This is a genomic window from Acetobacter sp. P1H12_c (assembly GCF_018811975.1).
Classification (GTDB): Bacteria; Pseudomonadota; Alphaproteobacteria; order Acetobacterales; family Acetobacteraceae; genus Acetobacter; species Acetobacter persici.
This window is the reverse complement of record NZ_JACRVR010000015.1, coordinates 1-57,671: the sequence shown is the minus strand read 5'-3', so window position 1 is coordinate 57,671 and position 57,671 is coordinate 1. Positions and strand designations below refer to the sequence as shown.

Below are 57,671 nucleotides of genomic sequence, written 5' to 3'. Positions count from 1 at the left end.
CCCGATACTGCTTGCCGCCGGTGCGGATAACTGCGAACATAAAACCTGTCTCTCTTTCCGATCTCTTGACCATCCGCGGCACAGGCGCAGGCGAAGGGTCTGGTCGCTTTTTGTTCCTTGGCCGCACTGGCGGCATGGCTCCATCTTTGTGGAGTGGTGCGGCTTTTTACGGGGAGAGTCCCGTGCTCGTCAACAAGAACTTGCACATGTCCCGGATCTCTGCTTGCACGCCGGAAAATCCCTGCTTATAAGCCGGGCCAACGGAGAGGTGCCGGAGCGGTCGAACGGGGCGGTCTCGAAAACCGTTGAGCTAGCAATAGTTCCGAGGGTTCGAATCCCTCCCTCTCCGCCATGCCCCGACTAATACTAATAAAGCCTAGTTGCAGGTCTGGATCACGGACTTGATGCCGTCACGTGCTTCCGGGTTTTCACCGGAGAAGCCGGGGCAACTGCTGTGATAGAAATTTTTGCATCCGGACAGCGCAAAAGCGAGCAGAATGATTAGGGTTGCTTTCTTTCCTGCGGTCATCAGTGTCTGCCCTGGCTTGCTGGTCTGTTCAGTGGGATCGTCGTTCTTCGCAAGTCTTTCCCACGCTTTGGAAGGTCGGGTCAATCATTGTTGCCCGCAGCAGGACTGCGCATCTGCCATTCAAAAGAACGGCAGGAAATCTCAGAATTATTTATAAAATAATGGAATATATCGCGATCTGGCTCAGGCTGTCACAGGGATAAAACTATCTGCTGCTTACTGTGCGGGGAGATGGCCGGAGGAGTTTCTCTAAATAGTAAGAGAATTTCCGTTTTTTATAAACGATATGCGGCACAATGGCGGATGTGTGGCTTACAACCGGCGTGGCACTTTCCCGCATGGTCAGGCCTGAAAACTTGTCTCCAATCATCCACGCGCCGATGGAGGCTGTTACGCCGTTAATCCGGTGGTCCGCAAAGTCCTGATAGATTTTAGGATAGGCGTTGTAGGTGCCTGCCTCGGCATAGAGGGTTTTTATGCCCCGCATCATCCGGACATTTTCACCGCCACGGGCATGAATGGGTTTTTCCACATATGCCGCCGAACTGTTGCGGGTGACGTCCTGCGGGCTGTACCCGGCCGCCATTAGGTTGGGGTGGCCGGGGTGGCGTTCCCACAGGGCGGGAAGCAGCGCTTTGTTGGAGAGCAGGGCCGTCCATGGCGGGTTGAGAAACGTGCAGTGGCAGGTGTGCAGGTGCCGTGCGCCCGGATCACGAAACATGAGTTCCCACGGATACATCCGCAGCATGGTGCGGATAATCCGGCCCTGATAAAGGAGTTCTCCGCCCGTGCTGACTTCCAGATCTTTCAGGTCACAGACCACAGCGGTCAGCCCGGCCTGCTGCGCCCACTGGCTGTAATAAAGGGCGTGTGTCGCGTCCTCAAGATTATCAGGGTAGGGCACGATGTGGATGGTGGGGCTGATACGCCCCGCCTGCCGCAAGGTGGTGAGGTGAGCCACCAGACGTTCTGCCTCAAGTGGCGCGTGGTCATGCGGCTGGCCACAGTGCTGGTGCCAGAGTGTCTGCATGCGCGTGCTTTCTGGTAAGGTGGCCGGGGTGTCCGCATTATATTCAATCAGTCTGGGCTGGCCGCCACACCATGCCAGATCAAACCGGCCGATCAGAAACGGGTCCTGTCTGCGCCATGAGTCGCGCACAACATCCTGCGTGCTGCGCGGAATATGGAACGTGTCCAGCCCGTCCGGTTGCCGGATAATGTCCTCCACCAGACTGAGGCACATCTGATGCAGGGTTTGAGCCGTGTGGCGAATCAGGGTGAGGGCAGAGTGATCAAGCTCATAGCGGACGCTCTCCCGCCACGCTTCGGAGCCATCCTCATTGCGGTAATAGCCGTATCCGATCTGGTCAGCCTGCGTTTTCCAGTCCTGTCTGGCAGTGGCAGGCACACGGCGAATGTGCGGCATTGAGCAGCCTTACTCGCCGCCTCCGCCCGCGTGGCCTGCGGCCCCCTCGCCAAAGCCTGCATGGCCTGCGGACTCGGCTTCTGCCTCACCACTATCATGGCCGGATGCGCGTCTGTTCATCCAGTTGGACGAGGTATAAGCCGTTGTGCCTGAAGAATGGCCGTGAGAAGAACAGGTGTCCGGGCGTTTATCGGGAGACGACTCGCAGGGGTCAGGCTGTGCCGGGTCTGAAGACGCAGAGTGCGTGTGGCGGCTAAGAATACCGAAGAGACCCAGAATGACCAGAAGTGCTCCGGCAGCAATGCCGAGCAGAGAACCCTTTTTCATTTTTGCTTTCACAACATTTCGAGTGCGGATGAATTTATAGCATGATCCGTGCTCAGAGCGTGTGATAAAAATATGTGCAAATAAGCCATAAAAAATCCGAGGCTGCGCATGGCAGCCCCGGACGGTTTACAGCCGTAAAATAGTCTGTATCAGGCGGCGGAAAAGCGTGAGGCAACCTCTGCAACGCGCTTGCCATACAGGATGGCAGTATCCAGATCGCCCTGCGGGATTTCATCCGTGCTGGCGTCAGCCGGGCTTTGCACCAGCAGGCCGACAGAGCCGCCGAGGTTGTTGATGTCCGTGCGTTTGGCGGCCTTGGTGTTTGCGGGCGGCAGGCCAAGGCTGACCCAGATGCCACCATGCTGGGAGGCCAGCGTGTTCAGCCATTCCAGCGTGACGGCTTTATCACCGTTCAGGCTGGCGCTGTTGGTAAAGCCTCCGAAAATCTTGTTTTCCCATCCACGGGTAAACCAGACTTTTGAGGTTGCATCGGCAAATTTCTTAAACTGCCAGCTTGCATTGCCCATGTAGGTCGGTGCGCCGAAAATAATGGCTTTGGCGGTGCTCAGCTTGTCCCATGCCTCTTCGGGGAGGTTGCCGTTTTCATCAATGGCAATCAGCGTTGCATTCGCACCCTGCGCCACATGTTCAGCAACTTTGCGGGTGTGACCATAGCCGGAATGGTAGACAACAAAAACGTCAGACATGCTTTTTGACCCTTTATGCAGGAGGGGCCGCGCTGGCGGCCTGTTTGTCACTGGTCAAACCACCATGCCATCAGAGTCAGGGTGCGATAAGAACTGTTCTGGAGATGTCATCTCCAACTGAGGGAGTGAGATGGCATCTGGTCAGGCGGAAAACGCGGGAATGTTCTGTTGCCGCCATGCGCGGGGTGAGAGGCCGCTCCATTTCCGGAAAGCCCGGCTGAAGGCGCTGGTTTCCGTATAGGCCAGCGTGCGGGCAATGGCGCTGATGTCATACGCTGGCATGGCCAGATAGCGCAGCGCTTCCGCATACCGGGTTTCTTCCAGCAAAACGGAATAGGACAGATTACGCTGTGCGAGTCTGCGTTGCAGGGTCCAGTGCGGCAGATTCATCCGTGTGGCGATGTCCGGGAGTTCACTATGGCCTCCTTCAAGAGCAGCGCGGATATGCCGCACAACCTGTTCTTTAAGGGGCAGGTCCGGGGCCGCCAGATCGGGCCTGCTACGGGCAAGGGAGATCAGGGAGGAGCGGATCACGTCTAGCATGCCGCTGTTTGAGTCCGGCATCGCGTGGTCCATGCCGGTTTTACGGAAGACCAGCGCATTGGTCGGGCACTGGAAGCGGATCTCTGCCTGAAAAGCCCGCCGGTGCTCTTCCGCCTGTTCGGGCTGAGGATGTTCAAACTGCACCTCTTCCGGCACCCAGTCCGGGCCCAGCGCGTGACGCAGAATGTTGCAGAACATGCCCATGGTCAGTTCCGCATCATGGCGGCGGGTCAGAATGGACGGGTCCCGGATGGCATATTCCAGCCGGAGCAGGTCTCCGTGCTGCACAAAACGGGTTTCCGTCCGGGCCTGATGATACATGAAGTGCGCGGCGAGATTTTGCAGCGCATCAGAGACGGTAGGGGAGAGCAGGGCAACATAGCCGATCAGCCCCAGATGGCGTGGATCAAACTGCTGGCCGAACCACAGGCCGATATTGCCATCCTGTGTCTCGGCCGCTGCTTCATGAAACAGGCGACAATACGCCCCGAGGTCCAAGGTATCGGTCGGCAGGGAAAACTGGCGGGTAGACAGGCCCGCGCGCCCGGCAATGCGGTCTATATCCCCGCCACGGTCCTGCATGAAACGTTCCACGCCACATGCGGCCGCAGCGAGAACGCTGGCATTTTCTCCTGTGCCGGAAGGGTGGTGCATCATATCCTCAACAAAGCGGAGTGCGGTGTTTATCATTCTGAACGTTGTAAAGTGTCAAAAGTTTGTTGGAATCGGTCAAGTCAGTACGCGCGCAGCTCAGCTATCATTTCAGTATCGAACGAAAATAAAACCAGTCGGGCAGGACGCCGGATCTTGTAAAAAAGGCCGGGCAGAGTGCCGAACGGGATCGGGAGGTATGCCGATATGGGGTTTCAGTATAGTCTTGGCGGTGAACACTATGTGTTTGACGATCTGAAGACACTCATGGCGATCGCCTCTCCCGCGCGGTCAGGCGATGAGCTGGCCGGGCTCGCCGCAACATCAGACAGGCAGCGTATCGCGGCCCGGCACGCGCTCGCGGATGTGCCGCTTGATCTTTTTGTCCGCACAGACCTGATCCCTTATGAGGCTGATGATGTCACCCGTCTGATTATGGATACGCACGACAAGGCGGCCTTTGCCCCGTTTGCGTCCATGACGGTAGGAGACCTGCGGAACTGGCTGTTGTCTGATGATGCGACGACCGCGGCATTACGCGCTGCGGCACCCGGCTTTACGCCGGAAATGGCGGCAGCAGTCAGCAAGATTATGCGCAATCAGGATCTGATGAGTGCGGCGCGCAAAATGCGTGTGGTCACGCGCTTCCGTAACACAATCGGGCTGGAAGGCTGTCTGGCGTCGCGCCTGCAACCGAACCACCCCACGGATGATCTCAAGGGGATTGCCGCCTCCACGCTGGATGGTCTGCTCTATGGTATGGGAGATGCCGTCATTGGTATCAACCCTGCGACCGACAGTGTCGCGAACGGTCTGGCCCTGCTGGACATGCTGGATCATGCCCGCCGCCGCTATGATATTCCAACGCAGACCTGCGTGCTGACACATGTGACCAACACGCTTGAGATCATGAACAAGGGCGGTGCGGTGGATCTGGTGTTTCAGTCCATTGCAGGCACGCAGAAAGCCAATGAAGGCTTTGGCGTCACGCTGGAGATTTTAAAGGAGGCGCATGAGGCTGCTCTCTCGCTCAAACGCGGCACGGTAGGCGACAACGTGATGTATTTTGAGACCGGGCAGGGGGCGGCCCTTTCTGCAGAGGCGCATCACGGGCTGGACCAGCAGACAGTGGAAACACGCGCTTATGCCGTGGCCCGTGCGTTCCGGCCCTTACTGGTGAATACAGTCGTTGGCTTTATCGGCCCGGAATATCTGTATGATGGCAAACAGATTATCCGTGCCGGGCTGGAAGACCATTTCTGTGCCAAGCTGCTGGGTGTGCCGATGGGGTGTGATGCCTGTTACACCAACCATGCCGAGGCCGATCAGGATGATATGGACAATCTGATGGTGCTGCTGGGGGCTGCGGGAATTACCTTCCTGATTGGCGTGCCCGGTGCGGATGATATCATGCTGAATTACCAGAGCCTGTCTTTTCACGATATCCTGACCCTGCGCAGCATGCTTAACTTGCGGCCTGCGCCCGAATTTGCAGCGTGGCTGGAACAGATGGGCCTGTTTGAGCCACAGTCCGGCCGCATGCTGGAACTTGCCCCGCACCAGACGCGCCTTGCGCAGCTTGTGGTCTGACATCATGACAAAAAAACCTGTTTTTCCTTCTGAGAATACAGAGACCAGACCGGATGTCTGGCAGGATCTGCGCGCTCTCACGCGGGCGCGGATTGGTCTGGGCCGAAGCGGGAATGCGCAACGCACTTCCGATGTTTTGACGTTTCAGGCCGCCCATGCGCAGGCGCGGGATGCTGTGCACACACCGCTGGATGTGCAGGCCATGCTGGCGCAGATGAACGGTATGCCCTGCCTGTGTGTCCGCAGCCGTGCGGATGACCGTCCGACATATCTGCGCAGGCCCGATCTGGGCCGCAGGCTGGCCCCGGAAAGTCTGTCGTTTTTACAAAAAGGCGAATGGGATGTTGTGTTTGTCGCAGCAGATGGCCTGTCTTCCGTGGCAACGCAGAAGGGCGCTATTCCTTTGTTCCGGGCGATGCTGCCACGGCTGAAAGACTGGCGGATTGCGCCGCTGGTCATTGCCACGCAGGGGCGTGTGGCTCTGGGGGATGAAATTGCCTCGGCCCTTGGCGCCCGCATGGTTGTGATGATGATTGGTGAGCGCCCCGGCCTGAGTGTGGCCGACAGCATGGGCGTTTATCTGACATATGCGCCCTATGTGGGGTGCCCGGATTCCGCCCGGAACTGCCTTTCCAATATTCACCCGCACGGGCTGCCGACCTCGGGAGCCGCCGGCAAACTGGCATGGCTGATGAAGGAAGCCATGCGGATGCAGCTGACAGGTGTTGGCCTGAAAGATGCCGCACCGGACAGCACCTCTTCTGACACACTTCCTGAAAGCCCCCTTCCTGCCATAGTAAAGGACCAGCACGTATGAGCCAGAACCCCACCCATCTGCATAAAACACTGGGGGCGTTCCATCTGTGGGGCATTGCCGTCGGGCTGGTGATTTCTGGCGAATATTTTGGCTGGAGTTACGGGTGGGCCACAGCGGGCACGCTCGGTTTTCTGGTCGCTACTGTTTTTGTGGCGGTGATTTATACGGCTTTTATCTTCAGTTTTACGGAACTGACCTGCGCCATTCCGCAGGCTGGCGGCCCGTTTACCTATAGCTCGCGCGCTCTGGGCCGCTGGGGCGGCCTGATTGTAGGGCTGGCGACACTGGTGGAATTCATTTTTGCACCTCCCGCCATTGCTCTGGCCATCGGGGCTTATCTGAACGTGCAGTTTCCCGGACTTTCACCCAAGGTGGCTGCCTGTGGCGCGTATCTGGTGTTCATGACGCTGAACATTGTTGGCGTGCATATTGCAGCAACCTTTGAACTTTTTATTACCATAGCAGCCATTATCGAACTGCTTGTGTTTATGGGCGTCGTGGCTCCGGCCTTTTCATGGCAGAATTTTACCCAGAACGGTTGGGGTGTTGCGCCCCATTTTGGCTGGGAAGCCATGGGAGGCATTTTTGCTGCAATCCCGTTTGCAATCTGGTTCTTTCTGGCCATTGAAGGCGTGGCCATGGCGGCTGAGGAAGCAAAAGACCCCAGACGCGCTATTCCGGTGGCCTATATTGCCGGGGTGCTGACCCTCGTTTCTCTGGCTTTTGGTGTCATGCTGTTTGCCGGGGGGGTGGGGGACTGGCGGACTCTGGCTAACCTGAATGACCCTCTGCCGCAGGCCATGAAGCAGGTGGTGGGCAGCCATAGTGGCTGGCTGCACATGCTGGTCTGGCTGGGGCTGTTCGGGCTGGTAGCGTCCCTGCACGGGATTATCATGGGCTATGCACGGCAGATTTTTGCGCTGGCCCGTGCGGGCTTCCTGCCGAAGGTGCTGGGGCGGCTGCACCCCCGGTTTCAGACACCGTATATGGCAACCATTGCCGGAGGGGTCATCGGCATCGCGGCCATTTTCTCGGATGATGTCATTTCCATCAACGGGCAGTCGCTCACCGCGACGCTGGTCACGATGTCGGTCTTCGGGGCGCTGACCATGTATGTGCTGAGCATGATCAGCCTGTTCCGCCTGCGCCGCACGGAGCCTGACCTGCACCGCTCTTACCGTGCGCCGTTTTACCCTGTTCTGCCCGCTGTTGCGCTGGTGGGGGCGCTGATCGCGCTGGTGGCCGTCATTGCCTGCAACGGCACAATTTTCTGCCTTTATCTGGGCTTTATGGTCGTGCTGTCTGTTCTGTTCATGGCTCTGTCCAGAAAACAGCCGGTTTAAGAATGTGATCAGATCATGTTTTGTGAGCCGGGTATTTTCAGGAGCGGACGCAGGCAGATGGTAACGCACACCACACTCAGACGGGTTTCTTTGGTGTCTTTGCTGCTGATGGGCTGTGCTGTAATGTCTCCGCTCTCCCATGCAGACTCAACCGGGCATCCGGCACGGGTGCGGGCCTCCGTGCCCAAAAAGCGGGTGCAGCCGGGCAGCGTGCAAAAGCCGGTCTCCCAGCCGCTGGCCGCGCAAAAACCCGCCGTGCCGCCGCCCGCGGCCTTGCCAGAAATTGCACCCGCTGCGGGCGTGCAGGAGGATATGCCTAAACTGCATGTGGGGAATCTGTTCCGCCCAAAGCCCGGCCATAAACTGTCATACTGGGACGGGCTTGAGGGGCATCTGAGTATTGAGGCCGGGATTGCAGGCAACCCGTGGACCCGTTCTGGCAGAAACTTTGGCCAGTTCTATACGGACCGCGCCAATACCGTCTCGCTCAACCAGATTATGGGGTCTCTCTCGCATCCCGTCACCAGTGTGGGGGGCGGGTATGGCATCGGCTTTGTGCTGGAAGCCATGTACGGCTCGGATGCCCGGTTTGACCCGACCATTGGCATGGGGTCCGGCTCACTGAACAGCCTGTATCAGTGGGCGCCCACGCAGGCGCATCTGGATGTGCATCTGCCCTGGTTGTTCCGGCACGGGATTGATGTGCAGATGGGGCAGATGTACGGGCTGATGGGGGTGGAAGGCACTCCGGCGCAGGCGCGCCCGTTTTACACGTTCAATTATGCCTCGGACTATATCGTGCCGTTTGAAACCGTCGGCATTGTCGCCACCATGCATCTGGCAAAACATGCGGACTGGATTGTGGGGATTGATGCCGGAAATTCCACAACATTCGGGCGCTCGGGAAACAATAATAAACCCAAAGGCTATTTTGGTTTTACGTTTAACCATCTTCTGGACGGCAGGCTGGATGTGCATGCCATTGGGCATTTTGGCCCGCAGGGGAACAACAGCCGCGCCGTGACCTCACCAGATGGCTGGACAAGTGCCGGGGCCGGGCCGCAAGCCAACCGGAAAATGCAGTATAACGGCAACCTGATGGCGGCCTATCATGTGAACAAGGCCGTTACCGTCACGGTCGATGGGGTCTATCTGCACGATGATCTGTCTCATGATGATGCCTATGGCGTCTCCACTTATCTGGCGTGGGCCATTCATCCCTGGCTGACGCTCAATGCCCGGGGTGAAATTTTCCGGGACAATACGGGCGCAATCATCGCGCAATATGCCAGCTTTACGTCCTACACACGCTCCCTCAGCAACCAGCCTTATCCTTATTACGTGGCGCCTCCCACGACTTATGGGGCGCTGACCGTCGGGGTTTCTTACCAGCCGCAATTTATCAATAAGCGTCTCGGTCTTGGTTCTCTGACCATCCGGCCGGAAATCCGTCTGGATAAATCGCTGAATGGCACGCATCCGTTTAATCAGGCAGGCACGGTCTCTCATCCGGTCGTCAATAATGGCACTAACAACATGCTGTGGTTCAGTTGTGATGCCACATGGGCTTTTTGAAAACTGGATGATACGCCAGACCTCACGCAGACTTTTGGTCTGCTCTGTGCGCATTGTCTCTTGCAAGCCGGGCGTATTCACCCCATCATAATAAACGCGGTTGTCTTGTGTGCAGCCGTGACGTTCTCAGGGCAGGGTGAAACTCCCTACCGGCGGTAAGTAACGGTTTTCCGTTATAAGCCCGCGAGCGCCTGCTTCGGCAGGGTCAGCAGATCCGGTGTAATTCCGGAGCCGACGGTTACAGTCCGGATGAGAGAGAACGGTGCAGGCCTTTGGGTCTCCGCGTCTGCTGCGGAGGCGCAAGGGGTGACCTCTGCTATCTGCCCTGAGTCTGTCTGGTACGATGTTTTGGGCAGATAGGTGCAGGGTGTGACGCAAAACCCTTCAGACATAATGCCGGACTGTGTGGCGCGGGCCTTTGAGGCTGCGATTGCAGACGCATGGCGGTTTGTAGGCCAGACGGCGCCCAACCCGGCGGTGGGCTGCACGCTGCTGGATGAGGCCGGGGGCGTGCTGATGGTGGCGGCCCACCACCGGGCAGGGCAGCTCCATGCGGAACGTCTGGCGCTGGAACAGGCGAAGCAGGCCGGGGTGTTTGACCGGGTGCATACAGCGGTTGTCACGCTTGAACCCTGTAACCACACAGGCCGCACACGCCCCTGCACGGAAGCGCTGCTGGAGTCTCCGGTTAAAACGGTCTGGATTGGCTGCCCGGACCCTAACCCCCATGTGGCCGGGGGCGGCGCTGCCGCGCTCACAAAAGCAGGCGTTACTGTGCGCTGGCTGGCGGAAAGCCCGAACGGGGCAGACCTTGCCGCCCGATGCCGTGCGCTGCTGGCTCCATTTGCCATGCGCATGACGCAGGGGCGGCCGTGGATCACGGTGAAACAGGCGCTGGATCAGCAGGGCAGCATGGTGCCACCCGCCGGACAGACAACCTTCACCACCCCAGACTCGCTCCGGTTTGCCCATGCCCTGCGGCGTGCGACCGATCTGGTCATTACCGGCACCGGAACAGTGGCGGTTGATAACCCCTCTTTCACGGTGCGGCACGTGCCCGACCATGCGGAGCGCCGCAGAACACTGGTTGTGTGCGGCCAGCAGGCCCATGTGCCCGCATCGTGGCTGGAGCAGGCCCGCACGCGCTTTGATGTGCTGTTCTGCCCTGACCTTCAAAACCTGCCTGCTCTTCTGGCTGAAACCCCGGCTCTGTGGGCCATGGTGGAAGCTGGCCCCACGCTGCTGGCCGCTCTGCGGGCACAGACTATGTGGGATGACTGGCTGACCATTCGTCAGGACGCGCAGGGCGCGGACCATTTTTCCGTTTCAACCCGTCATGCAACAACGCCGTTCGCTCTGTTTCCGGAGTGGGCTCGGTGCGCTGAGGAGTAACCATGTTTTCCGGAATTATTGAATCACTCGGCCCTGTGCTCAAAGTCGAACCCGGCGCAAAATCCGTCATGCTGGACGTGGAAACCGGCCTGCGGGATGTGGCTGAGGGGGAGAGCATTGCCGTGAACGGCGTGTGTCTGACAGCAACAGCACCGTCTGAAACCGGACGGGTGCAGTTTTTTGTCAGCAGCGAGACGCTGGACCGCACCACGCTGGGCGCACTCCGGGCCGGAAATTTTGTGAATCTGGAACGGGCTGTAACCCCCGCCACCCGGCTGTCCGGCCATATTGTGCAGGGGCATGTGGATGGAACAGCCCGTTTTATTGAAAGCACCCCCTCTGGCGATGCGCATCGGGTGGTGTTTGAAGTCCCTGCCAGCCTGCGGCGCTATATGGTGGAAAAAGGTTCCATCACGCTGGATGGCATCAGCCTGACCCTGAATGAACTCAGTGATGTGAAAGATGATGCGTTCCGCATCGCTCTCATGATCATCCCGCACACATGGACTCACACCAACCTCGGCAAAATTGCGCCGGGTGATGCTGTGAATGTGGAAGTGGATGTCATTGCCAAATATGTGGAGGTTCTATGTCAGAACCGGTGAAAAAAATGCCGTTAGTGGCGGCTCAGCCGTCTGACGCCCTGCGCCGCGCGGTGGAGGCTCTGCGCGTGGGCAGCATGGTGATTATGGTGGATGATGAGGACCGTGAGAACGAGGGTGACCTTGTGATGGCGGCGGAATTCATGACGCCAGAAGCTATGAATTTCATGATCACCCACGCGCGTGGGCTGGTGTGCCTGCCGCTTACCCCCGCACAGGTGGAAAAGCTGCAACTGCCCATGATGGTGCGGGATAATACCGCGCGGCATGGCACGGCCTTCACCGTGTCCATCGAAGCGCGGGAGGGGGTGACAACCGGCATTTCCGCAGCCGACCGTGCGCATACCATTCAGGTGGCGGCATCTGAGACGGCTCAGCCGATGGATCTGGCAACTCCCGGCCATATTTTCCCGCTGAGGGCCGCCGCCGGAGGGGTGCTGGAGCGGATTGGCCATACGGAAGGCTCTCTTGATCTGCTGCGTTTGGCTGGCCTCCGGCCTGCGGCGGTTATCTGTGAAATTCTGAATGAAGACGGCACGATGGCCCGCCGCCCGGCGCTGGAAGTTTATGGGCAGCAGCATGACATGCCCATTATCTCCATTGCGGAACTAGTCACATGGATCAGCGCCCACGGCCTGACGCCGCTTGCGACAGTTGCGGAAAACGCAGGCGTTGTGGCGGAGACGCAGGAAGCACCGGAGGCCGACAACACGGCAGAAGAAGCCATGGCCGACCTCGCAACGGCTTCTCTCCCCAGTGCTTATGGCGGGGAAGATCTGGCGATCCATGCGTTCCGGGATTCCCGTGGCGTGGAGCATGTCGCTCTGGTGAAAGGGAACCCGGCGGCGCAGGGGGCTGTACCTTTGGTGCGGATGCACTCCGAATGTGTGACGGGTGACGCGCTGGGCTCTTTGCGGTGTGACTGCGGGACGCAGTTACATGCGGCCCTCAGGGCCATCGGCAAAGCGGAGAGTGGCGTGCTGGTGTATGTGCGCGGGCATGAGGGGCGGGGCATTGGCCTTGTCAACAAGATCCGGGCGTATGAATTGCAGGATGCCGGGCTGGACACGGTAGACGCCAACCACCGGCTTGGATTTGCCACGGATGCGCGGGACTGGGCGGCAGCGGCCGGAATCCTGCGTGATCTGGGCGTGGGTGAGCTTGATCTGCTCACAAACAATCCGGACAAAGTGCGCGCGCTGGAAGCCCGTGGGTTTCTGGTCCGCAAGAGAATCGCTCTGGAAACCCCGGTCAATCCGCACAACCGCGCTTACCTGCATGCCAAGCGGCAACGCATGGGGCACAACCTGAGTCACTTTTCTGTGAGCGATGCGCCTGCTGACGCCACGGTCTGATTTTACACAGTTTTCTGTAAGGATAAGTTTATGAGCACAAGGAACCCCGTCTCCCTCCCGGACCTCACCCTCACGCCCATGCCGCGTCTGGCGCTGATCGTCAGTCGCTTTAATGAGGATGTGACTGGCGGCCTGCGGGATGGCGCTCTGGCATGGCTGGGGGAGCACGGCATTACGGTGGCCGAGGGCGATATTTTTGCAGCGCCGGGTGCGTTTGAAATGCCCCTGCTGGCTCAGACCCTTGCAAAGAGCGGCAAGTTCGAGGGCGTGATCTGCCTCGGCTGCGTGATCAAAGGGGATACGGCCCATTTTGAGTTTATCAGCCTCGGCACCACGGTCGGGCTGATGCAGGCCTCTCTGGCAACGGAAACGCCCATCGCCTTTGGTGTGCTCACAACCTACACGGACGAGCAGGCTAACGTGCGTTCTCGCGATGATGTGCACAATAAAGGGCGGGAAGCCGCTGCAGCCTGTGTGGAGTCTCTTGCGTTGCTACGTCAGATCAGGGTCTGATGCAGAAGGGCGCCATCATGGAGTCAGCAGCCTTGTAACGCGGGGGAAGAATGAAGCGGGTTACCGTCATCGCAGGTCTTCTGGGGCTGGGGCTGACTGTCTGGATGCTGATGCAGTTCGGCGCGCGCTCCATTCTCTCTCTTATCATGACAGGCGGCTGGGGTATTCTGGCCGCCACTCTATTTCATACGGTTCAGGTTGCGCTCTCGGCTCAGGCATGGCGCACCATTGCGGGCAATACTCTTGCGCCCGCTTTGTCCTGGCGGGACTATTTTCTGCTGCGCTGCGTGCGGGAAGGGATCAACAACCTGCTTCCCGTAGCGCAGGTAGGGGGGGAGGTCTGGTCCAGCCGCCTGCTGGCGCGGCGCGGTTTAGGGACCAGAAACGCCGCCGCCGCGACAATCTGCGATCTTACGCTCGAACTGCTTAGTCAGGTCCTGTTCACCTTCATGGGGCTGGGTCTGCTGCTGTTTCTGGTCAAACGCTCTCCCATTACGGATGAATTGCTGGAAAGCGCCCTGATCGCGCTGGCAATCGGCCTCGCACTGTTTATCAGCCAGTGGCTGGGGGCCGTTGCGTTTGTCGAGGTGCTGCTGGTCAAAATTGCCGGGCATCTGGGCTGGAGCGGCGTGGATGGCATCCGTGGGCTGCATCAGGCGGTGCTGGGGCTGTACAAGGTCAAGCGCAATGCCGTTATGGCTCTGTGGCTCCAGTTTCTGGCGTGGGCGCTGGGGGCTGTGGAAGTCTGCCTTATTCTGCATTTTATGGGGTATGACTGCTCGCTCTCGGTCGGCTTTGTGATTGAGGGCGTGGGCGAGGCCGCCAAATCCGTCGGGTTCGCCGTGCCGGGGGCTTTAGGGGTTTCAGAAGGTGGCTATCTGCTGATCGGCAGCCTGTTTGGCATCAGTCCGGCACTGGCCATTGCCCTTTCTCTTATTAAACGTGTGCGGGAAATTGCATGGGGGCTGCCGTCTCTGCTGGTCTGGCAATGGCTGGAACACCGGTGGGATGCGCAGCATCAGGCCGGGTGCAAAAATCCGCTTTCCCGTCCCGGTCTGTAAGCCCGTCAGGCGTGATCTTACATATCCTCCCTTGCGTCAGGCCGGTGGGTTGGTCCAAACGAATGCAGCTTTGGGCCTTGTGCCGTGAACTTTTCAGGATCTGATTGTCAGTCATGCTCTCTGCCCCCATAGGTCGTTTCATTACATTCTGTGCGCGTCATGCCTATGCGGTGGTGGCCTTGTTCCTGCTCCTGTCCTGCGGGGCGGTGTATGCGGGCATGACATGCCTTGGTGTCACAACGGACACCAGCAAGATGTTGTCCGACCGTCTGGAGTGGAAGCAGCGCTCGGATGAAATGGGCCGCCTGTTCCCGCAGAAGGAAAACCTGCTGGTGGCGGTGATTGAAGCCGATCTGCCGGAGGAAGGGCGGGAGACCGCCCGTGTGCTGGCGGAAAAGCTGGCAGCGGACCACACACATTTTGACTTTGCGGAACGGCCGGACGCCAACCCATATCTTATCCGCAATGGTCTGATGTTTCTGGAGCCTCAGCCGCTCTCTCAGGTGCTGAATGATACCATTACAGCGCAGCCGTTCCTTTCAGCGCTGGCGCAGGACCCCTCAGCCCGCGGGCTGTTTGGCGCGATGTCTCTTATTTCTGAAGGCATTAAGCAGGGGCAGGCGGACGGGCTGAAAAGCTTTCAGACGCCACTGGCGGGGTTTGCCACCAATCTGGAAAAGGCCGCCGCAGGCCAGCCGCAGCCTTTGTCCTGGCAGCAGCTTCTGGGCGGCCAGTTGTCTGATCTGGCGGGGCGGTATCAGTTCGTGATTACCAAGCCGAAGCTGGATTACGGCTCTTTCCAGCCGGGCGGTGCCGCGTCTGATGCGATGGTGCAGGCTATCAAAACCCTCGAATTTGTTAAAAGCGGGCAGGTCAAGGTCCACATGACCGGGCAGGTCAAGCTGGATGATGAGGAATTTGCGACGGTGGCCGAAGGGATGGTCACAGGTCTGCTTGGCTCTCTGGCGCTGGTAACGCTGTGGCTGACGCTGGCCGTGCGCTCCTGGCGCGTGGTGCTGCCCATTGTGGTGACACTGGTTGTGGGCCTGCTGCTGACAACCGGCTTCGCGGCCGTTGCCGTTGGCACGCTTAATCTGATTTCTGTCGCCTTCGCCATTCTGTTCGTAGGGATTGCGGTAGATTTTGCCATTCAGTTCTCGGTGCGTTTCCGCGCCCAGCATGCGGATTCCGGGGATGCTGGCATTCTGGAAGCCCTGCGGGAGACAGGGGAGGAAACGGGGCACCAGATTCTGGTGGCGGCTCTGGCAACATCCGCGGGCTTTCTGGCGTTTACGCCCACTGCCTTTCTGGGGGTGGCGCAGCTTGGGCTGATTGCCGGGATCGGCATGCTGGTGGCGTTTGTGTCCACCACCACTCTGCTCCCCGCGTTGCTGAAAATCTTTCACCCGAAACTCGACTGCCCCGATATGGGCTACGGCTTTATGAAGCCGGTTGATGTTAAAATCCGCCATCATCGCCATGTGCTGCTGGGCGTGTTCGGGCTTGTGGCTGTGGCAGGTATTGCGCTGGTGCCCAAACTTCAGTTTGACGGTGATCCGCTACACACCAAAAATCCGAATTCTGAAGGGATGCGCGCCCTGCATCTGCTGATGAGCAATCCGCAGTCCTCCCCATATAGTGCGGAACTGCTGGTGAAGTCTCTGGATGATGCGCAGAAGCAGGCTGAACGCCTTTCCAGCGTGCCGCAGGTACATGATGTTCTGTGGCTCGGCTCTTTTGTGCCGACAAAGCAGGATGAAAAACTGGCGCTGATTCAGGATGCCGCGTCCATTCTGCTGCCCACTCTGATTGTCCCCAACCCCAAACCCGCGCCGAGTGCGGATGAACTGCGCGCGTCTGCCGCCGCGACGGCCACGGCACTTGGCGGCGTGCTGGACAAGCTTTCCGCGCAGGACCCGCTGCGGCGGATTCAGGCCGCACTTGTTAAGCTGTCCACCGCGCCGGATGCGCAGGTTCTGGCCGCCAATAATGCTCTGGTGCGTTTCCTGCCGCTCCAGCTTGATCAGCTCCGTACCATGTTGCAGGCAACGCCGGTCACGCTGAAGGACGTTCCACCGTCTATTGCAAATGACTATCTGCTGCCTGACGGCCGCGCTCTGGTTGAGGTGCATCCGACAGGCGTGATGTCCAGCAGCGGGGCCCTGCGGAAATTTGTCACGGCGCTGCAAAAGGTGGAGCCGGAAATTGCCGGAACAGCAGTGGATATTGTGGAAAGCGCCCGCTCTATCGTGCGCGCGTTTGAGCAGGCAGCGGCAGCGGCCATTATCATGATTGCGCTTATCCTCTTCCTTGCCCTGCGGCGGGTGAAGGATATGTTGCTAGTTCTGGCCCCGCTCATGCTCTCCGCGCTGATGACGGTCATTCTGGTTGTGGTGTTGCCGGAAACCCTGAACTTCGCCAACATTATCGCGCTGCCGCTGCTGCTGGGTGTTGGCGTATCCTTCAACATCTATTTTGTCATGAACTGGCGGGACGGGGTGAAATCCCCTCTGGCGTCCCCCACGGCACGGGCGGTCCTGTTTTCCGCCCTGACAACTGGTACAGCCTTTGGTTCTCTGGCGCTCTCACATCATCCCGGCACGGCCAGCATGGGGCGGCTGCTGCTGCTCTCACTGGGCTGCACGCTGCTGGTCACGCTGGTATTTGTTCCGGCACTTTTGCCCAAACGCCCCATTGATGAAGCCTGAACCCGTTAAGGGTCTTTCATAAGAGTACTGCTTAAAAGCACTGAAAAAGCCGTCTTCCGTCCGGGAGGCGGCTTTTTGGTGTACGGCCTGCGCAATAGAAGAGGAGAGTCGCCATCCGCAGAGGGTCGGCAGTACCCCTTCTGACCAGAGCAAAACCCCGGAGAGTCGCGGCTGGCAAGCCGATTGACCGGACTGCGTGTGCCGCAGTGCCAGGAAAAAAATTTAGTATGGAAGCCGGAGAAGACCGGGGGTTACAGACCGATATGACACGCCGTTCACAACAAAATATGGCGTTTTTAGGGAAATGTTAACGAAAAAAGAACGTTACTGGAGGCCATAACCTCATTCCACATGCTCTCATCCGTCTGAGGTTAGGGAAAGGGATTTCGTCATGAGTCTTACTTATTCGCCTCCAGCAGGAGCCACCGTTTTAAGCGGGGGTAACTGGATTGCTGTTAAGGACACTGACGGCAACACATATTATGAGTCCGCCACGGGCGTTGACAGCGCTGCGCAGGCCATTGCCGGGGCTACAAAATATACTGGCCCGGTTATCATCTCGGCGGGCACGCTGACGGTGGCCTCCGGGGCAGTCGCATCGGGCGCTTATGTCTCCGGCGGCACGAATAACGTCTATGTTGTGTCTGGCGGAACCCTTGAATCGTCCGTAAACGTCAACGGCTGGACGTATGTCCGCAGCGGTGGTGTCTCGTCTGACAATACGCTTGTGTCCGATGCTGGGTACGTTGCCGCAGGCGGCTCTTCTGTGTCGGACACATTTGTGGCGGGCACAGCCGCAGAGGGCGGCGGGGATGTCTATACAGTCTTTAAGGGTGGCTACATCGGGGGGAGCGCCGTTGTCGGCTCCGGCACAACGCTGAATGTAAATTCCGGGGCGACGGTACAGCCCATTACGGTTGAGAATGGCGGCACGCTGCATCTCGACAGCCCGACTTCAACCGTCGGGAACGGTGTGCCAGCAACCGGCCCCGGCGATACGACCATTTCTCCCGCCTATCCGGTTGCGCCCTCGGGCGCCACGGTTCTGAAAGGCGGAAACTGGATTGCCGTGAAGGACCCTGACGGCAAGACGTATTATGAGTCCGCCACGGGCATTGACGGCACCGCGCAGGCTATTGCCGGGACGACAAAATATACCGGTCCGGTCATTATCTCGGCTGGCACGCTGACGGTCGCATCTGGTGCGACGGCATCTGGCGCCTTTGTCTCCGGTGGGTCGAACAATATCTATGTTGTCTCTGGCGGCACTCTTGAATCGTCCGTAAACGTCAACGGCTGGACATATATCCGCAGTGGCGGCGTCTCTTCTGACAATACACTTGTCTCCGATGCCGGAAATGTCGCGGCAGGAGGGTCCTCCGTGTCTGATACGTTTCTGGCGGGGACTGCGGTAGACGGCGGGAACGACACGTATATCATCTATAGCGGCGGGTCTGTTGACGGGCATACAACGGTCGGCTCAGGGACGAATTTTTACGTCGTAAGCGGTGCGACAGTTTCAACACCTGTTGCATATTACACGGCTTATCCTCAATCGAGCTATCTGTCCGCCACGGTGCTGAGCGGAGGAAGCTGGATTGCTGTAAAGGGGGAAGATGGCAAAACGTATTATCAGTCCGCAAGCGGTGCTGACGCCACGGCAAAGCCGATTTCCGGCGCAACGCACTATAGCGGACCTGTTATTATTTCAGCAGGAACCCTGACAGTCGCCTCCGGCGCTGTAGCGTCTGGCGCCTATATTTCAGGCGGCACGAATAACGTCTACATCACCTCCGGCGGCACGCTTGAATCGTCCGTAAACGTCAATGGCTGGACGTATGTGCGGAGTGGGGGCGTCTCTTCTGACAATACACTTGTCTCTGATGCCGGGAATATTGCATCAGGTGGTTCTTCCGTTTCTGATACGTTCCTGTATGGCAGTAACGGTGATGGCGCCGGGGATGTCTATACGGTTAATAAAGGTGGTTCTGTTACAAGCAGTTATGTCGGGTCCGGCACAACGCTTCAGGTCCTTTCCGGCGGCTCATCAAGTTTCCCCACTGTTGCCGCAGGCGGAAATTATTATGTGACGCAGGCATCATCGGTCGTCTGCTTCCTGCCCGGCAGCATGATCCGTACTGAAAATGGGGATGTCTCTGTTGAAGAGATTCAGATTGGCGATCAGGTTGTCGTGTTCAACTGGGAAAACAACACACAGACCGTTCAGCCTGTTGTCTGGGTTGGAAAAGCCCATACAACAGTTTCCCCGGATATGCCGGATGATGAAGCGGGCTGGCCGGTCCGTGTTCTGAAAAATGCCATTGCTGATGGTGTGCCTTACAAAGACATGCTCATTACGGCGGAACACTGCCTCTTCCTGCACAACAAGTTTGTGCCGGTCCGGATGTTAGTCAACGGCGAGAGCATTTTTTACGATAAAACCATCCGGTCTTATGACTACTATCATGTTGAAACAGACAGACATGCCGTTATTTCTGCCGATGGCGTGCTGACAGAAAGTTATCTGGATACAGGAAACCGGGCGTCCTTCCGGCAGGAAGGCAAGCTTGTTGCTCTGCGTGGACCATCCGGCACATGGGTGGACGCGGCTGCGGCACCCCTGTGTGTTGAGCGGTCTTTTGTAGAACCTCTTTACCGTGCTCTGGAAAGCCGGAAAGGACATGTAGCCGGGCGTTCTGAAGCGGTGAGTGAGGCCCGCACCACGGATCATCCTGATCTGCATCTGATGACGGATACAGGATCTGTCCTTTATCCTGTCCGGCAGAACGGGCAGAACTATAACTTCATACTGCCGCCTGATACGCGCTTTGTGCGTATTCTCTCCCGCGCCAGTCGCCCTGCCGATGTCATTGGTCCCTTTGTGGATGATCGGCGATATATGGGTGTTGCCGTGGCCGATGTGCATCTGCTGTGCGATGGACAGTCATACGAGATTACAACCCATCTTCAGGGTAAAAAGCTTAAAGGCTGGTATGAGGCAGAGGGAGAGGCCTGTGCCTGGACAAACGGCAATGCCGTCCTGCCACTAGGGGATCGCTCCGCGCGTGGCAAAATCAGCATGCTGTCTCTGACACTACGCGCTGCTGGCCCTTATTTGCTCAGTGATCAGACATCGGACTATGAGCAGGCACGTTCTGCCTGATAACCGCTGATATCTCCCTCTTATTCACACAGAATAAGAGGGAGATCCGCAGGTGTAAGACGATCCTGTTTGTTGGAAAGACACTGCTATGCGGCATGTTTTTCCAACATCAGGCTTTTTAGAGCGTAGAAAAAGACCTACATCCCTCAAACCGTATTTCAAAAAAACGGCGTTCAGACGTCGGTATCGTTCCGATAAAATTCAGGTTGCGTGATAAGCTGCACAGCTTCCTTCTGCCCGCTTTTCTGTGCCCGGATGCAGGCATCCGCTGTGGCGGAGGCGACGTAGCCAGCCCAGCTATCAGGCCCGGTCAGCTTGCCAGCGGCAACCCCATCCACAAACGCCTGAAGTTCACGGTCATACGCTGTGGCAAACCGCTCCTTGCAGTCCATGGGGATGGCCATAGATGTCTGCCCGTTTTTGCGTAACGCCGCACGCGCTGGTTCCGGGAGACGAAGTTCTCCATTTTCACCAACCAGTGCGCATTGCACATCGTATCCAAACTGGCAGTTTACAAAAACTTCGACCGTGATCAGAACGCCGCTGCTGGTCTCCAGAAGAACAAGCTGAGGGTCCCGCAATGCTGCGTCGGCTCTGGATGTCGGGCGTGGGTAAAAGACCTGCACTGTTCTGAAGCTTTCCCCCAGCAGCCAGTGGAATGTATTGATATCGTGAATCAGGGTTTCGCTGATCAGCATTTCACGCGTGTAATGCGGCCCGGAAAACGGGTTGCGATGCGCAGCATGCGCCATCAGAACCGGGCCGACGGCATCATCCGTGAGCAGGGATTTCAGGTTCTGATAACCCTCGTCGTAAGGCCGCATAAACCCCACCTGCACCAGCCGTTTTGCGGCAGCATTTTCGGCATGCAGGATGCGCTCACATCCATCTGCCGTTGTGGCGAGAGGTTTTTCACAAAATACATATTTCCCGGCCTCAATAGCTTTCAGCACAAGGTCTTCATGCGTCTGGCTTGCTGAGGAAATGACGATGGCCTCCACGTCCGGACTTTCAATCAGCTCCTCGGGTGTGGCCGTAACCAGTGCTTCCGGGGCAAACTGCTCCGCGACAGTTTGCGCTTTTGATTGCGTGCGGTTGTATAGTGCGGAAACGGTTGCGCCAGAAAGGATGTTTGCGCAACGTCGCACATGGTCGGCCCCCAGGTCTCCGGTGCCGATAAAACCAAGACGAACAGTCATGAGTTATCCTTTCTGCATGCCAAGGGGCATGGTCTGCTGGGGGCGTGCATCTGTGGAAGGACGTGGCTGGCCGATATCCCGCAGGGGGAGGTTGGCTTTTACGTTTTGCTCAATATCTTCCAGAGAGCAGCCTTTGGTTTCAGGCACCAGAAAATAGCCAATCAGGAAAAACACCGCGTTAAAGCAAGCCAGTGTCCAGAAAATTCCAAAATCGCCAATCACACTCATGACGGATAAAAAGACGTTGCTGATCAGCCAGTTGGTAATCCAGTTGGCAAAGGTTGAGCAGGCAATGGCCAGACCACGGCCCTGAAGAGGCTGGATTTCCGTGCACATGGTCCAGGGGATAGGGCCTTCACCCGTGGCAAAACCAAGAGTAAAAATTACCAGAAGCGTCACGACGGCAATGCTGACAAAGCTGCCGCTGGCATGCATGTAAAGCAGAAGGCCAAAGAGCGTGAGGCTGATGGTGGCGATAAGGGTGCTTGTCAGCAACAGCGGGCGGCGGCCCCAGCGGTCAATCAGCAGAATGGCAACGCCGGTGGCCGCCATGTTGGCCAGCCCAAGCAGCGTTGTGCACCAGACAGCCGCCTGTGCGGAAAAATGCAGATGCTCCAGAATATGCGGGGCGTAATAAAGCAGGATATTGATGCCAGCCAGTTGCTGAAACATCTGGAGCAGAATGCCGAGAATAAATGTTTTTCTGAATCCGGGAGAGGATTTTAACAAAGCCAGCCCACTACCGCTGGTTTTTTTAAGATTCTGTTCAATCCGGTTCAGTTCTTCCGTGGCGCGTTGTCTGGATCCACGTACTTTCTGTAAAACGCCATGTGCTTCATGCCTGCGGCCCTGCATGGCCAGCCAGCGCGGGGAGTAGGGAACCTGTGTTGTTGCCAGAATAAAAAAGACGGTCGGGACTGCCAGAATACCCAGCATCCAGCGCCAGTGGCCGCCGTAGGAGAGTAGGCTGTCAGAAAGAAGGGCGAGTAACATGCCGCCTGTAATGACAAGCTGGTAAATGGAAATCATCTTGCCGCGTCGGCTTTTTTCCGTAATTTCTGCAATATAGAGGGGCGCAGAAAAAGACGCGAAGCCTACGCCAATACCCAGAAAAACACGGCCTGCAATCATGACCGCAATGGACGGGGCGAGGGAGCAGAGAGCGGTGCCCAGCAAAAAGAGCAGGCCCGCATAAAACATGGCGCCCCGGCGGCCCCGATATTTTGAAACCGGGATCGCGAGAAGGGAGCCGCCTGCGGCCCCCAGCATCAGGGAGGAAACAATCCATTCCTGTGCGCGGTCATCTGCATGCAGGTCAACGCCCATAAACTTCAGGGCACCGGCAATCACGCCGGTATCCAGTCCGAACATCAGCCCGGCAAGGCCTGCGGCTCCGGCAAAAAGAAAAGCGTTCTGCCTGCCCTGACGCAGATTTTCCGGGTCAGGCTGGCAGGAGGCCTCTGGTGCAGCGGTTTCCACGGGTAACGCCCTTTCTTGTTGTTGTTCTTTCAACAACGAACGGTTCGTTACGGTGTGAGTTCCGATAAAAACGGTGTGGGAATATGGTTTGGTAAGCAAGCCATAAAAAAACCCTCGCGGTGGAGCGAGGGTTTTTAAAGTTCAGATCAGACTGAGGCTCAGAGTTTGATCCATTCCGGATGATGCGGCACGCTGATATCCCGCCCTTTGAGCATCATGTCCCAATAGACCCGCGGGAAAACGGTAGTTTTCAGGAACCATGCAAACCGGCTGGGCTTGCGCTGGTCATAGGGGAAGCTGGGGGCGGGTTTGCCGCCATACAGGAATTCCGCCAGCACAATCTTGCCGTAACCGACCGTCAGAGGGCAGGCGCCATATCCGTCATAAACGCCGCTAAATGGTTTGCCATCCAGAGAGGCCAGCAGATTAGCCGTTACAACCGGTGTCTGTGCACGGGCAGCGGCCATCGTCTTGGCGTTGGAGGTGCCAATGACGTCCCCCAGTCCAAAAACGGAGTCATACTGTGTGTGGCGCAGGGTGGAGGGGTCTACGTCCAGCCAGCCGCCAGAATTGGCCAGCGGGCTTTTTTTGACAAAGTCAGGCGCGCTCTGCGGCGGCGTGACGTGCAGCATGTCAAAATCTTTGACCACATTTTCTGTTTTGCCATCCGGGCCTGTCACGGCAAAGGTGGCTTTGCGTTCCGGGCCGTTCACGGCAATCAGCGTGTGTTTATACTGGAGGTTGATGCCGTAGTAATCGACGGCCTGCTGGAGGGCCGGGCGATAATAGGCCACCCCAAACAGGGCATCCCCGGAGAGGCAGAACTCAACATTCGTGCGGTTCAGCGTGCCTTCCTTGCGCCAGTAATCAGAGGCCAGATAGGCAATTTTCTGTGGCGCGCCCGCACATTTAATCGGCATGGGCGGTTGTGTGAACAGGGCCGTGCCACCGGAGAGAGACTGGATGCACGTCCAGGTATATTCCACGGTATCTTTGGAATAGTTGCTGCATACGCCGTTGCGGCCCAGCGTTTCGGACAGGCCTTCAATCTTGTCCCAGTCAAGCTGGAGACCGGGGCAGACCACCAGACGGTTGTACGCCACAGTCCGTCCATCTGTCAGCGTGACCTGCTTTTCCTCCGGCTGGAAGGAGTCGACGGCGGCCCGCAGCCATGTGCAGCCTTCGGGGATCAGCCCGCCTTCCTGCTTCAGCGTGCTTTTCAGCGTCATGACGCCGGCCCCCACCAGTGTCCAGCCGGGCTGGTACGCGTGGGTGGTGGCCGGGTCAATCACGGCAACGTCCAGTGTCGGGCGTTCGTGCAGCAGACGGGCAGCGACTGCAATACCGGCCGCGCCACCCCCGACGATGACGACTGTATAGCGGAGGTCCGGGGTTTTTCCGGCTTCAGACTGGGCCATTCATGCTCTCCCTGAGACTGTTTCACATCAGATTGCTGTGAGCAGTATCACAAACATCAATAATTTAATAAAGTCATTAATTATTGGGGAGGCATGTTTGTAGCGCAGGTTAGTCTTTAATCCAGGCTTCCACCGGGCCCTGCAACTTCATGGTCAGCGGGTTGCCATTGCGGTCAACGGTTTTGCCCACGGCCACACGCACCCAGCCTTCGCTGATGCAGTATTCTTCCACGTTGGTTTTCTCGACACCCTTAAAGCGAATACCCACGCCGCGTTCCAGCAGGGCTTCATTAAAATACGGGCTTGTCGGGTTCACGGACAGACGGTCGGGGACGGTGGTATCGGTCATGATGAGCCATTCCTTGCAGATAAAGGGTCTTAAACGCTGTTTTCTTAACGAGTTTTGGCCGCAATGACTATTCCGCTTTCAGGCGGTTCATGCTGGTCCAGTCGCAGTTACCCTTGCCGTGCCTGCCGCCCGCATACCGTCATGGTGTTCCGGTGGGCGTATGCGGCGGTGTGGCGTCAGCCGGGCTGCGGGTAAAGCGCAGTCTGGCCCCAATAGCGGCCCCTTTGCGCTGCACCCAGCGGCCAAACCGGTGCATGAACAGATACACAACCGGGGTGGAATACAGCGTGAGCAACTGGCTGGTGGCCAGCCCTCCAATGACGGCAATGCCCAGCGGACGGCGCAGTTCCGAGCCATAGCCATGGCCAAACACCAGCGGCACCGCACCAAAGGCGGCGGCGAGCGTCGTCATGAGGATCGGCCGGAAGCGGGTGAGGCAGGCTGTGCGAATGGCTTCTTCCGGCGGTAGATTCTGCTCACGTTCCACATGCAGGGCAAAGTCGATCATCAGAATGGCGTTTTTCTTCACAATGCCGATCAGCAGAATGACGCTGATCATGGCGATGAGAGAAAACGGTTCCTGACAGATCCACAGCGTCAGCACAGCACCCACAGCGGCGGAAGGCAGCGTGGAGAGAATGGTGAGCGGCTGGATGTAGCTCTCATACAGAATACCGAGCGTGACATACATGGTCGCAATCGCGGCGATGAACACCAGCAACTCGTTAATCAGGTCCTTCTGCATGTCGCCTGCCTGACCGGAGAAATCACCACGCAGGCCCAGTGGGGTGTGCAGGCTGACCATGGTGCGCTGAATCTCGCTGGATGCATCGCCCAGAGATTTACCCGGCGCGAGATCAAACGAGATGGAGCCGGAAATAAACCCGTTTTCGTGGCTGACCTGAAGCGGGGTCGGGGCGGTTTCCAGCGTCGCCACTGTTGGCAGAGGCACCATTGTTTCAGACGATGAAGACACAGCCGAACCGTTGGACGCTCCGGCTCCGCCGCCCGCCAGACGGTTGGCAATGGCGTTGCGGAAGGATTGCTGGCTGAGGGATGCCGCTCGGGATTCCGTAGTATCCGACGGTTTGACAACGCGGACCGTGTTGGAGGCCGTGGCACCTGCGGCCGTGCCGCCCGCGGTGGAGACCCAGAGCGTTTTCAGCATATCCGGATTTTCGCGGAACTGCTTTTCCACTTCCATCACTACGTAATAGGTGGTGAGCGGGGTGGAAATGGCGGATGCGGTGCGCTGCCCGTACGCATCATACAGGGCGTTGCCAATAAGCTGCGGCGTTACGAGGTAACGGGCCGCCGTATCGCGCTGGATGCGCACATGCATGGCCGTGCCGTTGCCAGACAGATGGCTGGTCACGCCAACAAGCACCTTGCTTTTACGCAGGGCGTCCATAATGCGCGGCACCCAGGTGTAAATATCCTCCGCATTGTCACTCTGGAAGATATATTGATACGTGCCCTCATGCTGGCGTCCGCCGCCGCCATTGATATCCCCGGCGTTGGAAATGCTGGCGGTCATACCCGGAATATCCTTCACCCGCTCACGCACGCGGGCGGCAATCTGCTCCGGGGTGGAACTGCGTGAAGATTTGTCCGTAAGCTGTGCAAATACCTGAGATTCGTTGGCGGCGTCTTCCCCGGCAAAGCCCAGAACGTCGCTCACGTCATGGTCCGCCATCATGGCGTCCACGACTTTTTTTGTCTTGGCGGACATGGCGGTGAAGGAACTGGTCTGGTCGGAACTCAGATAGCTTTCCAGCAGAGAAATATCTTCCGCAGGCAGCACCGTTTTGGACATGACAATCAGGATGCCGATGGTCGCAAAAAAGCTGGCGGGCAGAGAGCAGAAAATCAGCCAGGGGTGGCGCAGCGCCCAGTTGAGGGAGCGTGCATAGCCCCGGATCAGGCGGTCCAGCACTTTGTCCGTGCCGTCTGCCAGCAGATGCGCCGCGCGGGTCAGCAGGCCTTTTTGGGGCGGGGGCGCGCTGGGGTCCGGCTCATGATGGATTTCCAGCATGTAGGCGCACATCATGGGCGTGAGCGAGATGGACAGGAAGAACGAGACAGAGACGGCGGTGGTCAGAGTCATCGCAAATTCAAAGAAAATCTTGCCCGGAACGCCGCCCAGCAGCAGGAGCGGCAGAAAGACCGCAATCAGAGAAATGGTGATGGAGAGGATGGTAAAGGCAATCTCGCGCGAGCCAAGCAGTGTTGCTTCCATCCGGCCCATGCCTGCTTCCATGTGGCGGGCAATATTTTCCACCACCACAATGGCATCATCCACCACAAAGCCGGTGGCGATTGTGAGCGCCATGAGGGATAGCGTATCCAGCGAAAAACCCAGCAGATGCATGACCGCAAGGGACCCGGCCAGCGAGATCGGCACGGTAATGGCCGGAATGAGCGTGGACCGCCAGCTCCGTAAAAACGCCAGAACCACCAGCACCACCAGCACCACGGAAATGATCAGCGTATATTGCGTATCTTCCAGCGCGCCACGGATGGAGACAGACCGGTCAGACACCAGTTTGAACTGCACATCCGCAGGCAGGGCGTTGGCCAGAATATCGGCGCGGGCGCGGATGGCGTCCGTCACTTCAATGACGTTGGCGCCCGGCTGCGGGCGGATGATGGTGATAATGGCGGGCTGCGTATTATACCATGCCGCCTTCCGCTCATCCTGCGGGCCATCACGCACAATGGCCACATCCGTCAGCCGCACGGGGCGGTTGTTGCGGTAGCCGATAACAAGATCCCGGTATTCGTTAGCTGTGCGGGCCTGATCATTGGTTTCCAGTGTCAGCCGCTGGCCGCCGGAATCCAGAAATCCTTTGGGGGTGTTGGCGTTGGCGGAGGCCAGAGCCGAGCGTACGTCTTCGAACCCGATGCCGTATTTATACAGCATCATGGGGTTCATTTCCACGCGCACAGCCGGTTTGGACGCGCCGACCATTTCCACCCAGCCCACACCTTTCACACCCGCCAGCAGCGGCTTGAGCCGGGTTTCCGCCAGATCCCGCAATGCGGTGGGGGACCGGGTGGGGGATGTCATGGCTGCCAGCATGATGGGGCTGTCAGACGGGTTGGCCTTATAATATTGCGGCGGCATCAGCAGCGTGTGTGGCATATCTGCCCGTGCGGCCTGCAAGGCGGCCTCCACATCACGCGCGGCGCCGTTAATGTCCCGGCTGTTATCAAAAAACATCAGGATAAAGGCGCTTGTGTCCGTTGAATCGGACCGCATGCTGCTCAGACCCGCAATCTGGCCCAGATGCCGCTCAAGCGGTGTGGTAAGCGAACTGGCCATCTGCTGCGGGGAGCCACCCGGCTGCGTAGCCACAACATAGATAACGGGCACGGAAATATTGGGCAGGTCGGCCACCGGCATGGCCCGGTAGGCAAAGACGCCAGCCAGAACAAAGGCCATAGCCATCAGAACAGTGCCGACGGGACGCATGATAAAAAGCCGGCAGATAGACAAAAGCGGTGTTCCTTACCCGGGATCAGGCTTGGCTGGCGGGCGAGGCCAGCATGGCGTTAAATGAAGCACCAAAAGATTGCTATCCGGTTGTCTCCGGCCGCGCCTCACGGCAGGACATTCGCCTTGTCAGCCCGGACGCTGGGTGCGGGGGCTGCGGCATCACTGATAATCTTTCCGCTTCCGTCTCGTTCCGTTGCCAGTGCGCCAGTGACTTTGTCAACACTGATCCCTCCGCTGTGCTGAACATGAAACATGCCAACGTCCGTAACACCATGAAAAACCGCGTCTTTTGTGCTGGCGGAGGTAATTTCCAGCGCCTTGAGGTGCCCGGCACCGGCGGTAAAGCTGGCACTCCCCCCCAGATACAGGGCCAGAGCCGGGGCCGCGATGGTGGTGATGGTAACAGGAGCGCTCTGCTCGGACCGGATGCGGGCGGATTCAGCCAGCGTGGAAATGCTGATCGGGCCAGATGAGTCAGAGAAGAGCCCCAGTTCCCCGGTTTTGCCCAAGGTCAGCGTGCCGCTGCCTGCATGGATAAACGTGGGGCCGGTGCGGTCCTCCAGCGTGATGTTTGTTGTACCTGCATCGTCAATTGTCAGACTCACGTCTGGCCGGACAGAAACCGTCAGAGTTCCGCTGTGGGAGCAGGTGTGCTGGGTCAGAGTAGTTGCGCCCTCTACGGAGGGGGCAAGGGTGATGCCCTGCGGTGTCGTGCCTTCAATACGGGCTATCTCACTCTGCTTGCTGTTACTGAGAAGATGCAGGCTTTGCAGGCAGGGTGTGTGGACCACCAGTGCATGGGTATTCAGGCTCGTGGCGGCATCCAGACGGCTGGTGAGACCGGCAAGAAGCAGAGCGAACGCTATGAGCATGGCACGCTGAGAGAGAGCTATCCGGGTAAACATAACGGTATTTGTGCCAGCACGCGGTGGTGGCGTCCAGCAGCTTGCTTCATAGAATCGCCTTGGTATGACAGAGGTTCTTGCAGGGAAAAAGATTATACGGACAAGATCGCAGTGAACACAGAACGGTTTGAAAATATTGGCGATAACTGCGAGTTCGGCTTCGTCAAACGGGCTCTGGGGGATGAAAATGGCGGCTTGCTAAGATGGGCCCGTTCTTCACCTCAGGCGTTGATAAAAGGGCTGAATCAGAGATTTGAAGGGCTTTATGCATTCGAAAATCTCTCTCCGTTCTGGGATAATGTCACGCAGGACACCTTGTATGGATTCTGTTTTCATACGCATATGCTCTCAAAAAATGGCCAGTGGTGCGAGAGTGAAGAGCGACGGCGCGAGTTGTACAGGCCAGAGAAAGAAAAAATTGACTACCTTGTCGAAAAGTTCATGCAGCGTCTGGCCGACCCGTCCGTCATTTTCGTTTATAAATGCAACGAGAATATCCGGCATGATGATGCTGAACAGCTATCCCAGACCCTGGCCAGACATGGTCGGGCGTGCCTGCTCGCTGTGCGTCAGACGGAGGATCAAAGTCTGATCGGGCATGTCCGGCAGGAGGGGGCGTATCTGGCAGGGTATCTGGACCATTTTGCGCCGTATTCCCAGTCTGACCAGTTTTCCCCCCTGTGGGAGTCTGTGCTGGGTGAGGCGCTGGCTGCGCCTCGGGTCATGCCTTAATTCCGGACACCGTTTCCGCCTGTGCCGCCCATCAGGGCATCGTGCAGGCGGTCGAATGTTTCTGCCAGCGTGTCATGCGCACGTTTCCCCTTGCTGCCGACGATGGTGACAGTTGTGGTCATGCCTGCCGCAATCTGGGTGCCGGGCGGAATACTGTCGATATGCACGCGCACCGGAATACGCTGGGCGAGCCGCACCCAGGTATAAACCGGGTCCACGGAGGGCAGACCCTGCGTGGAGGGTGTGGCGTTGGGCGTTGCAATACCGCGTGTGATGCTGATCACATGCCCCCACATCGGTTCCCGGAAGCCCATCAGATCCATCCGCACCCGGTCCCCCACATGGATGGAGCGGATTTTGGTTTCTTCAAAATAGCCATCCACCCAGTAAGATGACGCATCAATTACCCGCACATTCGGCTGCCCCGCTGTTGCAAAGTCACCCACCCGCATGATCAGGTTGGTGACGTACCCTGTCACGGTGCTGCGGACGTATGTACGGTCCAGATTGATTTTAGCCTGAGAAAGCGCCGCCATGGCCTCCCCATACTGGGCTTTGGCCATGTCCGCCGTGGCCTGATAGACCTGTTTTTCCTCGCGGGAGGCCGCGACTTCCGTCAGCTTGTTGCGGCGGGTTTCTTGCGTGTCTTTCAAAATCATGTCGGCCTGCCGCTCGTTCACGCGGGCGGTGGCGGACGCAACGGCGACTTTGAAGTCGAACGGGTCAATTTCGTAAAGAATATCCCCGGCATGGACAAACTGGTTGTCCCGGACGCGCACGGCAATAATCTGTCCGGACACACGCGGGGCAATATCGGCCACCTGCACGCGCACCTGTCCGTTCCGGGTCCAGGGGGCTGCGGTATAGTAATCCCAGAGAATCAGGCCAACGATCCCGGCAATGGCGAGAATTGTCCCCGTCGTGACAAATTGCAGGGCGCGGCGGGCGCGTTCAAACACGGTCAGACAATCCTTTTATAAGAGAAGGGTATAAAGGCCGATCAGGCAGACAAACAGCCCGAATTCAGCCAGAGGCAGGTTCCAGATCACCCGGCGGGCGCCGACTTTTGCCAGAATGGGGTTCAGCACCAGCAGGGTGACAATCGCCAGCCCGGCATGGACCAGAAAAGACGAGACCAGAAGGCCATCAATATCCAGAACAGCGCGCAGTTCCATGCTCAGAACGCCTTCCATTGCTGGTCGGGCACAGGGAGGATGTCATAAAGCTGGAGGGCCGAGCGGTTATGTTCCAGCAGGCGGATCGCGCCGACCATGCCGGAGACTGCGGCCAGTGCGGTTGCCATTTCCCCATGGGGGAGGGTGATGGCGTGGTCCAGCAGGACCCGTGCCTGCTTGCGCATACGATACAGGGCGGAATTGATATTATAGATCACCGTGGAGCGGAACGCGGCCTCGGCATCCGCACGGATGGCGGGAATGGTGGCGGCGCGTTGCAGATGGCGGCGGGCGCGGGCCAGTTCCACATTCAGTTCATCCAGACTGGAAAGCCGGTTAAAGACGCGGACCTTGGATTTTGTGTCCGGCAGGTAGCTGTTCCAGTCCAAAATTTTGCACAGTCGGTCATAATGGCGGCTGATCAGCGCGGAGCCCGCCTGCTCTCCGTGGCCTTCAAGCTGGAGCCGCAGATCATGCCCGATGGTGATGGCCACGCGAAAGCGCCGCCGGTTGGCGGAGGGCGGCAGCAGCAGCACCAGCGAGATGAAAATGACGATTGCGGCGAACAGATACAGCACGTTCCGGTCAATAAAGGCCGAGGGCTCATAGTTCTGCTCATTCGCAACCCCCAGAATGACGAAGAAAAACACCCCGGCGTTAAAGCCGATCGTCGCTGTTTTCGGGTTCATCAGCAGCAGGCATCCGCCAAAAATGACCGGGATAATGGCGAGCGCCAGAAATGGCATATCCGCACCATGCGGCAGGATACGGAAATTCAGGATCGCCGCGACAATAATGGCCAGCGGGGTGCCGATCAGCGCCCCCATGCCAAAGCCGCGCGCGTTGTAGGTCGATGCGGCCAGCGTCAGGATCACCGCGACCTGCGAGAGGGCGGTGTAGGTTGAGGGAATGTCCGAGATAATGCACAGGCCCGCGGCTACCGAGAAGCCGGTGAGGGTCCGCAGTCCGGCCAGAAGGGCGGCAATCACATCCTGATGTTGTTCGATTTTCAGTTCCGGAGCCTGCGTGCGGGCGCGTTTGCCGTTTTCAAAGGCATCAATCCCGTCGGCGGCCCAGCGGGCATCGGAGAGGAGCGCCATAGAGCGTTCAATCAGCCAAGCCTCGTCCAGTGTGGGGCCTCGGTCAAGCTCTTCAGCGTGGGCTTCCCGCGCCAGATCTTCCAGATCCCACACTGCCTGACGGGGGGAGACAACGGGTGTGCCATCCCCAAACGCGCTGCGGATATGGTTCAGCACAGGTCCGGAAATTTCGCCTGTACGCAGCACAGTGGCAATCGCGCGGCTGCAACTGAGCATTTCCAGCAGCGCCACCATGGCGGAGCGGGCGCCTGCCAGCCGCACATGGGCATCGGGTAGTTCGGTTTTTGCAAAAGAGACCTGAGAGGTCAGAGCAATAATCTCCCCCGCAAGGCCCGCGCAGGCCATATCGTCGGGAATACCGTGCCCCGCTATGGCGTCCCGGCTGATATGTTTGACCATGTTGGCCACGCGATGCAGGTTGGTCGCCAGCTTTTCCCATGCAGTCGGGGAGCCGAAAATGTCATTGATTGCTGCTGTGGCCGCAATCCCGACCACAATGGCCGAGACGCGGTTCACCGTGACATCAAAAACAGCGCCCGGATTATCAATGCAGCTAATGCCCACAATGGCTACGGTATAGCCGGAGAGCATGGCGGCGTAAGCGCGGAAGTCTTTTTCCAGCGTGCCAACAATCGTGCAGAGGGTCAGCCATAGCCCCACCCCGCCCAGAAAAACCGCGCGGTCCTGATTGAAGCAGGCCGTGAGGAAAAGGGCGACAAACGCCCCGACCATGGTGCCCATCAGGCGGTAAACGGCTTTGGAAAGGACCTGCCCACGCAGGGGCTGGGCCAGGATCATCACCGTGACGGCAGCGGAACCGGGAGAGGAGAGTTGCAGCCAGAATGCAGTGCTCAGGGCCAGCACGGCGGAAAGCCATGTCCGCAGGCAGAACAGAAACCAGCCGGGGGGAAAAATGGTGGCAGGGAGCGCGGGACGAAGACCCTTCCAGAAGCTGATAGGCGAGGCGGCCGGGCTGTTAAGACTCATCCTTTCCGTCGTCCTTGCCGCTCAAGAGGTCTGTCCAGATCGTGCAGAGGACGGCACACACTGTACCGACTCCTGAAATCAAGACGTCTATTAAAATAAAATATAATTCAATGTGTGGAATTTTATACGCTGAGCCGGGTTGCAGAAAATGCGTGGAACTCTCCGGCCGCCCGGAAAAAGCATGGCGGCTGGCCATTCTCCGCGGCCGGGCAAGGGTATGATACCCCGGCCGGATGTGCTGAATTAAGGCAGGTTCTCCCAGCACTGTGACCGGCTTAATGAAATTTATTCACACCTCAGACTGGCAGATTGGCCGCGTAGTCCGCTTTGCCGATGACGATACGCTTGGCGCGTTGCAGGCGGAACGGCTGGAAGTGATCCGGCGGCTTGGCCATCTGGCCCGGCAGGAAGGGGTGACCCACGTGCTGGTGGCGGGGGATGTGTATGAGCACGAAACCCCGGCCGAACGGACGCTGCATCAGCCCATTGAGCGGATGCGGGAGTTTCCGGATCTCCAGTGGCATCTGATCCCCGGTAATCATGATGCGGATCAGCCTGAAGGAGTCTGGGCGCGTCTGGTCCGGAGCGGTCTGCCCGCGAATGTGCAGATACACCGGGAGCCGGGTCCGGTTCTGATTGATCCGGCACAGAATGGCTGGCTGCTGCCTGCCGTGCTGAAGCGCCGCCATGTGCTGACGGACCTGACGGCCTATATGGATGAGGCCGAAACCCCGCCGGATGCCTTGCGCATTGGTCTGGCCCACGGCTCGGTTGTCGGGTTTGGGGGAGAGAGTGAGGCGGAGCATAACCCCGTGGCGCTGGACCGCGCCCGGCGGGCCGGGCTTGCCTATCTGGCGCTTGGTGACTGGCATGGGTTTTGCCAGATTGATGCCCGGACCGTCTATTCCGGCACGCCGGAGACAGACCGGTTTACAACCGGTGGCGGGGGCGGCGGTGAGGCTGTGGTCGTCACGCTGCGCGGGGCGCGGGCCGAGCCGGAAATCACCCGCCACAGAACCGGGCGCTATCTCTGGAAAAAGCTGGAGGATGTGGTGCTGACATCCGGGCAGGATGTTCTGGCGCTGGAAGCGCGCATCCGTGGCATTGCCCCGGATAATCCCGGGGCGGTGCTGGTCTGGGCTGCGGTGTCCGGTCTGCTCCCGGTGGAGGATATGGCGCTGTATGAAAGCACAATCCTTAAACGCCTGAGCGGGGCCGTGGCCTGTCTGCGCCTGACGGGCGCGCCGCATCTCTCTGCCGGGACGGAAGATCTTGATCGGTTTGGGGCCGGTGGGGCCGTGCGTGCGGCAGCGGAGCAGTTGCTGGACCGGTCAGAGGCCGGGGGTGCGGAGGGGCAGCTTGCGGCGGATGCTCTGCAACGGCTGTTTCTGTTCTGGCAGGATATGGGAGCACAGGCAGGATGATCCTGACGGACGTACAGATTGAAGGATTCCGCCGCTTTGCCTCCCCGGTGCGTCTGGACGGGCTGGGGCCGGGGCTGAATGTGCTGGCAGCCCCCAATGAGGCCGGGAAATCCACCCTTCTGACCGCTCTGAAAGCGGTGCTGATGGTGCGGTCCAGTTCCAAAGCAAAGCCCGTGAAGGACTTGCAGCCTTATGGCGGGGGCGCGCCGCATGTCGCCCTGTCCTTCACATGGAAGGGTATGGAGTGCCATCTGGAAAAGCAGTTTCTTTCAAAGGCGTTTACCCGGCTTATTTTAGGGCCGGAGCGGTTTGAGGGGGATCAGGCGGAAGAGGCTCTGCGCGCCCTGCTGGGGCTGGAAGAAGCCAGTAAGGGAGAAGCCGCTGGCCTGTGGAGCGCCTTGCTGGTGGGGCAGGGGGAAAGCTTTGTGCAGCCGGACCTGAACCAGACCGGGCAGGACAGCCTGCGTGGGTGTCTGGAGCAGGGGGTAGAGCAGGCGACGGGTGGTGCCGCGGCCAGTGCCGTGCTCAGCCGGGTGCGGGAGCGGCTTTATCTGCTTCAGACGGCCAAAAGTGCGCAGCCAACCGGCAAATATAAACACGCACTTGAGCAGGAAGCGCAGGCGCAGGCCTCGTTGCGGGAAGTGGAAAACCGACGGGCTGCGCTGGAGGAAGATCTGGTCGCGCTTGATCAGGCGCGTCGGGCCTTGCGGGAGCAGGAGGACCCGGACCGGAAAGCACAGGATGAGGCCGAGCTTCTGGCGTTGCGCCACCAGCGGGATACGCTGCGGATTGCGGACGCGGAAGAACAGGCCGCCAGAGCCGCCCTTGCGACAGCCACTCAGACCTTGAACAGCATCCGGGATGAGCAGGAGCGACGGCGGGAGCGGCAGGCGGCACACCGCAGGCTGGGGCGTGAGTCGGCGGAAATGCAGCATGACCTGCAAGCCCTGACCCAGCGGACCGCACAGGCCCGGCAGCGTTATGAGGCAAGCCGGACCCGACGGGAGCAGGCTGAGCAGCAGCAGCAGGCTGCGCGGCAGGCGCTCCTGACTATTTCGCGCCGTGCGGCGGTCTTGCAGCAGCAGGGAGCGCTGGAGCGGGAGAAGCAGATCCTTGAGCGCGCGGAGGCCGCCTGCACCCATCTGGAGCAGGCCCGCGCCGCGCTGGCAGCCCTGCGGGTTGATGAGGCTGTTATCCGCCGGGTGCGGAAAGCTGTGCGGGAGATGGACGCCGCACAGGCGGCGCTGAACGCCCGCGCCACCCGTCTGACTGTTACTTTGCTCCCCCAGGCGTCAGGCCGTGTTTTGCTGGATGGCGCGACCTGCCCGCAGGGTGACATGGTTCTGACGCAGGCGGCTGAACTCCAGATTGAAGGAATCGGTCAGGTCCGTATTACGCCTGCGGTTAAGGATCAGGAGGAGGCGCAGGCCGCAGCGGATACAGCCCGGCACCAGCTTCAGTCTGTCATGCAGGCAGCCGGGTGTCAGACGGTGGAAGAGGCGGAGCGGCTGTTTGAAGAGCAACGGCAGGCCGAAACACGGGTGGCGGAAGCCCGCGCGGCTTTTGTGGCGTCTCTGCCTGCCGCGCGGGACGATCGGGATGTGGCTTTGTTTGAAGCACTTGCTGCCATGCGGCAGGATATCCGGGATCGTATGGCCTCATTGGCGCGTGAACTTGAGGCCTGTAGGCCGGATGGACGGCCGGAACAGGCTGGCCAGACCGACGCAGCCTTGCAGCAGATGCAGACAACAGCCCGGCAGGAGGAAGACAGTGCTGCCCGCGCCGCGGATGAGGCGCGGCAGGCCGAGCGTGCGGAGCATGTGAGCCTGAGTGCGGCACAGGGGCTTCAGGATAAAGCCGAGGCGGCTTTACGGCAAAAGCAGGCTGAGCGTGAGCAGATCGGGCGGGAGCTTGCTGTGCGGGCCGCGCAGGAAAGTGAGGACGCTCTGGCAGAACGGGCTGCCGGGGCCGTGCAGGCTCAGGCGCAGGCGGAGGCGCATAGTCAGACGCTGCGGGCGGGCCGGGAGGCGGAACAGCCCCTTTCCGTAGTGGAGGCCCGGATTGCCCGGCGGGAACAGGCTCTGGACAATGGCCGCGCGTCTGTTGTGCGTCTGCGGGAGGAGATCCGGGAGCGTGAAACCCGCGTGCGTGTGGCCGAAGGAGACGGGCTTGATGAAAAAATTGCCGAGGCAGGACGCGCCGCCGCCCGCCTCCGGCTGGAGTGTGAGGGCTATGAGCGGGAGCGTGCGGCACTGGCCCTGCTGGACCAGACGCTGAGTGATGCGGAAAAAACGCAGACGGAGCGCTACCTTGCCCCGCTGGTGCGCACCATGCAGCCCGCATTTTCAGCCGTGTTCCCCGGAGCCTCTCTGGAGATGGATACGGGTTTTGCTCTGTCCGGGCTGACACGCCGGACGGCGGAAGAATTTGGCCGGTTGTCAGACGGGACGCGTGAGCAGATTGCGGTGCTGGTGCGTCTGGGCTTTGCGGAACTGCTCCATGCCCGCCAGTCTCCGGCCATTCTGGTGCTGGATGATGCGCTGAGTTTTTCAGATTCGCAGCGGCTGGAGAGCATGTTTGATGTGCTGGCGGATGCCGCCACCCGGTTCCAGATTCTGGTGTTGACCTGCCACGCGGAGGCCTTTGCCAGACTGGGCGGCAGGGCGCTTGCCCTGCGGCCCATCCCGCAGATTACAGAACGACGTTGAACTGAAGCGCCATAACGGCGGCGTCATGGAACGTCGTCGTCGCACCCGGCCGGTTGATGTACTGGAAGTCCGGCTGGAGCGTCAGACCGTTGGCGATGTGGGCATTATAGAAAAATTCGTAAATGTTTTCATGGGACTGAACACCCCACACCTGCCCCCACTGGTTGGTCTGAAAATCCTGCCCGGCAATAACCGAGGCTTCCTGTTGCAGGGCCACGGTGCGGCTCATTTTCAGCCACTGATACATCATGCCGATACTGTCATTCGGGCGGCCCCACGGCTTGCCGGTTTCCAGCAGCCCACCCCACAGATGGTGGGACATTGCGGTGGTTTTGCCGTCCGTCCACATATAGCCACCCATGGCGATCAGCCCGTTGGTCGGTCCATCGCCATTACGCACCAGCATCTGGTCTGCCTGAAGCCATGCGCTGGCCCGGCCTGCGTGGTAGCGGGCTGGCTGGCCTGTCTGCACCCAGGAGTTGCCGTTAATGTCCTCATACAGATCTTTGTATTTGGAGTTATCGTAGCTGTATCCAGCCTTGTAATGCCCCACCAGATGGTTGCGGCCAAAGGAGGGCATCCAGCCGATTTCCACCGGCGTTGAGAACTTGCCCAGACCATCCTGCGCCCAGGCCCAGCCGGAAATCCCGCCGTTGAAGGCATGTGGGGAAACCGCAAACAGGCCAGCCATAATATAGGTGTCACTGGTCGGCATGACACGGGCCACGGCGCCAAGGTTGCCAGAGGGCCAGTCGCGGTTGCCTTCCGTATACTTGTTGGGGGCCGGGTTCCCGCAGACCGCCACGTTCATATACATACAGAACAGCGGCGAGGCGGCAAAGAAGCTGCCGACCGGAATCCACCCTGCGCTGATATCCAGATGGTTGTTCAGGAACGATTTTTCGCCATACAGATAGACAAGATGCGCCACCACGTTGCCTCGGGCACCGTAAATCTGCTGCACGCCGCCAATGGAATCCCCGATAAACCGGGTGCTCAGATTCTGCCCGTGCCCGTTCACCACCATCATGTGGGACCAAAAGCCTTTGAGCAGATTGAGGTTCGTCAGCTTGCCCCAGTCCACATCCAGTTCCACACCAACCTGACCGGCATTGGTCACACCCTGACGCATGCCGCCACGGAAGTTCCCGGCCAGTTCTTCATGCACGTCGGCCAGAATATGGATGCCGTGGTCCAGCAGCCAAGGCTGCGCGCCCCACCAGTCACCAAAAAAATGGTTTTTCCCGTAGGGGGCTGAAAACAGCGGGCCGGGGTCTTCCACCGGATTAGCTTCATTATTGGCTTCCAGACTGGGCCACAGGCCAGCAGCACTGTTCCCGCCTGTCAGCAACTGGGCTGAGGCCTTGGAGGAGAAAGCCGGGGTGAGGCAGCAGGCGAAGGAGAGGGCGCAGAAAAAAGAGAAGCCGGAGGAGAATCTTGTCATGTTTCTTTTTATTTTTGTTACGGAGGCGTTGGGGAGGAGGGCATAGTGTTTCAAAGCGGCATCATAATGTCTAAACTTTTTTTCACCCTTAAACAGTCTTTCGCATGTCTGGTGGCATTTTAACGACACCCGGCAGCAGAACGTTCCCTGCGATGCGTTGACGCCCGCCGGATCAGGTGATGAATTCGGCCTATGACAAAAATAGACACAACTCGCCCCTTCCTGCCGGTGCGTATTGCGGTGATGACCGTATCGGACACCCGCACCCTTGAAACCGATACATCCGGGCAGGCGCTGGTCTCCCGCCTTGAGCAGGCGGGCCATGTGCTGGCAGACCGCACGATTGTGCGCGATGATGTCGGGCAGATAACAGAACAGCTCACACGCTGGATCAAAGACCCTCTGGTTGATGTGGTCATCACGAATGGGGGCACCGGGGTGACCGGGCGTGATGTAACGCCGGAAGCCTTTGACCGTGTGCTTGAAAAGCGCATCGAAGGCTTTGGCGAACTCTTCAGAATGTTGTCCTACCGCAAGATCGGCACGTCCACCATTCAGTCCCGCGCAATCGCAGGCGTTGCGGACGGAACATATCTGTTTGCGCTCCCCGGTTCAACCGGCGCTGTCAAAGACGGCTGGGATGATATTCTGGTGTTTCAGCTCGACAGCCGCCATCGCCCCTGTAATTTTGTGGAACTCATGCCCCGGCTGCGTGAAGGTTTGAAAGAGGATCATGCTCATGACTGAAGATGTCAGACTGCTGATGCTGGCAGGCGATTATGTGGAAGATTACGAGATCATGGTGCCGTATCAGGCGCTGCTGATGGTTGGCTACAAGGTGGATGTGGTCAGCCCCGGCAAGAAGGCCGGGGACAAGATTCTCACGGCCATCCATGATTTTGAAGGCGCGCAGACCTACAGTGAAAAGCCGGGCCACGCCTTTGAGCTGAACGCCACGTTCGATGAGATTGATACGGACGATTATATCGGTCTGATCATCCCCGGCGGCCGTGCGCCGGAGCATCTGCGCATGCATCCGCGGGTGATTGAAATTGTCAAAGCCTTTGCGGACCGGCCTCTGGCCGCCATCTGCCACGGCGCGCAACTGCTGGCTGCTGCGGATGTGATCAGGGGGCGTAAAGTCTCGGCGTACCCGGCCTGCCGCCCGGAAGTGGAACTGGCTGGCGCAACCTATGCCGATATCGCGGTGACAGACGCCGTAACGGACGGAGAACTGGTGACGGCCCCCGCATGGCCCGCGCATCCGGCCTGGCTGGCGCAGTTTCTCAGCGTGCTGGGTGCGACTGTGACAATATAGTGCATTGGCAGGCGCCTCCTGTTGTGCATCATATGGAACAGTGTTCAACAGGATGGAGCCTCTTATGAGACGTCTTACTGCCCATTTTATTCCTGCGGCTCTTAGTCTGGCCTGCGCCATGCCGCCAGCCGCAGCATGGGCACAGCAGGCAACATCCTTGCCGCCCAATGACGCACCAAGCCCCGCGGCACCCGGCGTGCATCCGGATGTCAGGCTTCCGGCCCCGGCCACTCCGGTCAGGGTTGAGGAGATCAAGGTGTCCGGCAACAAGCAGGTCAGCACACCCGCCATTATGGCTGTGGTGCCCTTCCATGTCGGCAGCATGGTGACGCAGGCGCAGATCACGCAGGGCTTGCAGGATATTATGAAGCTGTATCAGCAGCAGAATATCGGCGGAAAATTCCATCAGAACCTCAGGCTGGACGGCAAACGCGTTCAGGTTGAGTGGGCGATTGAAGAAACCGGAGGCCCGGCGCATCTGAACAAGCCGCTCGTGCTGGAAAGTCTTGGGTTTGATGGCAATCTACACATTGCAACTTCAGCCCTGAAAGAGGCCGTACATCGTCAGCCGGGGGATCAGGTCACCCCTGCAACCGTGCTGGAAGATGAAAAAGCCATTCAGGCTTTGTATGTGAAAAAAAATATCGGTGTCACCATCGTGCCGGAAAGCCGTGCGCCGCATAAGGATGAGCGCGTTACGCTGGTCTATCACCTGACAGAAAAAGCAACGGACTGACGCTTTTCTGTTATCCCGGCGCAGGCGGCCTGAAGCAGATCTTCAGGGCCGTCCGCGCCGGAAACGCTTTAATCAAAAATCTAAGCAACCGCGCTTTTCTGCGCTAGCCGTCTCAGTATTCGCTGGCAGCCGGGCGGTTCAGCATTGCCATCAGTTCGCGCCGTGTGTCGGAACTGGTGCGGAACACACCGAGCATCTGGCTTGTCACCATGGAGACACCGGGGCGATGCACGCCACGGGTCGTCATGCATTCATGGCTGGATTCAATAATAACAGCCGTGCCGTGGGGTTGCAGAACATCATTGATGGTGTTGGCAATCTGCGCCGTCAGCCGTTCCTGAATCTGCATCCGGCGGGCATAGGCATCCACCACACGCGCCAGCTTGGAAATGCCGACCACGCGCTGGCGCGGCAGGTAGGCCACGTGCGCCCGGCCAATAATGGGGGCGAGGTGATGCTCACAGTGGCTTTCAAAGCGGATATCGCGCAGCAGCACGATTTCATCATAGCCTTCCACTTCAGAAAACGTGCGTTCCAGAAGGGTTTTAGGGTCGATTTCATAGCCCTGAAAAAACTCTTCATACGCACGGGCTACGCGGGCAGGCGTATCATGCAGGCCTTCACGTTCCGGATCTTCCCCGGCCCAGCGCAGCATGGTGCGGATGGCGTCTTCCGCCTCTTCACGGGTGGGGCGGTTGGTTTTGGGCAGAGGGTCGCTCATGCCATTCTCCTGCGGTCTGCGTGGTGATGAAGCAGTTCTGGCTGCTTCACGTTAATGGATCTGGCGGAACTGGAACGGGCTATCAAGGCTGAAAGGCGGAATGGTGATGTCAAACCGTTTGCCGGAATTGACATTCCACATCTGGTAAGACCCCCGCATGAAGCCCCCCGCCGTGGTGAGGGAAACACCGGAGGTATAGTCAAACCCGTTCTGCGGGCGGATAACGGGCTGTTCACCCACCACGCCTTCTCCATGCACATATTCCGTCCGACCTGCGCCATCCGTAATCTGCCAGGTCCGTTCCTTGAGCTGGATGGGGGCCGTGCCGCCATTTTCAATGCGGATGCGGTAAACCCAGCAATACATGTCCTCATCAGGTTCAGACTGTTCCGGGAGCCAGAACACCTGTACGCAGACGCGCATATCTCCCGTCACGGCTTCATACATCGGCGCTGAGGCGAACAGTTCGCTCATGGCGTCATCATGATCGGAGGACATGGGCGGTGAGTCCGGCCAGTCAGGCATGGGGTGTTCTGCTCCTGCGCAAAAAATAAAAAAGGCCTGCTTCACGCCAGCGGGTTTTATCCCGCAGTGCAGAAACCACGGCAACAATCCGCTGGCAGTATCACGAAGCGATCAGAAAAGGGAAGCCGCCCGTCTGCGGTGTGCTGAAACAGCCACAGCAGACGGGCGGCAGGCAGGTATAAGTCAGGGCCTGATCAGGCTTTGGCGAGAGCCGCCACGCCACGGGCAAGATCATCAATCAGATCGGCACTGTCTTCCAGCCCGACGGAGAAGCGGATCGCCCCCTCAGAAATCCCGAGCTTGGCCCGTTCTTCCTCACCGATCTTCATATGGGTGGTGGTGGCCGGGTGCGTCACGAGGGACCGCGCATCGCCCAGATTGTTGGAAATGGCGATAAGGTTCAGGGCGTTCATGAAGGCAAAGGCCCCTTCCTGCCCGCCAGCAACTTCAAACGCGACCATGGTGCCGCCACCCGTCATCTGCCGCTGGGCAAGCGCGTATTGCGGATGATCCTTGCGGACCGGATAACGCACGCTGACAATCCCGGGCGCGGAGGCAAGGTAGTCTGCCACCGCAGCCGCATTGCGCGTCATGGCTTCCACACGTAAAGCAAGTGTTTCCAGCCCCTTGAGCATCACCCACGCATTGAAGGGCGAGAGAGCATTGCCGGTATTACGGACGAACGGCTGGAGCGTTTCCTTAATCCAGTCTTCCCTGCCCAGCACGGCCCCGCCCAGCACGCGGCCCTGTCCGTCAATATGTTTGGTACAGGAATACACGACCACATCCGCGCCCAGTTCCAGCGGCTTCTGGTAGAGTGGGGAGGCAAATACGTTATCGACAATGACCAGTGCCCCGGCCTTGTGCGCACGCTCTGAGATAGCGGCGAGGTCCAGCACATCCAGCATGGGGTTGGAGGGGCTTTCCAGCAGCACAGCGGCGGTTGGCTTGCTGAAGGCGTCATCCCACGCGGCGAGGTCCCCGCCATCGACGAACACGGTTTCCACGCCATATTGCGGCAGCAGGTTAGCTACAATCCAGTGGCAGGAGCCGAACAGTGCGCGGGAGGCCACAACGCGGTCCCCGGCTTTAACGTGGGAGAGCAGGGCGGAAGAGACCGCGCCCATCCCTGTGGACGTCGCAACACAGGCTTCAGCACCTTCCAGATCGGCCAGACGCTTTTCCAGCGCAACCACGGTGGGGTTGGCAAAGCGGCTGTACTGGTAGTGCGAGACTTCACCCGTAAAGGTTTTAGCGGCCTGTTCGGCGTTTTCGTAAACAAAGCCGGATGTCAGGAAAAGCGCCTCGCTGGTTTCACCATATTCGGTGCGTTCCAGCCCCGCGTGCAGAAGGCGGGTGGCGGGACGCCAAGCTTTGGAAGAAGAGGTCTTGCTGTCACTCATCACGAGGTATCCGGTTCTTTTGCTGCTGTGCAGCGCAGTGTGACCGTGGAAACCGTGGCGTCGGCAGTGCGTCGCCATGGCCTCTTTAGCGCGTTTATTTTACCTCGCCGCAAGCCGGCCGTACAAATCACGAGGTTTCATAGTGCTTTAACGCACAATAAGGATTTTGTTATGCGGAGGTGGCTTGCGTTCGTCAAGCATCGATCTGCCCTCCTGCCGCAGGGCCTGCTATGCAGCAGGGCTGGTGGATTTTAAAGTAATTCCTGCAAAAGCGGGACAAAAGGAATATCCGCATCCGGCATGGGGTAATCCTGCAGCTTTTCCGGCGCGACCCATGCAAGTGTCTGCCCTTCCTTTGCTGTTGGGGTGCCGGTCCAGCGGCGGCACAGATAGAGCGGCATCAGTAGGTCAAACGCCTTGTAGGCGTGGGATGCAAAGGTAAACGGCGCAAGGCAGGCGCGGGAGACATCCAGTCCAAGCTCTTCTTCCAGTTCCCGCACCAGCGCGGCTTCTGGCGTTTCTCCGGGTTCAACCTTGCCGCCGGGGAATTCCCAGAGTCCGGCCAGACTTTTGCCCTCCGGGCGTCTGGCCAGCAGAATACGTCCCTGTGCGTCAATCAGCGCGGCGGCGGAAACCAGCACGAGTTTGCGGGGGGCTGCCCCCTCGCTCTGTGGCGTGCCTGAAGAGGTATCCAGATCATCCCGCGTGGCTTCAAAAACACGGACGGGGTGCTCGCGACCACGGGCCACAAACATCTGCTTGTCCGCGCCAATCGCCCGGAAGCCGATCTGTTCCAGAACACGGGCAGAGGCTGCGTTATCCTCCGCTACCGTGGCGCGCAGGCAGGTAATGTCCAGATTGGCCAGCGCCCAGCGGGCCAGCCGCCCGGCTGCGCGGGTTGCAATGCCCCGGCCCCAGTATGTGCGGCCAACCCAGTAGCCCAGCATGCCGACGCGCCCCACCTGCGGCACGGTCTGCACACGCAGGCCCACGCAGCCAAGGAGGGTATTGTTTTCATCCAGAATAGCGAAATGGCAGCCTTCTCTGGCCCGATGCATGGAGAGCGTGGAGGCAATCCAGTCATCCGCCAGTGCCCGCGGGTAGGGGAAGGGCAGGCGGCTGAGCATGCGCACCACTTCCCAGTCATTGACCAGATTGTGCAGCGCAGGCGCATCATCAGGCAGAAGGGGGCGCAGCCGGTAGGGCGGCGCCTCCAGAACCAGAGACGTGATGTCAGGCATTCACAGCCGGTGCGGGCACACCGCATTCCGCCAGCAGGCCACGCAGGGCGTTGATGACAGGGAAGACTTCCACATTGTGGTCCCCGCCCAGTTCACGCCAGGCCTGCTGTTCAAGCTCCACAATTTCACGGTCTTCCGCAAAAATCCGTTCGGTAAACGCGACAAGGAACGGCCATGCCAGTTCCAGCACCCCCGGCACCTTGGGGCGTTTGACAGACAGGAGGCCGAACGTCCGGTTTGTCAGCTCTTCCGCATCCTGCGGAACATAGACAATCCACAGATCCATCACCGGGTCTTCATCCCCTGTTTGGATACGGAGTGTCTGATAGGGATATTCCGTCCGGATGGTCATGACGTCACGATGCTGGAATTTTTCCGAGGAATCGCGGCGTTCACCAAAAATCAGGGCTTCACCCAGCGGCTGTTTGCCACTGGTGCGGGCAAAGGAATACTGGGCTTCCACCAGACCGGGCTCGCGTTTCTGGCCCAGAAAGCGCGGGCGCATCTGGCCCATCTGCTTCATGTGCATGAACTGATGGTTCATATCCATCAGGTTCTCATGCATGAAGCTGTAATGGCATTTGACTTCCTGCCCGAAGAAGCGGGTCTTGTATGCCGGGTCTCCCACACGGGCCAGACGCGGCGGCAGCGGCACGGAATCCGCTTTATCCGGGTCTCCGGGGAAGACAAAAATCAGGCCATCCTGCTCACGGCAGGGAAAGGTGCGTACTCCGTTGGGCAGCTTGCCCTTGCCCAGATACGGCACATCAATGCAGCGGCCTGAACGGCCATAGGCCCAGCCATGATAGCAGCACTGGACGGACTGACCGCAGACCTTGCCTTTGCTGAGCGGCACCTGCCGGTGCGCGCAGCGGTCTTCCAGTGCAAAAATAGCGCCTTCCGTCGGGCGCACCAGTGCGATGGGGGTGCCGGCATACCGCGTGCCGATGGTCTTGCCCGGCTTGAGTTCCTTTGACCATGCCACCGGATACCAGAAGTCCGGATTGGAGCGGACGCGCCGCAGATCCGTGCCGGTCGTGTTATGCCCCGCGCCAAAAGAGGGTGTATCGTCTGGTGTGTCACTCTGAACGGTCTGGTTCATCTTGCCTCATGTCATGACGTTCGGGGCTGCGTCACCCTGACACGGCCTAATAGCGGATGTATGCAACCGTATATCACACAAAGAGGCAAGACGCAGAAAGGGCGGAGAGCCGGGTTCGCCCGTTTTTATTTGCAAATTATTCGCAAACTGAAAATCAGGCTGCCCTGGGTGCCGGTCTGGGCATAGGTCCCTCCCGCTTCAGCCCGTGCCAGGCAATCAGGCTGTCTCCCAGAAACAGGGCGAGTGCGCCGACCGTGCAGGCAAGCGCCAGCCCGAACATGATTACCAGCCATGTGGCGACGGAGGAATCCCGCACGCTGCCCAGAAACAGCACAAAGGCAGCCCCGCAGGAGGCAGCGCCCCCAAGGCCCCCCGCCAGAATGGCGGTGTCCAGCATCAGCGTGCGGCGGTGCAGGCGGACCAGATGCTTCTCCAGTGTCAGATTGCGGTCCGGATCGTCATTGTCATCCGTCAGCAGGGCGTTGGCCTGCTCAATATGGTCAGAGACACGGGCCAGACGGGTATTGAACAGGTTCAGCAGGGTGCCGATGCCCGAGAGCATGAAAACCGGAGTGAGTGCGACCTGAATAATATGCGCAACACTATCCACCGGCTCGGCGGCGAGACCTGCAAAAACGGGAAGAGCCATAAAGCGGGATGTCCTTAGCTGGCTGTACGTGGGGAGCGAGCGGAGGGTCTAGCGGCTGGAGGCCAGTTCTGCCGTAAGGTCTTCAATGAACTGGAACGCCACCCGGCCCGAACGGCCACCGCGGGTAATGGCCCACTGGCTGGCGCGGGCCGTCAGATCCTCATCGCTGATGGGAAGGGCGCGTTCTCCCGCATAGGTCCGCACCATGTCAAGAAACACATCCTGTGGGCAGGCATGGAACCCCAGCCACAGGCCAAACCGGTCAGACAGGGACACTTTTTCTTCCGTGGCTTCAGACGGATTGATGGCCGTGGCGCGCTCGTTCTCAATCATCTCACGCGGCATCAGGTGGCGGCGGTTGGACGTGGCATAAAACAGAACATTCTCAGGCCGCCCTGCAATGCCGCCATCCAGCACGGATTTCAGGGCTTTGTAATCCCGGTCTTCTTTTTCAAAAGACAGATCATCACAGAAGAGAATGAAGCGGCGCGGGCTTTGCCGCAGCATGGCCAGAAGCTCGGGCAGGGTTGCCAGATCTTCGCGCTGGATTTCCACCAGCGCCACCCGGCCCTGACCGGGCGCGCAGGGCTTGCCTTCTACCTGATTAACCAGCGCATGTGCCCCTTTGACCAGTGACGACTTACCCATGCCGCGGGAGCCCCAGAGCATGGCATTATTGGCGGGCAGCCCACGGGCAAAGTGCTCGGTATTGTCCATCAGCGTCTGGCGCTGCGAGTCTACGCCCTGCAACAGGGTGGCCGGAACATGCGCCACATGCGGGACGGCCAGCAGGCGCCCGCGTTCGGGCAGCCAGACAAAGGCATCTGCCTGATCCACCCCGTCCAGACTTGGCGGCGGAGGGGAGAGGCGCTCCAGCGCTGACGCAATACGTTCAAGGACAGAGAGAGGGGCTGAATCCATCAGGGCAGGGTCCATGGTTGGGGTGGAAGGTCAGTTTGCCCGGAACTGGCGGGCAGAAAAAGAAGCAGGACTACGGTTTATCAGGCACGGGATGCTTGACGTGTGAGCCGTGAAAATTATGGTCACGCATCTTCATTGCGCAACCAGCCTTTCCGGAAAGTCTGTCCTCATGTCCAATTTTCTTATTCCCGCAGCCTATGCCCAGTCCGCCGGTGGCGGTGGGGCTGGTTCGAGTCTGATGTCGTTCCTGCCGTTTATCGGCGTGTTCGTCATTATGTATTTCCTGATGATTCGCCCGCAGCAGCAGAAGCAGAAGCAGCTTCAGAATGAACTCAAGGCGCTGCGTCGCGGGGACCGGATTGTGACCGCAGGCGGCATTATCGGGATTGTGCAGAAATCCCGTGATGACAGTCAGGAAATTGAGGTGGAAATTGCCCCGAATGTCCGCGTCATGATCCTGCGCAGCACGGTGAGCACGGTTCTGACCAGCACGGCCAAGCCTGCGAATGATAGTGCGGACGTCAAGAAGTAAGAGGCTCTCCTGTCAGGCGGTATGCTGAGAGAGCATCATGGAAAGCGGGCTTCTGGCCCGCTTTTTTTTATGGGCAGATTTTATGGACAGACGGTCTTGTCAGGAGGGCTCAGTCGTTTCCGCCAGATGAGGGTCTGCGGCGCGGCCTTCCACAACTTCTTCCGTCACATCCAGCGCCAGAACTTCCCCCGCCATAATAATACTGAGCAAAGTGAGAATTTTTAGTCCCAGCATATCGTTGTTTTGCGGGTGCCCATGCAGAATGTGCAGCACAAGAGGCGTGAGGGCCGGAAAGGGGAGGAGCCAGAACACGGCCCGCCACACCGGCTGCTGGATGCGGGAGCGGTAGAAACTGGCCAGTCTCCGCTCTTTCTTGAGCACAAATTTCAGGAACAGGACGATCGCGGTCCCAACGGCCAGCGATATGAGCGGCATCAGCACAACGGTGTAGGCCACCTCATGCCAGTCACAATAGGCCAGTCCAAGCAGCGCGACCCCGACCCATGATGAAAAATAGATGCCGATACCAATCAGGGAATAATGCTTCACGAGAGAGTCCTCACAGGCCGTTTCCGTGCGTGTACGCCGGGATTCCCGTCGCCCTGATTGCAGATTAGCAGGAACGGAAAAGCTCTAAGTCACGCTTTTACGACAAAATGATTCAGCATCGTTATAAATAAAATATGACACTGCTCCGATGCTCCGATGCTCCGATGCTCCGATGCTCCGATGCGCAGCAGGGGCCGCAGACGGAAAGCGACCGCAGTTCGGCAGACCGGACTTACAAAAAGGAAACCGGGTCGATATCCACATCCACGCGCACATGCCGTTCCAGTTTTATCAACCCCAGCCAGCGGCGCAGAATAGGCTGCACGGCAATGGTTTTCCGGGTGCGGAGCAGCAGACGCCGCCTGTGCCGCCCGCGCAGAATGGCCATGGGGGCCGGGGAGGGGCCAAGCACCTGAATCCCATCCCCATAAGGGGCCACGCGGCCAAGAGCCGCAGCAGCATCATCTGCGGCGGCGGCCGTGTCCGCGCTGACAATCAGGGCCGCCAGACGCCCGTAAGGCGGCCAGAAACCGGGGCGCCTCTGCTCGGCTTCCTGCGTCATGAAGGCGTCAAAATCCCCGGAGAGCAGGGCCTGCATCACCGGATGCTCTGGCGTGTAGCTTTGCAGGAGCACGCGCCCTGGTGTGCTGGCGCGTCCGGCACGGCCTGCAACCTGATGCAAAAGCTGGATTGTGCGTTCCCCCGCCCGCAAATCACCCCCGCCAAGGCCCAGATCGGCATCCACAATCCCGACCAGTGTCAGGTGCGGGAAATGCCAGCCTTTGGCGACAATCTGTGTGCCGATCACCAGATCGACCTCCCGGCGGGAAATCTTGCCGACCGCTTCCGCTGTAGCGGCGGGGCCGCCCAGCGTGTCACTGGCCATGACCAGAATCCGCGCATCGGGGAACAGATGACGGGCCTCTTCTGTAATCCGCTCAATACCGGGGCCAATGGGTGTCAGGCTCTGCTCTGCGCCGCAGGAGGGGCAGGTTTCGGGCATCGGTTCGGTATGGTCGCAAAAATGGCAGGAGAGTATTTTACGATTCCGGTGCTCGACCAGCCATGCCGTGCAGTGCGGACATTCCATCCGGTGCCCGCAACTGCGACAGAGGGTCAGCGGCGCATAGCCGCGCCGGTTGAGGAACAGCATGGCCTGTTCCTTCCGCTCGAACGTCGCGGCCAGTTCTTCCGTCAGGGCAGGGGAGAGAAACAGACCTCGGGGTGGCGGGTGATCCCGCATGTCCAGAATCCGGGTTTCCGGTAGGGCCGCTCCGCCGTGGCGGGAGGGCAGAATCAGATGCCGGTAACGCCCTGCCTCCACATTGGCCAGAGATTCCAGACTGGGCGTGGCAGAAACCAGCACAATCGGGAATCCTGCCAGTCGCGCCCGTACCACTGCCATATCCCGCGCACTGTAGATCACGCCTTCTTCCTGTTTGAAGAGGGCCTCGTGTTCTTCATCCACAATAATCAGGCCGAGGTCTTTAAACGGCAGGAACAGGGCGGAGCGTGCGCCTACCACCACCGTCGCGTTGCCGTCCGCCGTTCCGTGCCATGTCAGACGGCGGGCGCGCTGGCCCACTTCGGAATGCCAGATGGCGGGCTGTGTGCCAAAGCGGCGCGTAAAGCGTTCCATCCACTGGGCTGAAAGCGCAATTTCCGGCAGCAGAACCAGTGCCTGCCTGCCTTGCTCCAGACAGGCAGCAATGGCTTCCAGATAAATCTCGGTCTTGCCGGAGCCTGTTACCCCTTCCAGCAGTGTGACGGAAAACCCGCCTTCAGTCACGGTCTGGCGGAGGCCGTTTGTGGCTTCAGCCTGCGCACCTTCCAGCACGGGCAGGTTATGGTGTGGGTCAGGGGCAGCAAAGGCGCGTGCCGGCCCGAGCGCCACGGAGGTCAGCGCGCCAGCATCCGCCAGACCTTTCACAACTCCGGGGCCAACGCCAGCGGCTGTGGCAATATCTGTGGTGGTGCGGGCCGTACCATCTGCCAGCAAAGTCAGCACTTTCTGGCGGGCGGGGGTAAGGCGCAGGCCATCCGGCGGGGGAGATGCTGCCAGCCAGCCTGTGGTGGGCGTAGGCACGCCACGCATATGCAGCCGCAGCGTCATGGCCAGAACCATGCCGGGGGCGGAGAGAGTGTATGCGGCCACCCAGTCTACAAAGCGCCGCAACTCTGCTGTCAGTGGTGGCAGATCCAGCCGCTCCGCGACCGGACGGAGTTTGGCGGCGTCCACTGTGCGGGAAGGCGGGGGCGCAAATTCTGGCGGCAGAGAAGAGGCTGCGTCCCACACTACGCCGGTCTGCCTGCGGTGTCCGAGCGGCACCGTGACAATATCGCCCGGCTGGAGGGGCATGTCCGCCGGAGCCGCATAATCAAACGGACCGGGGAAGGGCATGGGCAGCAGCACGGACACTCTCTGGCGTGCACTCCCCGCGGCGGAAGCCGGACTCTGCGCAGACTGAAAAAGAGTGGGAGGTGTGGACGCCATGAGGTCCTATGTAAGCGGAGGCCCGGTTAAAGAACAGTGCTTGCGAAACCCGAAAAAGTCTGAACAAGTCTGCTCAGCCATCAGAGCATCCTGACGGGTGCGGATCTGTGTGAGGGGATGCCATGACAGCGGAAGAAGCCGTCCAGAAATTTCTGGAATGGATGGCGACGGAAAAGCGGGCCTCCCCCCTGACGATTGATGCCTACCGTGCCGATCTGGCCCGGTTTCTGGGCTTTATGTCTGAGCATCTGGATGGCCTGCCCGACATGGCGGGGCTGGCACGGGTCAGCCTGAGGGATTTTCGCGCCTGGCTGGCGCAGGAGCAGGCGCGGTCTGCTGCCTCCCGCATGCGGCAGAGCACGCCGGACCGCGCTGCCCGGACACGCGCGCGGCGGGTGTCCGCCGTACGGTCCTTTTTCCGGTATCTTGCCCGCAGGCAGGGGGTGGAAAACCCGGCGATTGCTCTGCTGGCCACACCCCGCAGCAAGAAACCTCTGCCACGCCCCCTGAGCGTGACAGACGCCAAAGCTGTGCCGGAAGATATTGCTGAACTGGCTCATACCCCAATGGCGAGGCAGCGTGACGGCGCGTTGTTCCTGCTGCTGTATGGCTGCGGGCTGCGTATTTCAGAGGCTCTGAATCTGAATATTGCCGACCTCGGAACTCTGATCAGTAGCGGTGTTCTGCGTATCTGCGGAAAAGGGAACAAGGAACGTCTGGTGCCTGTGCTGCCCGCTGTGCAGCAGGCGCTTGAAGCGTGGCGCAAGCAGCATCCTTCACCCGCGCCGGAGTCGCCTTTGTTTCCGGGGGTGCGGGGCGGACGGTTGCAGGCCGGAGTTGCCCAGAAGGCCATGCGGGAATGGCGTGCGCTGGCCGGACTGCCGGACCATGTCACGCCCCATGCGCTGCGCCACTCTTTTGCGACACATCTGATGGAAGGTGGCGCGGACTTGCGCATCATTCAGGAACTGCTGGGGCATGCCAGCCTGTCCACCACACAACGATACACTCTTGCGGATGAAGCCCGCCTGCTTGATGTGTGGAGCCGTGCGCATCCGCGTGCGCAAAAAACTGCTCAGCCGAGAGAAGGAACACGAGACTAATGACCGATGCCCTGCGCGCTCCCTGGCCCGCTATAGACCCTTACGCCCACGGCTATCTGGATACCGGGGAAGGGCACGAGATTTACTGGGAGGAATGTGGCAATCCGCACGGTATTCCGGTGGTGTTTCTGCATGGTGGCCCCGGTGGCGGATGCTCCCCGGCGCAGCGCCGTCTGTTTGACCCCTCCCGTTATCGCATCGTGCTGTTTGACCAGCGTGGCTGTGGCCGGTCCAGACCGCATGCCTCGCTGGAGAATAACACCACATGGCATCTGGTGGCTGATATTGAACGCCTGCGGGTGTTTTTCGGGATTGATAAATGGGCGGTTTTCGGCGGGTCATGGGGGTCCACGCTGGCGCTGGCCTATGCCCAGACTCACCCGACGCGCGTAACAGCCCTGATGCTACGCGGCATCTTCACGCTGCGGAAGGCCGAACTGCTCTGGTATTATCAGGAGGGTGCCTCCTGGCTCTTCCCGGATAAATGGGAGGATTTCCAGGCTCCTATCCCGCAGGCAGAGCGCGGGGATATGATGGCGGCGTATCGCAAGCGTCTGGTCTCGGAGGATGTTGCGGTACGGCAGGAAGCCGCTCTGGCATGGAGCCTGTGGGAAGGGCGCACGCTCACCCTGCTCCCCGCACCAGATATTGAAACCCAGCATGAGGAGGCGGATTACGCGCTGGCGTTCTCACGCATTGAAAACCACTATTTCGTGCATGGTGGCTGGCTGGAAGAGGGGCAGTTGATCCGTGATGTGGACCGTATCCGGCATATCCCGACCGTTATTGTGCAGGGGCGTTATGATATGGCCACACCTGTGCGTACGGCATGGGACCTGCACAGGGCATGGCCGGAAGCAGAGTTCAGACTGATTAACGCCGCAGGCCATGCGCTGTTTGAACCCGGCATCCTCAGCGCCCTGCTGGAGGCCACAGACCGCTTTGCACGGGAATTAGGCTGACACCATGCGGACACGGGCACTCCGTACAGCGCTTCTGGCCACATTGTGGTCAGCCGCATCTCCCTCGCTTCTGGCTCCTGTGGCGCTGGCTGCCGAGGGGGTATGCCACCGTGAGCGGATTGCCCGTGTCCCTTTGCATGATGATCAGGGTTTTCTGAACATCCCCGTTGAAATCAACAAACACGCTGCGAGCATGATTGTTGATACCGGATCGGAGGGGAGTCTGCTTTCCCCGGATGCCGCCGAGCGTTTTCAGGTCTTGCTTGACCCGTCTGTTCACACAGTCATGCAGGGCACCGGCGGGGTTGGGCGTATGGTGCCGAATGTGGTCGTGCGGTCTCTCACGCTGGGGGGGCTTGAGGCCGGACCTGTCTCCATGCCGGTTGGGGATCTGCCGGGTAAACCGACAACACAACCACCGGTTGAAGGTCTGGTTGGTGGAGATCTGCTCTCGCACTATGATGTAGAATTCAATGTTGCGGAGGGCTGGCTGACGTTCTGGTCTGTCAAAAGCGGTTCAACGGCCTGTGCCGGACCATCCGACTGGCATGTTATTTACCGCGCTGTGCCGCTTCAGTCCGCCGGACGTCGGGTGATTGTTCAGGTGATGCTGGATGGCAGGCCTTTGCGGGCCTTGGTGGATAGCGGGGCGCGGTCCCGTATCCTGTCAGATAAAGCTGCGGAAAAACTGGGTGTGACGGCCCGCATGTTAGCGGCTGATCCGGGTGGCCTGACGAGCGGCGTCGATGGTCATCAGCAAGTTTATCACTGGCATCGTTTTCACACTTTCCAGATCGGGCAGGAGCAGGAAAAAGAGCCTGTTCTGACGGTCGCACCCATTCATGATTCGGTGGATATGCTGCTTGGGTCAGACTGGTTTGCGGCGCATCGTGTCTGGATTTCGTATCAGACAGGGACACTCTACGTCATGCCTGCGCTCCGGCGGCGTAACTAACGCTGAAAAGCTTAGCGAGCGGTAAAGTGATTTATAGTCGTTACAGAATGTTCCGAAAAAAGAAGGAGCGCCAGAGAAGGCGCTCCAGACAAGGATATTAGCCTGCTTTCAGACGGGTATTGCACTGGCTGTAATAGCCGCCACCTTTCTGAATCCACTTCAGGTTGCCATTTCCTGTACCCGTTTTATTGGTGTTGTACTGGTCAAGGCAGGTTTTCATGCGAGCTTTACCAGCGCTGAGCTTGGCATACTGCGGTGAGACAGCGCTCGGGAAGACAACGCCTGCTGTTGTGGCAGCGGCGGCTGCCGGAGCCGTCGCGCTAGCTGCGGCCGGGGCTGTTGCAGGAACTGCGGGAGCAGCGTCTTTCGCGGTTTCAGCCGGAGCAGCCGCTGCCGGAGTTGCTGAGGCGGCAGGTGCTGCTGCGGCATCACATTTAGCAGCTTTAAACTGCTTGTAGCTCTGGCCATCCAGCGTCCCAGCGGTGCGGGCGGCCGCAAAGCTGGCATGACATTCCTTGGCGCTCAGAGCATGAGCAGCCGGGGCGGAAAGGGCGGTGGCACAGCTCAGGGCCAGTGCTGCAAGCGCAAAGCGAGCGGAAGATGTCATAAGGAAAAACCTCATCCAAATGCAGGGCAGGAAGATGCAGCACCATGCCACAGCACCCTGACTGTCTCAGTATCTTATGATGAATAAATGTGTTTGGAAAAGGGTTATCCAAAGGCCGCCTTCATGCCTGAAAAGAGGAAAGTATAAAAAAGCCCCCTCCAGCCGCATGAGGCAGGAGGGGGCCAGAAAAGACGGCAGAATAGAACAGAGAGAAGGAGCGCGTTAGTTAATCCGCTCTCCGTGCAGGGACATATCCAGCCCTTCAAGTTCTTCATCTGGTGTGACGCGTAGACCGATCACCAGATCAATGGCCTTCAGCAGAATAAAGGAGATCACACCACACCACAGAATGGTGACAAGAACGGCTTCCCCCTGAACCATAAACTGATGCAGAGAGCCGGTAATTCCGGAAGGATTGGCATCCGTGGCGGACAGCGGCCCATAAGCAAACAGCCCGGTCAGCAGAGCGCCGACAATGCCCCCCACGCCATGCACGCCAAAAGCATCCAGACTGTCATCATAGCCCATAAGATGCTTCAGGGACGTCGCGCTCCAGTAGCAGATAACGCCTGTAATCAGCCCGATAATAAGCGCGCTTCCCGGTAGCACGAACCCAGCGGCGGGGGTAATGGCAACCAGTCCCCCTACCGCGCCGGAAATAACACCAAGAACGGTTGGCTTGCCGCTGCGCAGCCATTCAACAAGCATCCAGGCGACACCTGCACCCGCTGCTGCAATCTGAGTGGTTGCCATAGCCATGGCTGCACGCCCATTGGCCCCGACAGCCGACCCGGCGTTAAAGCCAAACCAGCCGACCCACAGGAGAGACGCCCCGATGATCGCGTAAGTCAGATTGAAGGGGGAGAGATCATCCTGTCCAAAGCCTTTGCGTTTCCCAAGAACCAGCGCGCAGACAAGGCCAGCAATACCCGCATTGATGTGGACAACGGTGCCGCCAGCAAAATCCGCGGTTCCAAGCCCTGCCAGCCAGCCTACCGGACTCCAGACCCAATGCGCGATGGGCGCATAGACCAGCAGAGACCAGAGAATGGAAAAGACGCACATGGCACTAAACTTCATGCGTTCTGCATAGGCTCCGGAAATGAGGGCTGGCGTGATGATGGCGAACGTCATCTGGAACATCATGAAGAGGCTCTCAGGAATCGTCATCGTGGTGGCGTTCGGGGAATCCGCGCCAAGTGTGAAGGCAATATCGGCACCATTATGAATATGCGCGCCGATTCCGCTCAGGAATGTGCGTGACAGACCACCAATCCACGGGGTACCCGTAGTAAAGGCCAGAGAGTACCCGGCGACCATCCAGACGATAGACATAATGCAGCACAAGGCAAAAGACTGCATCAGTGTCGCCAGCACGTTCTTTTTCCGCACCATTCCCGCATAAAACAGCGCTAGCCCAGGAATGGTCATCATCAGCACAAGAGCTACGCTCACCAGCATCCAGGCTGTGTCGCCGGTATTAATAGCCGGAGTTGCATCCGCAGCTTGCGCTGTGCCGCAACTTAAAAGGCAAACAAAACTACCGGGTAAAGTAGCTGTTGTTTTCAGCAGGCTAAGACCATTCACACTAGACGATACAAAGTTAGGCCGAAGGGGAATCATGAAAGTGGTTACTCCTTAATGCGGGTTTGTTTGTTAGCGAAAACAAAAATATTAAAAAACGAGTATGCCTGATGTATAATTATAACTTCTACGAAATGAAAATTCAAAAAGCATTATATTTTTGCTTTGGGCATATTTTTTGAGACATATTAAAAAATAAAATCAATTAACATTGATTTTTGCGTTAAATCATGAAAATTAAATTCATTAATGAGTTAATTATTGCATTTAACAAAATTAATTTTGAGTAAAAAATAATAATTCTGATATCTGTATTGAGTATTATCTCTGTGGAAAAAAGGTGGAGGGCTCTAAGAGTCCGTTTGAGAATGGTCATGGATGGACAATTCTGCGGAGCATGAGGCTACCGAGAGCGACATGGATCATTGCCTCCGAGACGTCGATCCTCTGCTCGTAATCCCGAACGAGACGCTTCCAGCGCATCATCCAACCGAAAGTGCGCTCGACGACCCAGCGCCGGGGCAACACCTTGAAGCCCGGCTCCTTGTCGGAGCGGCGAATGATCTCGAGGACGAAATCCTGATAGGTCGCGGCATCCATAAGACGGGTGCGGTCGTAGGCACCGTCAGCGAACAGATGCTTGAGCCAGGGCCATCGCTTGCGAATGGCCACGACGATTGCTTGAGCACCAGCACTGTCGGAGATATCGGCGGTGGTCAGATTGACCATGAGCAGTCGGCCATCTGTATCGACGGCACTGTGTCGTTTACGACCGACAACCTTCTTGCCAGCATCAAGGCCCCGCTTTTCTGCGGCTGGTGCCTTGATGGACTGGCTATCAACCACGGCGGCCGTCGGGCTCTGCTCGCGCCCTTCGCGTTCACGGTCGAGCATCAGTGCGACGTCGTGGATCGTGCGGAACAGGAGCCGGCGTATGAAGCGGCGGAACCACCAATACACTGTCTGCCAGGGCGGGAAGTCGTTCGGCAGCATACGCCATCCACCGCCTGTTCGTGCCAGATAGCGAAGCGCATCAACACATTCTCAAACAGGCTCTAAGAACCGTTTTTTGAACTCCTGTTTCCTGATTTCAGAGTTATGGTGTTTTGATTGATGATTGTCCAGGTAACTTTTTCTCTGCGTTTTCGTCCGTGTGTGGATTTGCCCCCCGCTAAGCTGGAGGCCTCCAGCTGATCACCCAGACCGCTCAACCGGGACAGCCACTCTTCAACGTCAAAGAAACTGGGCTTCATCATCATCCTTCCAATCAATGCAGAAGAAATGGAATCACAGAGCAGGTGGAGGGATCGAAGAACCGTTGACTGATGTGCTTGGCGGGTAATTTCTGGCTTTTGGCGATTTGATTGACGGTTTTTGCGATGGCATCCGGTCTGCGTTTTGAGCAGATTGGGAGCTGTTACCCGCTTGATAGCTACGCTGTGGTGCTGATCCGCTGCAGGAAGAGGAAGCGGCGCATGTTGTAGACGATATTGGCCAGCCCGATCCTCATGGTGGCCCGGGTAATACCGACAGTTCGGATGAACAATC

The 57,671-nt window shown here is 58.8% G+C and carries 48 protein-coding genes, 1 tRNA gene, 2 pseudogenes and 2 riboswitches (1 of these 53 running past the window's edge); of the genes and pseudogenes, 22 read left to right on the top strand and 29 right to left on the bottom strand.

Annotation, left to right across the window (positions count from 1 at the left end; genetic code table 11):
- Positions 1-40 carry the start of a 50S ribosomal protein L21 gene (gene rplU / locus KP699_RS09490; RefSeq protein WP_025825227.1) on the bottom strand. 275 nt of this gene lie to the left of the window's left edge, so only the first 40 of its 315 coding nucleotides appear in the window; the start codon lies at positions 38-40; the stop codon falls past the left edge of the window.
- Between the two features lie 222 nt (positions 41-262).
- On the opposite strand from rplU, the gene KP699_RS09485 reads away from it, so the two are divergent.
- A tRNA-Ser gene (locus tag KP699_RS09485) sits at positions 263-352 on the top strand.
- 24 nt (positions 353-376) lie between these two features.
- On the opposite strand, the gene KP699_RS09480 is transcribed toward KP699_RS09485, so the two are convergent.
- The 5 genes from KP699_RS09480 to KP699_RS09460 form a co-directional block, all read right to left on the bottom strand.
- Positions 377-613, bottom strand: coding sequence for a hypothetical protein (locus tag KP699_RS09480; protein WP_128081102.1), 237 nt, complete (start codon positions 611-613; stop codon positions 377-379).
- A gap of 121 nt (positions 614-734) precedes the next feature.
- Complete coding sequence (locus KP699_RS09475) at positions 735-1,955, bottom strand: glutathionylspermidine synthase family protein (RefSeq protein ID WP_215762422.1); 1,221 nt, start codon at positions 1,953-1,955, stop codon at positions 735-737.
- Between the two features lie 9 nt (positions 1,956-1,964).
- Positions 1,965-2,282 (bottom strand): hypothetical protein, encoded by a 318-nt coding sequence (locus KP699_RS09470; RefSeq protein WP_215762421.1) that lies wholly within the window; start codon positions 2,280-2,282, stop codon positions 1,965-1,967.
- Between the two features lie 149 nt (positions 2,283-2,431).
- On the bottom strand, positions 2,432-2,989 hold the full coding sequence (locus KP699_RS09465) for a flavodoxin family protein (RefSeq protein ID WP_215762420.1): 558 nt from the start codon (positions 2,987-2,989) through the stop codon (positions 2,432-2,434).
- A gap of 141 nt (positions 2,990-3,130) precedes the next feature.
- Positions 3,131-4,189, bottom strand: coding sequence for an AraC family transcriptional regulator (locus KP699_RS09460; protein WP_215762419.1), 1,059 nt, complete (start codon positions 4,187-4,189; stop codon positions 3,131-3,133).
- Positions 4,190-4,390: 201 nt separating this feature from the next.
- On the opposite strand from KP699_RS09460, the gene KP699_RS09455 reads away from it, so the two are divergent.
- The 11 genes from KP699_RS09455 to KP699_RS09405 all read left to right on the top strand — a co-directional run bounded on the left by KP699_RS09455 (position 4,391) and on the right by KP699_RS09405 (position 20,302).
- Entirely contained in the window at positions 4,391-5,773 is a 1,383-nt protein-coding gene (locus KP699_RS09455; RefSeq protein WP_215762418.1) for an ethanolamine ammonia-lyase subunit EutB, read from the top strand.
- Positions 5,774-5,777: 4 nt separating this feature from the next.
- On the top strand, positions 5,778-6,590 hold the full coding sequence (gene eutC, locus KP699_RS09450) for an ethanolamine ammonia-lyase subunit EutC (RefSeq protein WP_212360869.1): 813 nt from the start codon (positions 5,778-5,780) through the stop codon (positions 6,588-6,590).
- Entirely contained in the window at positions 6,587-7,933 is a 1,347-nt protein-coding gene (gene eat, locus KP699_RS09445) for an ethanolamine permease (RefSeq protein ID WP_077931331.1), read from the top strand. The genes eutC and eat overlap by 4 nt, the downstream gene beginning before the upstream one ends.
- A gap of 57 nt (positions 7,934-7,990) precedes the next feature.
- The gene (locus KP699_RS09440; RefSeq protein ID WP_215762417.1) at positions 7,991-9,508 is read left to right on the top strand and encodes an outer membrane beta-barrel protein; all 1,518 of its coding nucleotides are present in this window, start codon (positions 7,991-7,993) and stop codon (positions 9,506-9,508) included.
- 118 nt (positions 9,509-9,626) lie between these two features.
- A riboswitch (FMN riboswitch) is annotated at positions 9,627-9,773 on the top strand.
- Positions 9,774-9,868: 95 nt separating this feature from the next.
- Positions 9,869-10,900: a bifunctional diaminohydroxyphosphoribosylaminopyrimidine deaminase/5-amino-6-(5-phosphoribosylamino)uracil reductase RibD gene (ribD, locus tag KP699_RS09435; RefSeq protein WP_374196916.1), complete on the top strand. Its 1,032-nt coding sequence runs from the start codon at positions 9,869-9,871 to the stop codon at positions 10,898-10,900.
- 2 nt (positions 10,901-10,902) lie between these two features.
- The gene (locus KP699_RS09430; RefSeq protein ID WP_215762416.1) at positions 10,903-11,505 is read left to right on the top strand and encodes a riboflavin synthase; all 603 of its coding nucleotides are present in this window, start codon (positions 10,903-10,905) and stop codon (positions 11,503-11,505) included.
- Positions 11,506-11,510: 5 nt separating this feature from the next.
- Positions 11,511-12,857, top strand: coding sequence for a 3,4-dihydroxy-2-butanone-4-phosphate synthase (gene ribB, locus KP699_RS09425; protein WP_252346915.1), 1,347 nt, complete (start codon positions 11,511-11,513; stop codon positions 12,855-12,857).
- A gap of 30 nt (positions 12,858-12,887) precedes the next feature.
- Positions 12,888-13,370: a 6,7-dimethyl-8-ribityllumazine synthase gene (gene ribH, locus KP699_RS09420; RefSeq protein ID WP_077931334.1), complete on the top strand. Its 483-nt coding sequence runs from the start codon at positions 12,888-12,890 to the stop codon at positions 13,368-13,370.
- Positions 13,371-13,420: 50 nt separating this feature from the next.
- Positions 13,421-14,431: a flippase-like domain-containing protein gene (locus KP699_RS09415; RefSeq protein ID WP_077931335.1), complete on the top strand. Its 1,011-nt coding sequence runs from the start codon at positions 13,421-13,423 to the stop codon at positions 14,429-14,431.
- A 113-nt stretch (positions 14,432-14,544) separates the two neighbouring features.
- Positions 14,545-17,139, top strand: a complete 2,595-nt coding sequence (locus KP699_RS09410) for an MMPL family transporter (protein ID WP_215762415.1) — start codon at positions 14,545-14,547, stop codon at positions 17,137-17,139.
- A gap of 391 nt (positions 17,140-17,530) precedes the next feature.
- Entirely contained in the window at positions 17,531-20,302 is a 2,772-nt protein-coding gene (locus KP699_RS09405) for a Hint domain-containing protein (RefSeq protein WP_215762414.1), read from the top strand.
- Between the two features lie 173 nt (positions 20,303-20,475).
- Here KP699_RS09405 and KP699_RS09400 read toward each other — a convergent pair whose 3' ends face one another.
- The 6 genes from KP699_RS09400 to KP699_RS09375 all read right to left on the bottom strand — a co-directional run bounded on the left by KP699_RS09400 (position 20,476) and on the right by KP699_RS09375 (position 29,151).
- Positions 20,476-21,501 carry a Gfo/Idh/MocA family protein gene (locus KP699_RS09400; RefSeq protein ID WP_215762413.1) on the bottom strand — a complete coding sequence of 342 codons (1,026 nt, stop codon included), beginning with the start codon at positions 21,499-21,501 and terminating at the stop codon, positions 20,476-20,478.
- Between the two features lie 3 nt (positions 21,502-21,504).
- Entirely contained in the window at positions 21,505-22,980 is a 1,476-nt protein-coding gene (locus tag KP699_RS09395) for a sugar porter family MFS transporter (RefSeq protein WP_215762412.1), read from the bottom strand.
- Between the two features lie 158 nt (positions 22,981-23,138).
- Positions 23,139-24,398: an FAD/NAD(P)-binding oxidoreductase gene (locus KP699_RS09390; protein ID WP_086655656.1), complete on the bottom strand. Its 1,260-nt coding sequence runs from the start codon at positions 24,396-24,398 to the stop codon at positions 23,139-23,141.
- 109 nt (positions 24,399-24,507) lie between these two features.
- Positions 24,508-24,747, bottom strand: a complete 240-nt coding sequence (locus KP699_RS09385; RefSeq protein ID WP_025825314.1) for a DUF3297 family protein — start codon at positions 24,745-24,747, stop codon at positions 24,508-24,510.
- Between the two features lie 139 nt (positions 24,748-24,886).
- On the bottom strand, positions 24,887-28,246 hold the full coding sequence (locus KP699_RS09380; protein WP_252346914.1) for an efflux RND transporter permease subunit: 3,360 nt from the start codon (positions 28,244-28,246) through the stop codon (positions 24,887-24,889).
- 104 nt (positions 28,247-28,350) lie between these two features.
- Positions 28,351-29,151, bottom strand: a complete 801-nt coding sequence (locus KP699_RS09375; protein WP_252346913.1) for a hypothetical protein — start codon at positions 29,149-29,151, stop codon at positions 28,351-28,353.
- A 111-nt stretch (positions 29,152-29,262) separates the two neighbouring features.
- On the opposite strand from KP699_RS09375, the gene KP699_RS09370 reads away from it, so the two are divergent.
- On the top strand, positions 29,263-29,883 hold the full coding sequence (locus KP699_RS09370) for a hypothetical protein (protein ID WP_215762410.1): 621 nt from the start codon (positions 29,263-29,265) through the stop codon (positions 29,881-29,883).
- Here the strand turns inward: KP699_RS09370 and KP699_RS09365 are convergent.
- The 3 genes from KP699_RS09365 to KP699_RS09355 are packed head-to-tail and all read right to left on the bottom strand — an operon-like array spanning position 29,880 to position 33,145.
- Complete coding sequence (locus tag KP699_RS09365) at positions 29,880-30,842, bottom strand: HlyD family secretion protein (RefSeq protein WP_025825322.1); 963 nt, start codon at positions 30,840-30,842, stop codon at positions 29,880-29,882. The genes KP699_RS09370 and KP699_RS09365 overlap by 4 nt on opposite strands.
- 15 nt (positions 30,843-30,857) lie before the next feature.
- A complete protein-coding gene (locus KP699_RS09360) occupies positions 30,858-31,058 on the bottom strand; it encodes a DUF1656 domain-containing protein (protein WP_077931344.1) in 201 nt (66 codons plus the stop codon).
- Between the two features lie 2 nt (positions 31,059-31,060).
- On the bottom strand, positions 31,061-33,145 hold the full coding sequence (locus KP699_RS09355) for an FUSC family protein (protein WP_215762409.1): 2,085 nt from the start codon (positions 33,143-33,145) through the stop codon (positions 31,061-31,063).
- A gap of 278 nt (positions 33,146-33,423) precedes the next feature.
- On the opposite strand from KP699_RS09355, the gene KP699_RS09350 reads away from it, so the two are divergent.
- Both KP699_RS09350 and KP699_RS09345 read left to right on the top strand, forming a co-directional pair.
- Positions 33,424-34,569 carry a DNA repair exonuclease gene (locus tag KP699_RS09350; RefSeq protein WP_215762408.1) on the top strand — a complete coding sequence of 382 codons (1,146 nt, stop codon included), beginning with the start codon at positions 33,424-33,426 and terminating at the stop codon, positions 34,567-34,569.
- The gene (locus KP699_RS09345; protein ID WP_215762407.1) at positions 34,566-37,277 is read left to right on the top strand and encodes an ATP-binding protein; all 2,712 of its coding nucleotides are present in this window, start codon (positions 34,566-34,568) and stop codon (positions 37,275-37,277) included. Before KP699_RS09350 ends, KP699_RS09345 begins: the two co-directional genes overlap by 4 nt.
- On the opposite strand, the gene KP699_RS09340 is transcribed toward KP699_RS09345, so the two are convergent.
- A complete protein-coding gene (locus tag KP699_RS09340; protein WP_215762406.1) occupies positions 37,261-38,721 on the bottom strand; it encodes a carbohydrate porin in 1,461 nt (486 codons plus the stop codon). The genes KP699_RS09345 and KP699_RS09340 overlap by 17 nt on opposite strands.
- Positions 38,722-38,913: 192 nt before the next feature.
- On the opposite strand from KP699_RS09340, the gene moaB reads away from it, so the two are divergent.
- The 3 genes from moaB to KP699_RS09325 all read left to right on the top strand — a co-directional run bounded on the left by moaB (position 38,914) and on the right by KP699_RS09325 (position 40,775).
- The gene (gene moaB, locus KP699_RS09335) at positions 38,914-39,468 is read left to right on the top strand and encodes a molybdenum cofactor biosynthesis protein B (protein WP_025825325.1); all 555 of its coding nucleotides are present in this window, start codon (positions 38,914-38,916) and stop codon (positions 39,466-39,468) included.
- The gene (locus KP699_RS09330) at positions 39,461-40,039 is read left to right on the top strand and encodes a DJ-1/PfpI family protein (protein WP_212360828.1); all 579 of its coding nucleotides are present in this window, start codon (positions 39,461-39,463) and stop codon (positions 40,037-40,039) included. The genes moaB and KP699_RS09330 overlap by 8 nt, the downstream gene beginning before the upstream one ends.
- Positions 40,040-40,103: 64 nt before the next feature.
- A complete protein-coding gene (locus tag KP699_RS09325; protein WP_086655648.1) occupies positions 40,104-40,775 on the top strand; it encodes a POTRA domain-containing protein in 672 nt (223 codons plus the stop codon).
- Between the two features lie 112 nt (positions 40,776-40,887).
- Here KP699_RS09325 and folE read toward each other — a convergent pair whose 3' ends face one another.
- The 7 genes from folE to KP699_RS09290 form a co-directional block, all read right to left on the bottom strand.
- On the bottom strand, positions 40,888-41,496 hold the full coding sequence (folE, locus tag KP699_RS09320) for a GTP cyclohydrolase I FolE (protein WP_025825331.1): 609 nt from the start codon (positions 41,494-41,496) through the stop codon (positions 40,888-40,890).
- 51 nt (positions 41,497-41,547) lie between these two features.
- Positions 41,548-42,021: a Co2+/Mg2+ efflux protein ApaG gene (gene apaG / locus KP699_RS09315; RefSeq protein WP_215762405.1), complete on the bottom strand. Its 474-nt coding sequence runs from the start codon at positions 42,019-42,021 to the stop codon at positions 41,548-41,550.
- Between the two features lie 194 nt (positions 42,022-42,215).
- On the bottom strand, positions 42,216-43,424 hold the full coding sequence (metZ, locus tag KP699_RS09310; protein ID WP_215762404.1) for an O-succinylhomoserine sulfhydrylase: 1,209 nt from the start codon (positions 43,422-43,424) through the stop codon (positions 42,216-42,218).
- A 64-nt stretch (positions 43,425-43,488) separates the two neighbouring features.
- Positions 43,489-43,568, bottom strand: a riboswitch (SAM riboswitch).
- A 107-nt stretch (positions 43,569-43,675) separates the two neighbouring features.
- The gene (gene mutT, locus KP699_RS16690; RefSeq protein ID WP_215762403.1) at positions 43,676-44,665 is read right to left on the bottom strand and encodes an 8-oxo-dGTP diphosphatase MutT; all 990 of its coding nucleotides are present in this window, start codon (positions 44,663-44,665) and stop codon (positions 43,676-43,678) included.
- Positions 44,658-45,767, bottom strand: a complete 1,110-nt coding sequence (locus tag KP699_RS09300) for an aromatic ring-hydroxylating dioxygenase subunit alpha (RefSeq protein WP_077931351.1) — start codon at positions 45,765-45,767, stop codon at positions 44,658-44,660. The genes mutT and KP699_RS09300 overlap by 8 nt, the downstream gene beginning before the upstream one ends.
- A 154-nt stretch (positions 45,768-45,921) precedes the next feature.
- Positions 45,922-46,416: a DUF2721 domain-containing protein gene (locus KP699_RS09295; RefSeq protein WP_086655645.1), complete on the bottom strand. Its 495-nt coding sequence runs from the start codon at positions 46,414-46,416 to the stop codon at positions 45,922-45,924.
- A gap of 48 nt (positions 46,417-46,464) precedes the next feature.
- The gene (locus KP699_RS09290) at positions 46,465-47,337 is read right to left on the bottom strand and encodes an ATP-binding protein (protein WP_086655695.1); all 873 of its coding nucleotides are present in this window, start codon (positions 47,335-47,337) and stop codon (positions 46,465-46,467) included.
- A gap of 169 nt (positions 47,338-47,506) precedes the next feature.
- On the opposite strand from KP699_RS09290, the gene yajC reads away from it, so the two are divergent.
- Positions 47,507-47,869 (top strand): preprotein translocase subunit YajC, encoded by a 363-nt coding sequence (gene yajC, locus KP699_RS09285; protein ID WP_025825341.1) that lies wholly within the window; start codon positions 47,507-47,509, stop codon positions 47,867-47,869.
- Between the two features lie 99 nt (positions 47,870-47,968).
- On the opposite strand, the gene KP699_RS09280 is transcribed toward yajC, so the two are convergent.
- Complete coding sequence (locus tag KP699_RS09280) at positions 47,969-48,418, bottom strand: hypothetical protein (protein ID WP_215762402.1); 450 nt, start codon at positions 48,416-48,418, stop codon at positions 47,969-47,971.
- A gap of 232 nt (positions 48,419-48,650) precedes the next feature.
- Positions 48,651-50,912, bottom strand: coding sequence for a primosomal protein N' (locus tag KP699_RS09275; protein WP_215762401.1), 2,262 nt, complete (start codon positions 50,910-50,912; stop codon positions 48,651-48,653).
- Between the two features lie 122 nt (positions 50,913-51,034).
- Here KP699_RS09275 and KP699_RS09270 point away from each other — a divergent pair, with 122 nt between their 5' ends.
- The 3 genes from KP699_RS09270 to KP699_RS09260 are packed head-to-tail and all read left to right on the top strand — an operon-like array spanning position 51,035 to position 53,932.
- Entirely contained in the window at positions 51,035-52,015 is a 981-nt protein-coding gene (locus KP699_RS09270) for a tyrosine recombinase XerC (protein WP_215762400.1), read from the top strand.
- Complete coding sequence (gene pip, locus KP699_RS09265) at positions 52,015-52,977, top strand: prolyl aminopeptidase (protein ID WP_086655641.1); 963 nt, start codon at positions 52,015-52,017, stop codon at positions 52,975-52,977. The genes KP699_RS09270 and pip overlap by 1 nt, the downstream gene beginning before the upstream one ends.
- Positions 52,978-52,981: 4 nt before the next feature.
- Positions 52,982-53,932, top strand: coding sequence for a retroviral-like aspartic protease family protein (locus tag KP699_RS09260; protein ID WP_215762399.1), 951 nt, complete (start codon positions 52,982-52,984; stop codon positions 53,930-53,932).
- A gap of 97 nt (positions 53,933-54,029) precedes the next feature.
- On the opposite strand, the gene KP699_RS09255 is transcribed toward KP699_RS09260, so the two are convergent.
- The 4 genes and pseudogenes from KP699_RS09255 to KP699_RS16420 all read right to left on the bottom strand — a co-directional run.
- A complete protein-coding gene (locus KP699_RS09255; RefSeq protein WP_252346912.1) occupies positions 54,030-54,539 on the bottom strand; it encodes a hypothetical protein in 510 nt (169 codons plus the stop codon).
- 222 nt (positions 54,540-54,761) lie between these two features.
- Positions 54,762-56,162, bottom strand: coding sequence for an ammonium transporter (locus tag KP699_RS09250; protein ID WP_374196914.1), 1,401 nt, complete (start codon positions 56,160-56,162; stop codon positions 54,762-54,764).
- A gap of 333 nt (positions 56,163-56,495) precedes the next feature.
- Positions 56,496-57,167 (bottom strand): annotated as a pseudogene (locus KP699_RS09245) (IS5 family transposase); the annotation flags it as partial.
- Between the two features lie 388 nt (positions 57,168-57,555).
- A pseudogene (locus KP699_RS16420) lies at positions 57,556-57,671 on the bottom strand (IS5/IS1182 family transposase); the annotation flags it as partial.

What these genes read in the sequence shown, in the direction of transcription:
- KP699_RS09475 (WP_215762422.1), bottom strand. Translation starts at nt 1,955, where the DNA reads ATGCCGCACATTCGCCGTGTGCCTGCCACTGCCAGACAGGACTGGAAA.
- KP699_RS09470 (WP_215762421.1), bottom strand. Translation starts at nt 2,282, where the DNA reads ATGAAAAAGGGTTCTCTGCTCGGCATTGCTGCCGGAGCACTTCTGGTC.
- KP699_RS09465 (WP_215762420.1), bottom strand. Translation starts at nt 2,989, where the DNA reads ATGTCTGACGTTTTTGTTGTCTACCATTCCGGCTATGGTCACACCCGC.
- KP699_RS09460 (WP_215762419.1), bottom strand. Translation starts at nt 4,189, where the DNA reads ATGATGCACCACCCTTCCGGCACAGGAGAAAATGCCAGCGTTCTCGCT.
- KP699_RS09455 (WP_215762418.1), top strand. Translation starts at nt 4,391, where the DNA reads ATGGGGTTTCAGTATAGTCTTGGCGGTGAACACTATGTGTTTGACGAT.
- eutC (WP_212360869.1), top strand. Translation starts at nt 5,778, where the DNA reads ATGACAAAAAAACCTGTTTTTCCTTCTGAGAATACAGAGACCAGACCG.
- eat (WP_077931331.1), top strand. Translation starts at nt 6,587, where the DNA reads ATGAGCCAGAACCCCACCCATCTGCATAAAACACTGGGGGCGTTCCAT.
- KP699_RS09440 (WP_215762417.1), top strand. Translation starts at nt 7,991, where the DNA reads ATGGTAACGCACACCACACTCAGACGGGTTTCTTTGGTGTCTTTGCTG.
- KP699_RS09430 (WP_215762416.1), top strand. Translation starts at nt 10,903, where the DNA reads ATGTTTTCCGGAATTATTGAATCACTCGGCCCTGTGCTCAAAGTCGAA.
- ribB (WP_252346915.1), top strand. Translation starts at nt 11,511, where the DNA reads ATGCCGTTAGTGGCGGCTCAGCCGTCTGACGCCCTGCGCCGCGCGGTG.
- ribH (WP_077931334.1), top strand. Translation starts at nt 12,888, where the DNA reads ATGAGCACAAGGAACCCCGTCTCCCTCCCGGACCTCACCCTCACGCCC.
- KP699_RS09415 (WP_077931335.1), top strand. Translation starts at nt 13,421, where the DNA reads ATGAAGCGGGTTACCGTCATCGCAGGTCTTCTGGGGCTGGGGCTGACT.
- KP699_RS09410 (WP_215762415.1), top strand. Translation starts at nt 14,545, where the DNA reads ATGCTCTCTGCCCCCATAGGTCGTTTCATTACATTCTGTGCGCGTCAT.
- KP699_RS09405 (WP_215762414.1), top strand. Translation starts at nt 17,531, where the DNA reads ATGAGTCTTACTTATTCGCCTCCAGCAGGAGCCACCGTTTTAAGCGGG.
- KP699_RS09400 (WP_215762413.1), bottom strand. Translation starts at nt 21,501, where the DNA reads ATGACTGTTCGTCTTGGTTTTATCGGCACCGGAGACCTGGGGGCCGAC.
- KP699_RS09390 (WP_086655656.1), bottom strand. Translation starts at nt 24,398, where the DNA reads ATGGCCCAGTCTGAAGCCGGAAAAACCCCGGACCTCCGCTATACAGTC.
- KP699_RS09385 (WP_025825314.1), bottom strand. Translation starts at nt 24,747, where the DNA reads ATGACCGATACCACCGTCCCCGACCGTCTGTCCGTGAACCCGACAAGC.
- KP699_RS09375 (WP_252346913.1), bottom strand. Translation starts at nt 29,151, where the DNA reads ATGTTTACCCGGATAGCTCTCTCTCAGCGTGCCATGCTCATAGCGTTC.
- KP699_RS09360 (WP_077931344.1), bottom strand. Translation starts at nt 31,058, where the DNA reads ATGGAACTGCGCGCTGTTCTGGATATTGATGGCCTTCTGGTCTCGTCT.
- KP699_RS09355 (WP_215762409.1), bottom strand. Translation starts at nt 33,145, where the DNA reads ATGAGTCTTAACAGCCCGGCCGCCTCGCCTATCAGCTTCTGGAAGGGT.
- KP699_RS09350 (WP_215762408.1), top strand. Translation starts at nt 33,424, where the DNA reads ATGAAATTTATTCACACCTCAGACTGGCAGATTGGCCGCGTAGTCCGC.
- KP699_RS09345 (WP_215762407.1), top strand. Translation starts at nt 34,566, where the DNA reads ATGATCCTGACGGACGTACAGATTGAAGGATTCCGCCGCTTTGCCTCC.
- KP699_RS09340 (WP_215762406.1), bottom strand. Translation starts at nt 38,721, where the DNA reads ATGACAAGATTCTCCTCCGGCTTCTCTTTTTTCTGCGCCCTCTCCTTC.
- moaB (WP_025825325.1), top strand. Translation starts at nt 38,914, where the DNA reads ATGACAAAAATAGACACAACTCGCCCCTTCCTGCCGGTGCGTATTGCG.
- KP699_RS09330 (WP_212360828.1), top strand. Translation starts at nt 39,461, where the DNA reads ATGACTGAAGATGTCAGACTGCTGATGCTGGCAGGCGATTATGTGGAA.
- KP699_RS09325 (WP_086655648.1), top strand. Translation starts at nt 40,104, where the DNA reads ATGAGACGTCTTACTGCCCATTTTATTCCTGCGGCTCTTAGTCTGGCC.
- folE (WP_025825331.1), bottom strand. Translation starts at nt 41,496, where the DNA reads ATGAGCGACCCTCTGCCCAAAACCAACCGCCCCACCCGTGAAGAGGCG.
- apaG (WP_215762405.1), bottom strand. Translation starts at nt 42,021, where the DNA reads ATGCCTGACTGGCCGGACTCACCGCCCATGTCCTCCGATCATGATGAC.
- metZ (WP_215762404.1), bottom strand. Translation starts at nt 43,424, where the DNA reads ATGAGTGACAGCAAGACCTCTTCTTCCAAAGCTTGGCGTCCCGCCACC.
- mutT (WP_215762403.1), bottom strand. Translation starts at nt 44,665, where the DNA reads ATGCCTGACATCACGTCTCTGGTTCTGGAGGCGCCGCCCTACCGGCTG.
- KP699_RS09300 (WP_077931351.1), bottom strand. Translation starts at nt 45,767, where the DNA reads ATGAACCAGACCGTTCAGAGTGACACACCAGACGATACACCCTCTTTT.
- KP699_RS09295 (WP_086655645.1), bottom strand. Translation starts at nt 46,416, where the DNA reads ATGGCTCTTCCCGTTTTTGCAGGTCTCGCCGCCGAGCCGGTGGATAGT.
- KP699_RS09290 (WP_086655695.1), bottom strand. Translation starts at nt 47,337, where the DNA reads ATGGATTCAGCCCCTCTCTCTGTCCTTGAACGTATTGCGTCAGCGCTG.
- yajC (WP_025825341.1), top strand. Translation starts at nt 47,507, where the DNA reads ATGTCCAATTTTCTTATTCCCGCAGCCTATGCCCAGTCCGCCGGTGGC.
- KP699_RS09275 (WP_215762401.1), bottom strand. Translation starts at nt 50,912, where the DNA reads ATGGCGTCCACACCTCCCACTCTTTTTCAGTCTGCGCAGAGTCCGGCT.
- KP699_RS09270 (WP_215762400.1), top strand. Translation starts at nt 51,035, where the DNA reads ATGACAGCGGAAGAAGCCGTCCAGAAATTTCTGGAATGGATGGCGACG.
- pip (WP_086655641.1), top strand. Translation starts at nt 52,015, where the DNA reads ATGACCGATGCCCTGCGCGCTCCCTGGCCCGCTATAGACCCTTACGCC.
- KP699_RS09260 (WP_215762399.1), top strand. Translation starts at nt 52,982, where the DNA reads ATGCGGACACGGGCACTCCGTACAGCGCTTCTGGCCACATTGTGGTCA.
- KP699_RS09255 (WP_252346912.1), bottom strand. Translation starts at nt 54,539, where the DNA reads ATGACATCTTCCGCTCGCTTTGCGCTTGCAGCACTGGCCCTGAGCTGT.
- KP699_RS09250 (WP_374196914.1), bottom strand. Translation starts at nt 56,162, where the DNA reads ATGATTCCCCTTCGGCCTAACTTTGTATCGTCTAGTGTGAATGGTCTT.